Annotated in this window: 57 protein-coding genes (1 of these 57 running past the window's edge); 24 read left to right on the forward strand and 33 right to left on the reverse strand. The window is 58.1% G+C overall.

All coding sequences use genetic code 11. The annotated features are described in order from the left end of the window. The coding region (locus G5195_RS14330; protein WP_421236250.1) for a hypothetical protein at positions 1–255 on the forward strand (255 nt) is incomplete at its 5' end. A gap of 222 nt (positions 256–477) precedes the next feature. Here G5195_RS14330 and G5195_RS14335 read toward each other — a convergent pair. The 3 genes from G5195_RS14335 to G5195_RS14345 all read right to left on the reverse strand — a co-directional run bounded on the left by G5195_RS14335 (position 478) and on the right by G5195_RS14345 (position 2,513). Beyond that, positions 478–1,524 carry an NAD(P)H-dependent flavin oxidoreductase gene (locus G5195_RS14335; RefSeq protein WP_421209687.1) on the reverse strand — a complete coding sequence of 349 codons (1,047 nt, stop codon included), beginning with the start codon at positions 1,522–1,524 and terminating at the stop codon, positions 478–480. Then, a complete protein-coding gene (locus G5195_RS14340) occupies positions 1,521–1,799 on the reverse strand; it encodes a helix-hairpin-helix domain-containing protein (protein ID WP_158112850.1) in 279 nt (92 codons plus the stop codon). The genes G5195_RS14335 and G5195_RS14340 overlap by 4 nt, the downstream gene beginning before the upstream one ends. A gap of 72 nt (positions 1,800–1,871) precedes the next feature. Then, the gene (locus tag G5195_RS14345; RefSeq protein ID WP_158112849.1) at positions 1,872–2,513 is read right to left on the reverse strand and encodes a ribonuclease T2 family protein; all 642 of its coding nucleotides are present in this window, start codon (positions 2,511–2,513) and stop codon (positions 1,872–1,874) included. Positions 2,514–2,710: 197 nt separating this feature from the next. Between G5195_RS14345 and G5195_RS14350 the strand changes: the two genes are divergently transcribed. Continuing rightward, entirely contained in the window at positions 2,711–3,271 is a 561-nt protein-coding gene (locus G5195_RS14350) for a carbonate dehydratase (protein WP_005335471.1), read from the forward strand. A gap of 80 nt (positions 3,272–3,351) precedes the next feature. On the opposite strand, the gene G5195_RS14355 is transcribed toward G5195_RS14350, so the two are convergent. Beyond that, on the reverse strand, positions 3,352–4,260 hold the full coding sequence (locus G5195_RS14355; protein WP_216979422.1) for an SAM hydrolase/SAM-dependent halogenase family protein: 909 nt from the start codon (positions 4,258–4,260) through the stop codon (positions 3,352–3,354). Positions 4,261–4,458: 198 nt separating this feature from the next. On the opposite strand from G5195_RS14355, the gene G5195_RS14360 reads away from it, so the two are divergent. Both G5195_RS14360 and G5195_RS14365 read left to right on the forward strand, forming a co-directional pair. Next, complete coding sequence (locus tag G5195_RS14360) at positions 4,459–4,923, forward strand: hypothetical protein (RefSeq protein ID WP_164536146.1); 465 nt, start codon at positions 4,459–4,461, stop codon at positions 4,921–4,923. A gap of 217 nt (positions 4,924–5,140) precedes the next feature. Next, positions 5,141–6,391: a DEAD/DEAH box helicase gene (locus G5195_RS14365; protein ID WP_421236251.1), complete on the forward strand. Its 1,251-nt coding sequence runs from the start codon at positions 5,141–5,143 to the stop codon at positions 6,389–6,391. Positions 6,392–6,475: 84 nt separating this feature from the next. Here the strand turns inward: G5195_RS14365 and G5195_RS14370 are convergent, their stop codons facing one another. Then, on the reverse strand, positions 6,476–7,747 hold the full coding sequence (locus tag G5195_RS14370; RefSeq protein WP_421236252.1) for a hypothetical protein: 1,272 nt from the start codon (positions 7,745–7,747) through the stop codon (positions 6,476–6,478). 288 nt (positions 7,748–8,035) lie between these two features. On the opposite strand from G5195_RS14370, the gene G5195_RS14375 reads away from it, so the two are divergent. Continuing rightward, positions 8,036–9,460 carry a DASS family sodium-coupled anion symporter gene (locus G5195_RS14375; protein WP_421236253.1) on the forward strand — a complete coding sequence of 475 codons (1,425 nt, stop codon included), beginning with the start codon at positions 8,036–8,038 and terminating at the stop codon, positions 9,458–9,460. 108 nt (positions 9,461–9,568) lie between these two features. Here G5195_RS14375 and G5195_RS14380 read toward each other — a convergent pair whose 3' ends face one another. Further along, positions 9,569–10,330 carry a CphA family subclass B2 metallo-beta-lactamase gene (locus tag G5195_RS14380; protein ID WP_421236254.1) on the reverse strand — a complete coding sequence of 254 codons (762 nt, stop codon included), beginning with the start codon at positions 10,328–10,330 and terminating at the stop codon, positions 9,569–9,571. Between the two features lie 406 nt (positions 10,331–10,736). Between G5195_RS14380 and G5195_RS14385 the strand changes: the two genes are divergently transcribed. Together G5195_RS14385 and G5195_RS14390 are read left to right on the forward strand one after the other, a co-directional pair. Further along, a complete protein-coding gene (locus G5195_RS14385; protein WP_236562987.1) occupies positions 10,737–12,026 on the forward strand; it encodes an AAA family ATPase in 1,290 nt (429 codons plus the stop codon). Then, positions 12,016–12,723 carry an RloB family protein gene (locus G5195_RS14390; RefSeq protein WP_421236255.1) on the forward strand — a complete coding sequence of 236 codons (708 nt, stop codon included), beginning with the start codon at positions 12,016–12,018 and terminating at the stop codon, positions 12,721–12,723. Before G5195_RS14385 ends, G5195_RS14390 begins: the two co-directional genes overlap by 11 nt. 386 nt (positions 12,724–13,109) lie before the next feature. Here G5195_RS14390 and G5195_RS14395 read toward each other — a convergent pair whose 3' ends face one another. Continuing rightward, entirely contained in the window at positions 13,110–14,813 is a 1,704-nt protein-coding gene (locus G5195_RS14395; protein WP_421236256.1) for an amidase, read from the reverse strand. Positions 14,814–14,938: 125 nt separating this feature from the next. Further along, positions 14,939–16,036, reverse strand: a complete 1,098-nt coding sequence (gene aguA / locus G5195_RS14400) for an agmatine deiminase (protein ID WP_421236257.1) — start codon at positions 16,034–16,036, stop codon at positions 14,939–14,941. 155 nt (positions 16,037–16,191) lie between these two features. On the opposite strand from aguA, the gene G5195_RS14405 reads away from it, so the two are divergent. Next, positions 16,192–17,145 (forward strand): LysR family transcriptional regulator, encoded by a 954-nt coding sequence (locus tag G5195_RS14405; RefSeq protein ID WP_058059628.1) that lies wholly within the window; start codon positions 16,192–16,194, stop codon positions 17,143–17,145. A 69-nt stretch (positions 17,146–17,214) separates the two neighbouring features. On the opposite strand, the gene G5195_RS14410 is transcribed toward G5195_RS14405, so the two are convergent. Further along, positions 17,215–17,781: a TetR/AcrR family transcriptional regulator gene (locus G5195_RS14410; protein ID WP_005335495.1), complete on the reverse strand. Its 567-nt coding sequence runs from the start codon at positions 17,779–17,781 to the stop codon at positions 17,215–17,217. Between the two features lie 199 nt (positions 17,782–17,980). Here G5195_RS14410 and G5195_RS14415 point away from each other — a divergent pair, with 199 nt between their 5' ends. Beyond that, positions 17,981–19,018 (forward strand): alkene reductase, encoded by a 1,038-nt coding sequence (locus tag G5195_RS14415; RefSeq protein WP_421236258.1) that lies wholly within the window; start codon positions 17,981–17,983, stop codon positions 19,016–19,018. Positions 19,019–19,132: 114 nt separating this feature from the next. Here the strand turns inward: G5195_RS14415 and rpoS are convergent, their stop codons facing one another. From rpoS to putP, 10 genes are all read right to left on the reverse strand, one after another. Next, positions 19,133–20,116 carry an RNA polymerase sigma factor RpoS gene (gene rpoS, locus G5195_RS14420; RefSeq protein ID WP_005362773.1) on the reverse strand — a complete coding sequence of 328 codons (984 nt, stop codon included), beginning with the start codon at positions 20,114–20,116 and terminating at the stop codon, positions 19,133–19,135. 45 nt (positions 20,117–20,161) lie between these two features. Beyond that, positions 20,162–21,229, reverse strand: a complete 1,068-nt coding sequence (locus G5195_RS14425; protein ID WP_216979431.1) for a LysM peptidoglycan-binding domain-containing protein — start codon at positions 21,227–21,229, stop codon at positions 20,162–20,164. A 9-nt stretch (positions 21,230–21,238) separates the two neighbouring features. Further along, positions 21,239–21,820, reverse strand: a complete 582-nt coding sequence (locus tag G5195_RS14430; protein ID WP_216979432.1) for a YqaA family protein — start codon at positions 21,818–21,820, stop codon at positions 21,239–21,241. Next, positions 21,817–22,434, reverse strand: a complete 618-nt coding sequence (locus tag G5195_RS14435) for a protein-L-isoaspartate(D-aspartate) O-methyltransferase (protein ID WP_005335507.1) — start codon at positions 22,432–22,434, stop codon at positions 21,817–21,819. Before G5195_RS14435 ends, G5195_RS14430 begins: the two co-directional genes overlap by 4 nt. Positions 22,435–22,441: 7 nt before the next feature. Then, positions 22,442–23,188, reverse strand: coding sequence for a 5'/3'-nucleotidase SurE (gene surE / locus G5195_RS14440; RefSeq protein ID WP_216979433.1), 747 nt, complete (start codon positions 23,186–23,188; stop codon positions 22,442–22,444). Next, on the reverse strand, positions 23,169–24,227 hold the full coding sequence (truD, locus tag G5195_RS14445; RefSeq protein WP_421222899.1) for a tRNA pseudouridine(13) synthase TruD: 1,059 nt from the start codon (positions 24,225–24,227) through the stop codon (positions 23,169–23,171). Before truD ends, surE begins: the two co-directional genes overlap by 20 nt. Next, positions 24,227–24,703 (reverse strand): 2-C-methyl-D-erythritol 2,4-cyclodiphosphate synthase, encoded by a 477-nt coding sequence (gene ispF / locus G5195_RS14450; protein ID WP_421222897.1) that lies wholly within the window; start codon positions 24,701–24,703, stop codon positions 24,227–24,229. The genes truD and ispF overlap by 1 nt, the downstream gene beginning before the upstream one ends. A 146-nt stretch (positions 24,704–24,849) precedes the next feature. Continuing rightward, a complete protein-coding gene (ispD, locus tag G5195_RS14455) occupies positions 24,850–25,542 on the reverse strand; it encodes a 2-C-methyl-D-erythritol 4-phosphate cytidylyltransferase (protein WP_421222895.1) in 693 nt (230 codons plus the stop codon). Beyond that, the gene (gene ftsB, locus G5195_RS14460) at positions 25,535–25,852 is read right to left on the reverse strand and encodes a cell division protein FtsB (protein ID WP_005335520.1); all 318 of its coding nucleotides are present in this window, start codon (positions 25,850–25,852) and stop codon (positions 25,535–25,537) included. The genes ispD and ftsB overlap by 8 nt, the downstream gene beginning before the upstream one ends. A gap of 208 nt (positions 25,853–26,060) precedes the next feature. Further along, positions 26,061–27,578 carry a sodium/proline symporter PutP gene (gene putP, locus G5195_RS14465; protein ID WP_421222893.1) on the reverse strand — a complete coding sequence of 506 codons (1,518 nt, stop codon included), beginning with the start codon at positions 27,576–27,578 and terminating at the stop codon, positions 26,061–26,063. Between the two features lie 326 nt (positions 27,579–27,904). Here putP and G5195_RS14470 point away from each other — a divergent pair, with 326 nt between their 5' ends. Then, entirely contained in the window at positions 27,905–28,798 is an 894-nt protein-coding gene (locus G5195_RS14470) for a VirK/YbjX family protein (protein WP_421222891.1), read from the forward strand. A 69-nt stretch (positions 28,799–28,867) separates the two neighbouring features. Here the strand turns inward: G5195_RS14470 and G5195_RS14475 are convergent, their stop codons facing one another. From G5195_RS14475 to G5195_RS14510, 8 genes are all read right to left on the reverse strand, one after another. Continuing rightward, positions 28,868–29,794: a L,D-transpeptidase family protein gene (locus G5195_RS14475; protein WP_005354531.1), complete on the reverse strand. Its 927-nt coding sequence runs from the start codon at positions 29,792–29,794 to the stop codon at positions 28,868–28,870. 187 nt (positions 29,795–29,981) lie between these two features. Beyond that, positions 29,982–31,223, reverse strand: a complete 1,242-nt coding sequence (locus G5195_RS14480; RefSeq protein ID WP_005335524.1) for a mechanosensitive ion channel family protein — start codon at positions 31,221–31,223, stop codon at positions 29,982–29,984. 143 nt (positions 31,224–31,366) lie between these two features. Beyond that, positions 31,367–32,566, reverse strand: coding sequence for an acetate kinase (locus G5195_RS14485; protein ID WP_107682697.1), 1,200 nt, complete (start codon positions 32,564–32,566; stop codon positions 31,367–31,369). A 221-nt stretch (positions 32,567–32,787) separates the two neighbouring features. Beyond that, positions 32,788–33,258: a YhcH/YjgK/YiaL family protein gene (locus G5195_RS14490; RefSeq protein ID WP_421222889.1), complete on the reverse strand. Its 471-nt coding sequence runs from the start codon at positions 33,256–33,258 to the stop codon at positions 32,788–32,790. A gap of 317 nt (positions 33,259–33,575) precedes the next feature. Further along, positions 33,576–34,682, reverse strand: a complete 1,107-nt coding sequence (locus G5195_RS14495; RefSeq protein ID WP_201973504.1) for a 1-acyl-sn-glycerol-3-phosphate acyltransferase — start codon at positions 34,680–34,682, stop codon at positions 33,576–33,578. Positions 34,683–34,812: 130 nt separating this feature from the next. Then, the gene (locus G5195_RS14500) at positions 34,813–35,511 is read right to left on the reverse strand and encodes an aspartate/glutamate racemase family protein (RefSeq protein WP_421236259.1); all 699 of its coding nucleotides are present in this window, start codon (positions 35,509–35,511) and stop codon (positions 34,813–34,815) included. A gap of 126 nt (positions 35,512–35,637) precedes the next feature. Then, positions 35,638–36,228 carry a LysE family translocator gene (locus G5195_RS14505; protein ID WP_005335534.1) on the reverse strand — a complete coding sequence of 197 codons (591 nt, stop codon included), beginning with the start codon at positions 36,226–36,228 and terminating at the stop codon, positions 35,638–35,640. Between the two features lie 125 nt (positions 36,229–36,353). Next, positions 36,354–36,950, reverse strand: a complete 597-nt coding sequence (locus G5195_RS14510) for a LysE family translocator (RefSeq protein WP_040068356.1) — start codon at positions 36,948–36,950, stop codon at positions 36,354–36,356. 116 nt (positions 36,951–37,066) lie between these two features. Here G5195_RS14510 and G5195_RS14515 point away from each other — a divergent pair, with 116 nt between their 5' ends. From G5195_RS14515 to G5195_RS14525, 3 genes are all read left to right on the forward strand, one after another. Next, a complete protein-coding gene (locus G5195_RS14515; RefSeq protein ID WP_421236260.1) occupies positions 37,067–38,443 on the forward strand; it encodes a PLP-dependent aminotransferase family protein in 1,377 nt (458 codons plus the stop codon). A gap of 54 nt (positions 38,444–38,497) precedes the next feature. Continuing rightward, positions 38,498–38,965, forward strand: a complete 468-nt coding sequence (locus G5195_RS14520) for a hypothetical protein (RefSeq protein WP_216979440.1) — start codon at positions 38,498–38,500, stop codon at positions 38,963–38,965. A 124-nt stretch (positions 38,966–39,089) separates the two neighbouring features. Continuing rightward, on the forward strand, positions 39,090–40,751 hold the full coding sequence (locus G5195_RS14525) for a hypothetical protein (protein ID WP_421222883.1): 1,662 nt from the start codon (positions 39,090–39,092) through the stop codon (positions 40,749–40,751). Positions 40,752–40,887: 136 nt separating this feature from the next. Here G5195_RS14525 and G5195_RS14530 read toward each other — a convergent pair whose 3' ends face one another. Next, complete coding sequence (locus G5195_RS14530; protein WP_421222882.1) at positions 40,888–41,301, reverse strand: CBS domain-containing protein; 414 nt, start codon at positions 41,299–41,301, stop codon at positions 40,888–40,890. Positions 41,302–41,455: 154 nt separating this feature from the next. On the opposite strand from G5195_RS14530, the gene G5195_RS14535 reads away from it, so the two are divergent. The 6 genes from G5195_RS14535 (at position 41,456) to G5195_RS14560 (ending at position 47,348) form a co-directional block, all read left to right on the forward strand. Beyond that, entirely contained in the window at positions 41,456–43,366 is a 1,911-nt protein-coding gene (locus tag G5195_RS14535) for an ABC transporter ATP-binding protein (protein ID WP_337073507.1), read from the forward strand. After that, positions 43,359–43,820: a DUF2390 domain-containing protein gene (locus G5195_RS14540; protein WP_337073506.1), complete on the forward strand. Its 462-nt coding sequence runs from the start codon at positions 43,359–43,361 to the stop codon at positions 43,818–43,820. The genes G5195_RS14535 and G5195_RS14540 overlap by 8 nt, the downstream gene beginning before the upstream one ends. Further along, complete coding sequence (locus G5195_RS14545; RefSeq protein WP_043821648.1) at positions 43,814–44,668, forward strand: 23S rRNA (adenine(2030)-N(6))-methyltransferase RlmJ; 855 nt, start codon at positions 43,814–43,816, stop codon at positions 44,666–44,668. The genes G5195_RS14540 and G5195_RS14545 overlap by 7 nt, the downstream gene beginning before the upstream one ends. A gap of 719 nt (positions 44,669–45,387) precedes the next feature. Continuing rightward, positions 45,388–45,870: a HEPN family nuclease gene (locus G5195_RS14550; RefSeq protein ID WP_043821650.1), complete on the forward strand. Its 483-nt coding sequence runs from the start codon at positions 45,388–45,390 to the stop codon at positions 45,868–45,870. 305 nt (positions 45,871–46,175) lie between these two features. Further along, complete coding sequence (locus G5195_RS14555; RefSeq protein WP_421236261.1) at positions 46,176–46,679, forward strand: hypothetical protein; 504 nt, start codon at positions 46,176–46,178, stop codon at positions 46,677–46,679. A 141-nt stretch (positions 46,680–46,820) separates the two neighbouring features. After that, on the forward strand, positions 46,821–47,348 hold the full coding sequence (locus tag G5195_RS14560) for a hypothetical protein (RefSeq protein WP_043821652.1): 528 nt from the start codon (positions 46,821–46,823) through the stop codon (positions 47,346–47,348). Positions 47,349–47,539: 191 nt separating this feature from the next. On the opposite strand, the gene G5195_RS14565 is transcribed toward G5195_RS14560, so the two are convergent. Beyond that, positions 47,540–47,746, reverse strand: a complete 207-nt coding sequence (locus tag G5195_RS14565) for a hypothetical protein (RefSeq protein WP_043821654.1) — start codon at positions 47,744–47,746, stop codon at positions 47,540–47,542. A gap of 191 nt (positions 47,747–47,937) precedes the next feature. Between G5195_RS14565 and G5195_RS14570 the strand changes: the two genes are divergently transcribed. Next, positions 47,938–48,303 carry a DUF2061 domain-containing protein gene (locus tag G5195_RS14570; RefSeq protein WP_042084552.1) on the forward strand — a complete coding sequence of 122 codons (366 nt, stop codon included), beginning with the start codon at positions 47,938–47,940 and terminating at the stop codon, positions 48,301–48,303. Positions 48,304–48,491: 188 nt separating this feature from the next. Beyond that, on the forward strand, positions 48,492–49,088 hold the full coding sequence (locus tag G5195_RS14575) for an MliC family protein (protein WP_227274283.1): 597 nt from the start codon (positions 48,492–48,494) through the stop codon (positions 49,086–49,088). Positions 49,089–49,126: 38 nt separating this feature from the next. On the opposite strand, the gene G5195_RS14580 is transcribed toward G5195_RS14575, so the two are convergent. Then, positions 49,127–50,302, reverse strand: a complete 1,176-nt coding sequence (locus tag G5195_RS14580; RefSeq protein WP_421236262.1) for an aspartyl protease family protein — start codon at positions 50,300–50,302, stop codon at positions 49,127–49,129. A 393-nt stretch (positions 50,303–50,695) separates the two neighbouring features. On the opposite strand from G5195_RS14580, the gene G5195_RS14585 reads away from it, so the two are divergent. The 3 genes from G5195_RS14585 (at position 50,696) to G5195_RS14595 (ending at position 52,440) form a co-directional block, all read left to right on the forward strand. Next, positions 50,696–50,878 (forward strand): hypothetical protein, encoded by a 183-nt coding sequence (locus G5195_RS14585; protein ID WP_421236263.1) that lies wholly within the window; start codon positions 50,696–50,698, stop codon positions 50,876–50,878. Between the two features lie 56 nt (positions 50,879–50,934). Continuing rightward, positions 50,935–51,750, forward strand: coding sequence for a hypothetical protein (locus G5195_RS14590; protein WP_421236264.1), 816 nt, complete (start codon positions 50,935–50,937; stop codon positions 51,748–51,750). 204 nt (positions 51,751–51,954) lie between these two features. After that, complete coding sequence (locus tag G5195_RS14595) at positions 51,955–52,440, forward strand: GNAT family N-acetyltransferase (RefSeq protein WP_421236265.1); 486 nt, start codon at positions 51,955–51,957, stop codon at positions 52,438–52,440. A 124-nt stretch (positions 52,441–52,564) separates the two neighbouring features. Here G5195_RS14595 and eno read toward each other — a convergent pair whose 3' ends face one another. From eno to mazG, 3 genes are all read right to left on the reverse strand, one after another. Beyond that, positions 52,565–53,866 carry a phosphopyruvate hydratase gene (gene eno / locus G5195_RS14600; protein ID WP_005335583.1) on the reverse strand — a complete coding sequence of 434 codons (1,302 nt, stop codon included), beginning with the start codon at positions 53,864–53,866 and terminating at the stop codon, positions 52,565–52,567. An 89-nt stretch (positions 53,867–53,955) separates the two neighbouring features. Next, on the reverse strand, positions 53,956–55,593 hold the full coding sequence (gene pyrG / locus G5195_RS14605; protein ID WP_005335584.1) for a glutamine hydrolyzing CTP synthase: 1,638 nt from the start codon (positions 55,591–55,593) through the stop codon (positions 53,956–53,958). 141 nt (positions 55,594–55,734) lie between these two features. Further along, positions 55,735–56,273, reverse strand: the 3' portion of a protein-coding gene (gene mazG, locus G5195_RS14610) for a nucleoside triphosphate pyrophosphohydrolase (RefSeq protein WP_201995629.1). It continues 259 nt past the right edge of the window; only the last 539 of its 798 coding nucleotides appear in the window; its start codon lies off the right edge, out of view; the stop codon is at positions 55,735–55,737.

Below are 56,273 nucleotides of genomic sequence, written 5' to 3' on the forward strand. Positions count from 1 at the left end.
ATTGAAAATCAAAAATTGTTTTTGATGTTCGATGCTGTGAGTGCCCACACAGATTGCTTGATTCAAATTGTTAAAGAGCGATGCAACAGAGTGTTGCTGCGGGAGTGGAATTCTACTCAACCGCCTTCTCGAGTCAAGCCTTATTTTCAAAGGCTTTTCGAGGTTATCGACTCGGCTGTTTGCGTTGCCGCTTGCCCTGTCGATGTGGCGCATTATAGAGATCCAGCTCACATTGACAAGGCTTTACCGCAATAAAATTGCAAAAAAGTGCAATTTCTTGGTTATTCATATTAACACACAGCCTTTATACAGACTTATCCACAACCAAGGGTGAAGTGAGGACGTTTTACACCGGATAAATGCCTTACAAGGGTACTGGCCTGGCACTCATCCACCATTGCCGCACTGTCGCGTCTAACGCGCAGCGCCCTCGACATCTTCTATATAAGAAGGCCTATGAGGAATATATAGAAGCGCTTATCCCAATCCAGCCTCTTTGACCCAGCACGCCATCAGCTCACCAGCGGGAAGATCCCGGCAGCCCGATACATCCTGCCCAGCCCAGAGCGGAGAGAAGCCACTATCCCCCGCCTTCTCGGCGGCGACGCGCAGCGGGGCCAGTGCGCCACTGGCATAGGGGAAGTGAGGGGCAAGATCCGAGAGCGGGCCCAGCTCTTTCATAAGACGGTTGACGATCCCCCGCGCCGGACGTCCACTGAACAGATTGGTCAGTGCCGTCTGCTGGCCCTCTGGTGAATGGATGGCGGCGCGATGCAACGCCGAGGTGGTCGCTTCATGGCAGCAGAGAAAAGCAGTGCCCATCTGCACGGCGCTCGCCCCCATTGCCAACGCGTTGGCGATCCCCTTGTCATCGACGATACCGCCAGCGGCAATCACCGGCAGATCGGTCACCGCGAGGATCTGCGCCAGCAGGGTCAAGGTGCTCTGCTGCAAGGCGAGATCATCGGAGAGGAAATGACCGCGATGGCCGCCCGCCTCCAATCCCTGAGCGATGATGGCGTCGGCACCGTGCTGGGCAAGCCATACGGCCTCCGCCACCGTGGTGGCGCTGGCCAAGACCTTGGCCCCCGCCGCCTTCACTTGGACAAGCAACTCGGGCGCGGGCAGGCCGAAGTGAAAGCTGACCACCGCCGGTCTGAACTCAGCCACCATGGCGGCATGTTCCCCATTGAAAGGTGCACGGCTTGGCGCCGTCGTAACAGCTGGGGGCTGTACGCCGAACTCGGCATAGTAGGGAGCAAGGCACTGCTGCCAGCGGGCCAGTACAACGGGATCCGGTTCCCGTTGCCGATGGCAGAAGAAGTTGATGTTAAATGGCCCAAGACCACTTTGGGCAAGACGCTCCAGTTCGCTGCGCAGCTCCGCTGGCGTGAGCATGGCGGCAGGCAAGGAGCCCAAGCCGCCCGCACGGGTCACGGCCAGCGCCAGCTCGCAGCCCTGCACACCGGCCATCGGTGCCTGAATGATGGGATAACGCATCCCCAGTTCGCTAAAGAAGCTCATCCATTCATCCCACTTGTCGTATCGGCGACCAGATGTGCACGGGCCAGCGCAATGGCGCCGTCGATGGCACTGCGCGCCTGCGGGCTGTTCTGCCAACAGGTCGAGCCCAGCATGCTGGCTACCCGCTGGACAATATGGGTGGTGTCGGCCTCGGCCAATCCGGCCAGGGTATGGTAGCCAAGCTGTTCGATCCGCTCGATAACCGTCGGCCCCACTCCTTTCACCCCGAGCAGCATTGCCCGCTCTTGCGGGCCAAACCGGTTGTTGCCATCCATCTTTCAGACTCCTTTCCGATAGCTGTGGTTAAACATCAGGCCCGCAAGGGGCCTGATGGAGAGAGTGAAGGCTTAACGCACGCTGCGCAGCAGGAAGTCCGGCTGACCACAGGAGCGACGCTCACGCTTTTGCATTTCGGCGGAGCAGGTGACCGCATCCGTCCCCTCTTTATTGACGCAGATGTAGATCTCCCGCAGGAAGCGGCCACCATCGGCGCAAGCCACCGTGATGTTGTCGGGCGCCAGCCACTGGTTGGCGCTCGCCAGATCGGCCTTGAGCTGGAAGGTGCTCTTGCGCAGCGGCGCTTCCGGGGATTGATAGGCCACCGGGATCTTCACCTTCTGGCGCAGATCGCTAGCCAGCTGATGGAAGGCCTGCTGGCTCAGACCGGAGCAGGTACCGTGCTTCTCCCACTCATGGCGATAGAGGAAACGGCTGGGGTAAAGGTCGGCAAACTCGCTCTCCATATCGGGATCGAGCCGTTCGCGGGTGCAACTGCTGGGATAACCGCGATCGTACTGAGGCCAGAGACCGTGCAGCACGAACCCCAGCTTGCGGGAACACTGGTCCCGATCCGCCGGTTTGACGGCGCAGTGCTCGGGCGACCAGGAGAGCGCCATGGCGTAATAATCAAACTCCCCCGCCTCCCCTTTGGCCTGTGCGGCCGAGGAGAGCAACAAACCACCCGCCAGCAGGGCAATCATCTTCTTCATCTATATATATCCATTTCAACCAACTAGGGAATGGCTGCAATGCTCCCATATTCCAGCGCGCGGAAACAGTGCTCCCGCCAAGGCTTGCGACAAGGGTCAGACCACTTCGGGGTTTCACCGGATAATAACGAGGCGTAAGCTGGCATCCTGGCGCCGGGTGCGCCACCGCATCATTTCAAGCAACCACAGGATGTAACATGATCCGCAAGAATCCCTCCGGCCATCTGCCTGTCATCGACGAATCCGCCTATATCGACAAGACCGCCATCATCTGCGGCAAGGTGATCATCAAAGAGAATGTCTTTGTCGGCCCCTATGCGGTGATCCGTGCCGACGAGGTGGATGAGAGTGGAGATATGGAACCCATCGTCATCGGCGCCAACTCCAATATCCAGGACGGGGTGGTGATCCACTCCAAATCCGGCGCCGCCGTCACCATCGGCGAGTACACCTCCATCGCCCACCGCAGCATAGTCCACGGGCCGTGCGAAGTGGGGAACCGGGTCTTTATCGGCTTCAACAGCGTGCTGTTCAACTGCCATATCGGTGACGGTGCCGTGGTGCGTCACAACTCGGTGATCGATGGCTGCGATCTGCCGCCGGAGTTCTACGTCCCCTCCACCACCCGTATCAACCAGCAGAGCGATCTGACCCATATCCCGCGGGTTTCGGTAGATGCCGCCGAGTTCTCCGAAGACGTGGCACACACCAATATCGATCTGGTCAAAGGGTACAAGGCGCTCTCCAACGAGTTCTGATCCCTTTCTTTATGACCAGAGAACAAAACGGGCGCCGAGGCGCCCGTTGCTGTTTCTATCTCTACTTATATATGTGCGGGTCAGGAGCACTTCTTCAGGCTGATATGCCAGTTGGCACCGGATTGCACCTGATGCTTGGCAGCGAAGCTGTCCATGTTCAGCGCCACCGACACCTGCAGCAGACTGTTGAGGTAGACCAGCGGCTGACCTTCCGGCACATCACCGAAGCTGCTGACGTAAGGGGCCTTGCCGTCATATTTGACCACATCCCCTTCACGGATCTTGATGCAGGCGTTATCCCCCTTGTTGATCCCCGCCTTGGTCAGCAAGGCATCGTCGATATTGGTCCAGACGTTGCCGTACTGCACATCGAGGATCGGGATGGTGCCCTTGAGGGTGCCATCTTTCTCTGCTACCGCAGGCTGATAGGGGATCTTCACTACCTCGGCGGGCAGCAGCGGGCCCACCTGCTCGTAGCTGATGGCGCCGGAGGCTAGCCGTGCGCCGGTATAGGCATACACATCGCGGCCGTGGAAGGTGTAGGACTTCTCGGAACCCTTGAGGCGGTTGAGTTTCTCGTCGATCTGGCGCACCGCCTCGATGCCGAAGTGCTCGGCCACCAGGGTCAGGGTGCCGTTGTCCGGAGTCACGATGTAGTGACCGCTCTTGGTCTTGAGCACCACAGACTTGCGCTCGGTGCCGACACCGGGATCCACCACGCTGACAAACACTGTGCCCTTGGGCCAATACTGCAGGGTCTGGTAGAGGCGGTAGGAGGCTTCCCAGATGTTGTAAGCCGGGATCTCGTGGGTCAGGTCATAGAGCGGCAGGGTGCGATCCACCCCGAAGGCGACCCCCTTCATGGCCGACACGGCGCCATCTTTAAGGCCAAAGTCGGTCTGGATCACCAGCGCTTCGTTGGCGGCGGCGATGCCGCTTGCCAGCATGAGGGCGAGCGCGATGGCGCGGGGTGTGGTGCGAATATCCATATCTAAACTCCTGAATCATCTGAGGATAACGAAACGGCGATAGCCATTTAGACATCCAGACTGCCACCAATGGATTTTTTTGCAAGGGGTTTGCAACAAAGTGAGGGACGACTCGCAGAAATTGTGCTCGCAAAACGTCGGCGGCGGGGGTATCAAAGGCAGAATGGGAAAACGTTTACAATAAAGGAGCTCAGCACCATGACACAACCCGTACCGGAGATGATGACCCTGCTGCTGGAGATTGGTGAACAGAGCAGTCAGCTCTGGCTGAGCCAGCCAGATGCGGCCCCGTCACACTACCCGCTGGCCTTTGGCACCCACGCCATCCAGCCCGGACCGTTTCGCAATGCGCCACCCACCCCGCTCGAACTGGAGCGGGCCATCATGGTGGTGGAAGATGAGCTGATGCGCATCGCCCCACAGATCCCGCCCGGCTTGCAGCTGACCCTGCGCAGCCAGCCATCGCTGGCCGAAGCGCTGGGGGACAATGAACTCAGCCGGGATCTGGTGGAGCAAGCCTTTGGCCAGCTGGCCGCGATGGCGGAAGGGGATCCCCTCGCCGCCAGCTTGCTGCCACGCGACGAGCACTTTGCCGCCGTGCTGCTGATCGTCAGGGAGTGGCTGCACCATCTGGCCAGCGAGAGCGTGCTGATCGTGGAGTAGTGTCATGGCTGATGCCCCTTGCACTGCCGACTCGCGGTAAAACAGAAGCGCGGCGACGAGGTCCTGCGCCACCGCCATGCGCGGCATGCAAAACCGGGAGCTATGCGCCCTTGCTCATCATCGCCTTCTGCCGCGCCCCCAGCTTCTGTTACCATCGCGGCCACGATCACTCATTGCATCGTGGCCGCAGGCCGCGATAACCCCGACTGGTGCCCCTATGTCCACAGCCTCCTTTGCCGAACTGGCCCTCTCCCACCGTCTGCAGCAGACCCTGACCGAACTGGGCTATACCGCCCCCACCCCCATTCAGGCGCACGCCATCCCCGTCATTCTGGCAGGGCGGGATCTGATGGCAGGCGCCCAGACCGGCACCGGCAAGACCGCCGCCTTTGTGCTGCCGCTGCTGGAGCAGTTGCTGGCACAGCCGCAAATGGCGTCCCTGCGCCCGATCCGCGCGCTGGTGCTGGTGCCGACCCGCGAGCTGGCGGTGCAGGTTGCCGAGAGTGTCGCGCGCTACGGCCAGGGTACCGGTCTCACCAGCACACTGGTCTACGGCGGGGTGAGTATTGCGGCGCAGGTAGCGGCGCTTCAAGCCGGAGTGGATATCCTGATCGCCACCCCGGGCCGCCTGCTCGATCATCTGCGGCAGGGGGCCTTGAGTCTGGCGGCGCTGCGTCATCTGGTATTTGACGAGGCGGACCGCATGCTCGACATGGGCTTTATGGACGAGATCAAGGCGCTGCTCAAACAGATCCCGGTGGATCGCCAAACCCTGCTCTTCTCCGCCACCTGCGACGACAACCTGTTTGCCCTCTGCAAGGTGCTGCTGCGCGACCCCGAGTTGATTGAAGTTGCACCGCGCAACACCACGGCGGCCGAGGTGGAGCAGCGGGTCTACACTGTGGACAGCGATCGCAAGCTGGCGCTGGTCGAACACATGCTGAAAGTGAAAAGGTGGGCACCGGCGCTTATCTTCAGCCGCACCCGTCAGGGGGCGGACAAACTGGCCCAGCAGCTTGGCAAGACGGGCATCAATGCGCTGGCCTTCCACGGCGATCTGTCGCAAAGCGCGCGGGAGAAGGTGCTGCTGGAGTTTCGCACCGGCACCTTGCAGGCGCTGGTCGCCACCGACGTGGCGGCCCGCGGCCTCGATATCACGGATCTCAACTATGTGATTAACCTCGAGTTCCCGTTTGTGGCCGAGGATTACGTCCACCGTATCGGTCGCACAGGCCGTGCCGGCAACAAGGGGCTCGCCATCACCCTGTTCAGTCCGGAAGATGCCCCCCTGTTGGAGAAGGTGGAAGCTGTGCTCGACACCCGTTTGCCCCAGCAGTGGTTTCCGGGCTTTGAGCCAGATCTCACCCGCTTCGAGCCCGAGCCGCGTCGCAACAGCAAGGCGGCTCAGAAGCAGCGCGCCAGAAAGCAGGCCCTCGCTGGCAACAAGGGTGGCAAGGGCAAGCGTTAAACCTCCCCTGCGCCGCCAATAAAAAAACGCCCGCACGGGCGTTTTTTGTTATCTGACAGGAGCCAGCTCTTGGCGAGTAGCACCCTAGCGGGTCGCCAGCACCAGTGGCAGGGATCGCAAGATCTGCCGCTCCGCCAGGGTCGAGAGAATAAACATCACCATATAACCGAGGCCCAGCGCCACGATAATCGCCACCACGTTGGCGGTGAATTCGGCCACCAGATAGTAGGCGGCGACCAGCGCCACTATGCCCGCCAGCCGGATCAGCAAACTCCGGGTAAAGTGGCCGTGAGCCTTGATATAGGCGAGCTGATAGCCGTTGAGCATCATAAAGATAAAGAAGATGGAGAAGTGGAACAGCACGGGCACAGCACCCACGTAGTCGGCGGGGAAGAACAGCAACACCAGCGGCTTGCCCGCCAGCAGCATCAAGCCAAAGAACGCCAGACTGACAATGGCGGATAGACGGAATATCCAGCGGCGGATCATCCGGATCTGGCGGTGGTCGCCATTGCGCAGATTGACCGCCAGCTCAGGCAGCACAAAGCGGTAGATGGGGAAGACAAACAGGGTGGTCATATAGGTGAAGATGGGACGCACTACCACCTGAAAATCCCCCAGCTCGTCGATGCTGAAATGGCGGATGGTGAGCAGCACAGTGATATAGATCATCAGGATGCTGGCCCCCGCCTCCAGCGAGGCGGTAAAGCTCTTCTTCACATAGCTCACCATCTCGGGGCCGAGCGCCACCTTGGCCAGCGGCTTGGTGGCGATAGCCCGGCGCCGCGAAACATACATATAACCGGCGATGGCGAGCGACGAGAAGGTCAGCCCATAAAAGAGCGAAGGGAGCGCATCCATCCCCAGCCCGAAATAGCAGGCCATAAACAGCATACCGTTGGCCAGCGGCTCCAGCCAGGTGACCCGGTTGGAGAGCGCATACATCCGGTACATGGCCACCAGATTGGTGAAGTAGACCTTGAGCCCCAGCCCGAAGATGACCCCCACCAGTTGCAGATACTCCACCCGGATATGGAGCCCGTGCTTGATATAGGGGATCACCGTTCCCCAGGTGAGCAGCACGATGCCGATGAGGAAGTAGCGAAAGATATTGATAATGTCCCGATCGTTTTTGGTCTGGGAGTAGCTCACCACCATGGAGGAGCGAAAACCTGTCATCAGGATAAAGGAGAGGGAGATCAGATCCACCACGCTGTTGAACAGCGCCAGCTCTCCCTTGGCGACCCACTGCGCCAGCCACACCTTGAAGGCGAAGCCAATAACGATGCTGACCAGCGAGGCCCACATCCCGGTGATAAAGGCCTGCTTGAGGCGCGCGAGAGAGGCGTATTGCATAACGAAAATGGATAACTTTCAGGGAAAAGAGAGAGGGCCATCTTATGAAAGCCCCGCCCCCTTGAACAGCCTTAATCCCGCCAGCCCCCCAGGTCGCAACGACTCCTTCACTCACCCCCCTTCATCAACCCGAGCTCACAAAGCCAAAGACGCCGTTAAAAACAGCCGCAATTAATCGAATACTCATTTGGTGTAATTGATGGATTTGGCATCCACCATTACCCCTCTTATAGTAGGGCCGAAGCGGCCTCAATCGCTCCCTCCCCACTCATTCCGGACAGGAATCTTATGAAAAAACTCACTCTCGCCCAGCTCGCCGCACTCGTGACCGTGCTGCTGGCTATCGTCTGCTGGCAGCTGCCAGCCCCGGCCGGACTGGCACCGGCGGTCTACCACACCGCCATTCTGTTTATCGCCACCATTCTGGTCATCGTCACCAACATAGCGCCGACCGGCTATATCGCCATCCTCTCCCTCGGGCTCTACGCCGTGCTCCATGCCGGTGGCGAAGCGACCCCCAAGGCGGCCATCGAAGGGGCGCTGGTCGACTTCAACCACCCGCTGATCTGGCTTATCGTCATCGCCTTCATGATTGCCAGCGCCTTTGCCAAGACCGGCCTTGGCAAGCGGATCGCCCTGCTGCTGCTCAGCCGCTTTGGCCAGTCCACCCTGCGCTCCGCCTACTGTCTGGCGGTTGCCGACTTTATTCTGGCCCCCGCTACCCCGAGCAACACGGCTCGCGCCGCCATCGTCGCCCCCATTGCCGACTCGCTGGCCAAGACCATCAACAAGGATGACCGCAAGCTGGGGCAGTTCCTGCTCTCCAGCGTCAGCGCCATGAACGACGCCTCGGCGGTCGCCTTCAGCACCGGCTTTGCCGGCAATCTGGCGCTGGTCGGCATTGCCGCCAGCGTCGCCGGGCTGACGGTCGGCTTTCGCGAATGGGCGCTCTATCTGCTGCCGCCCGCCATCGGTCTGCTGCTGCTCATGCCGCTGGTACTCTATATGGTGATCCGCCCCGAGACCCGCGATACGCCCGATGCCCCCCGCTTCGCCCGCGAGGAGCTGGCCAAGATGGGCCCACTCTCCCGCCATGAGAAGAGCCTGCTCGGGGTCTTTGTCGGTCTGGTGGTGCTCTGGGTTGGCGGCAGCAATCTGGGACTGGATGCCACCACGGTTGCCTTTCTCGGTCTGGCCGCCCTGCTGCTGCTCGGGGTGCTGAACTGGAACGATGTGAAGGGCAACGGCGCCGCCTTCGATACCCTGATCTGGTTCAGCGTGCTGATGGGGATGGCCGACAACCTGAAACGGGTCGGCTTTACCGGCTGGCTGGGGGATGAACTCTCCGGCTTTATGCACAGCACCCTCGGCGGGCTCGGCACCATTCCCATGCTGCTGGTGGTGATGGGGCTCTACCTCTTTACCTCCTACGCCTTCGCCTCGGCCACCGCCAAGGTGGTGGCGCTGGCGCCGGTGATTGCCGGGGCCCTGCTGGCGGTCGGCGTACCTGCCGAGCTCGCCATCTTCAGCATCGCCGCCATCACCAACGTCGGCTGCAACCTCGCCACCTACTCCCACGCCCGCATCCCGCTGCTGATGGGGATGGGCTATCACACCAGCGCGGAGTGGATGCGCATCGGTCTGGTGATCGCCATCGTGGGCTTTGCCGTGGTGATGAGCATCGGTCTCACCTGGTGGCAGTGGCTGATCTGATAATAAAAAAAAGGGCCCGTAACGGGCCCTTTTGCATAGAGGGTGTGCAACGTTTCATACCGGCGCTGCGCTTGCCGCACGCTGCGGCGTTTTTAAAAACAGCGCGGGTCAGCTCTGGGGCGCCGCCTTGATCAGCGCCTCGTAGTGATCAATCAGCTCAGGCCCGTGCAGCGGTGAGTCGTGCCCGCCGATCACCGTCTTGATCGGCAACTTCATCGCCTTGAGCCGCTCGATGGTCTGCGGATACTCCTTCACATTGGCAAAGCTCAGGTTGCCCAGCTTCTCCTTGAGGATGCAGTTACCATAGAGCACCTGCTCGTCGGGGAAGTAGACAAAGATGCCGTCCGGCGTATGGGCCGGGCCCGCATAGAAGGCACGCACCTTGCCATCTTGCAGCTTGAAGTCGCCATCGTGCACCACGTTGGGCAGCACCAGCGGCAGATCCGGGTACTCCGGCAGCCCCTTGCGGGTAAAGGCGACAATCTCGGCCCAGTCGCTCTTCATCAGATCCCGGGTCTGGCGCGTCGCCACCACCTTGGCCCCGATGGACTTCCAGTAGGCGTTACCGCCCGCCCGATCGGTGTGGTAGTTGGTGTTGATCACCTCCAGCACCGGCTTGCTGCTGACCCGTTTAATGAGCTTATGCAGCTCGCGGGCGGTATCCGGCGTCCAGGTCGCCCCCACCACAGTCACCCCCTTGGCCCCGAAATAGACCATGGAGTTCTCTTTGACGTAGTAGTTATCTTCAACAACATAGACAGGGCCGCTCACCTGCTTGAGTTCGATCCCAGCCGCCCGCACGCTGCCGCCCCAGAAACTCGCCATCAGCACCACGGCCCCGGCCAATCCGCACTTTATCCAACCTTTCATCATCTTGCTCCCTCGAACCAATCGCCCCCTCGCCACCCCTGTGGCAAGCCGGGCCTTTTAAGCAGTGGGCAGAAGATACGGGGGATTTGTGAGGGGAAAATGAGGTTGTGTGAAGTCTGAGTGAAGTCAGGGAACATCACAGGAAGGCGCCATTGTTTGGCAGCAAAGAGATCTCGCCCACAACTGCGTTAAATGCGATAGAAAGGCCATCCCGAAGACTGGTGGGGATGGTTAGGATTAGCGTGGGTCTCCTGATTTTCTTCACAACTCAAGCCTAACCATCTGATAACTCGAGATGATTTAATAGGTTAATAAGTATGTTCCATACGTATGACCAATCATGCATAATGTTTTAAAGGCTGTTTTTGGCATTTTTTGTCAAAAATCACACCTAAAAGAGGTACGTATGATTGTTGAACTTGTAGTTAAAAATTTTAGATCTATCAAAAATGAACAAACATTTAGCATGGCTAAATCCAAATCCATCGAGTTAGAGGACAATACATTTGTTCCAAACGCGGCTGGGGCGATCCCACTGCTGCGCTCGTCAGCTCTGTATGGTGCAAACGCAGCAGGAAAATCAAATTTGATTCGCTCTCTTAAAACAATGAGAGAAGTAGTACGAGAGTCTGCAAAAGAAAAACAACGAGGAGATTCATTATCCGTTGTACCATTTAAGTTGTCTGATGAAACTGTGAACGCACCGTCAGAATTTGAAGTAGTATTTTTTGCTGACGGTATTAAATACCAGTACGGTTTTACACTGACACAAGAGCGGATTCATGAAGAATGGTTATATGCATTTCCAAATGAACGACCACAACGATGGTTTATTAGAGCTTATGATGTAGAAACTAATGAATATGCTTGGGACTTCAGTGCCTCATTCACGGGTAAAAAACAGCTTTGGAAAGAAGCGACAAGAGACAACTCACTTTTTTTATCGACAGCAGTAATGTTGAATAGTGATAAATTAAAACCTGTATATGACTGGTTTGATAAAACCCTAAAAGTTACAGGTATTGGTGGATGGAGTCATGGATATACTGCTGACATGTGTTCTGAAGAGCATGGGAAACGTGAGATTCTGAAGTTTCTTAAAGCTGCGGATCTAGATATTAGCGATATTGTCGTTGAATCAAAAAGTATTGATGGTTCATTTTTCCCAGAAAGCATGCCTAACTCAATTCGTGATGAGTTATTAAAAGAGCTAGCAGGAAAAGAATTACTAGAGGTTAAAACAGTACATAAAAGTGATAGCGGGAAAGATGTTTTATTTGATTTGCAAGATGAATCTGATGGTACAAGGAAATTATTCTCTTTTGCCGGACCTTGGGTTGAAAGTTTAAAATCAGGAAACGTTTTATTTATTGACGAGCTTCATGATAGCTTGCACCCTAATATCGTTAAATTCCTTGTTCGGCTATTTAACAACCCGCAAACAAACCCTAATAATGCACAACTTGTTTTTACTACTCATGAAACCTCGATCTTAGACCAAAATATTTTTAGACGAGATCAGGTCTGGTTTTGTAGTAAAAATGATCGTCAGGAAACTGTCCTATATCCACTAACTGATTTTAATCCAAGAAAAGGTGTTGAAAATTTAGAAAAGTCTTATTTATCTGGTCGTTATGGTGCTCTCCCCATGGTTTCAACCCTCGATTACATGGGAGATAACCCACATGGGCTCTGATGATCTGTTTAAAAAAAGGAAAGCACGCCAAAAGGAAGAGCTGGAGCGCAAAAAGGCTACTAGAGGGTCTCACAAAAAGATCCTTATTGTTTGTGAGGGTTCAAAAACAGAACCTCTTTACTTTGAAGAAATAAGGACAGTGTTAGGCCTTAATTCAGCTGTCATCGAGATTGATGGCAGCTGCGACTCCAGCCCGAAATCCGTTGTTGAACACGCATACAATCTATATGTTCATGAGAAAAACTCTGGCGACGCATATGATAAAGTATTTTGTGTCTTTGACAGAGATGAACATACAACGTTCCATAGCTCAATAGAGTTCATTAAACATAAGAATATAGAATTTCTTGGAGCAGGTTTCAATCAAGATGATAAAGTATTCATTTGCATTATATCAGAGCCATCTTTTGAATACTGGTATCTATTACACTATCTTAATACAACAAGACCATTTACTAGGGTAGGAAAGAAAAGTGCTGGCGACCGGGTTATTGACGACTTAAAGGTTTACTATCCTGAATATGAGAAAAAGAGCAAAGGTTTTTATAAGAAGTCGCTTCATGAAGAAACTCTTGATGCAGCTATAGCTGCCTCGACAAGAATATACGACAACGCTAAAACGTCAAAAATATATAATCCAAGTACTAATGTCCATATTTTAGTGAATGAATTGACCTCATTAAAAGAACAGCAATGATAATATGGCTACAAGTATGTAGCCATTTATCTATCATTCTGTCTATACAAACCCTAAAGCCTTTTCTAATAAATATCCCCCACATCCCTTCTATACTACATAAAAGTGTAGAAAATATTGGAGATTGAATTAACTCAGCGCACTTTATACATTAACATTGAAAATAACTTTTCATGCCCCCTTATTTTTTATAATTTCAAAAAAATCTAAACCTTTTAGCTTACAACAACCAAAATCGAGGCGTGTGGGACACTACAGCATATTGACTCAAAACATGACTATTCATAGCGCGACTCCAGCAGCCAGCAAATAGGACAAAAAAGGGAGGCATGATGCCTCCTCTCTCTTTGTGCCTGACCTAACAACAATCAGGCCAGCTGTGGCGATCAAGCCAACGGTGGCGTGCGTGGCGGCACCATCCGCTTGCTGCCGGTGGACTCGAAAGCCGAGGCGAAGCGCAGCAGGTTGTTGTCGTCATAGGCGCGACCGGCGAAGGTCAGACCTACCGGCATACCGATATCGGCCATCACCCCCATGGGGACGGTGACGGTCGGCACGCCGAGGTGGCGAATGGCGAGGTTGCCGTTGGCAACCCAGATGCCGTTGCTCCAGGCGATATCGGCAGAGGCCGGATTCACATCCGCATCAGCCGGGGCGACGTCAGCGACGGTGGGGAACAGCACGGCGTCGAGCTTGAGCCCGTCCATCCAGTCCTCCAGATCCAGCTTGCGAGTCTTCTCCAGACCACGCAGACCGTCCGGCACTGTGGCGATCTCGTCCCAGGATTTCAGGCCGCGCTTGGCCATATTGACGTACTCGTCCATGCCCGCCGCCAGATCGCCCTCGCGGTTCGGCAGGGTGCCCGGATCGTGGGGGAAGATCTTCGGCCCATCGACATCCTCAAGCTTGTTCAACTTGGGATCGCCGTTGGCGCGCAGGAAGTCGTCGAACGCCCAGCCGGAGAGCTCCCACAGTTCGTCGTTGAGAAACTCCGGGCTCACGATGCCGCGATTGAACACGGTCGGCGCGCCGGGTCGGTCACCTTCGCAGTTGGAGACCAGCGGGAAGTCCACTTCAATAACTTCGGCACCAGCGGCTTCCAGCGCCTTGCGCGCCTCTTCCCACAGGGCAATCACGGTCTCGCGGGTATGGATGCGCTGACCGGTCGGGCCGCCGATGCCGGGGTTTTCGCTGGTGCCGGCCAGTTCATCCTTGTTGATAAACATGCGCGGCACGCCGAGGCGCTTGCCCTTGAGGGCATCGGCCTTGGCTGCCAGCTCCAGATAGGAAGCCGGACGCACCTCGGAGGCCTTGGGCAGCTGCACCCAAGGCTGCATGCGCCACAGATCGCCACGGGTGTCGGCATCGTCGGCGACCACTACGTCGAGCACTTCCAGCAGGTCGTTCATGGTGCGGGCATAAGGCACCACCACATCCATGGTCGGGGTCAGCGGCCAGTTGCCGCGCACCGAGATGACGCCACGGGACGGGGTGTAGGCGCACAGGCCGTTGTTGGAAGCCGGGCCACGGCCGCTCGACCAAGTCTCTTCCGCCAGACCGAAGGCGGAGAAGCTGGCGGCGGTGGCAGTACCGGCACCGTTGGAGGAGCCGGAGGCAAACGGCGCGGTCAGGTAGTCGGCGTTGTAGGGGCTCTCGGCACGGCCATAGACGCCGCGCTGCATGCCGCCATTGGCCATTGGCGGCATATTGGTTTTGCCAAGGCAGATGGCTCCGGCGGCGCGCAGGCGCTCAACGGTAAAGGCATCGCGCTGGGCTACCAGATCCTTGAAGGCCGGGCTACCGGAGGCGGCGGTCAGCCCCTTGACCAGATAGCTGTCTTTGGCGGTATAGGGGATGCCGTCGAGCGGGCTCAGGGTCTCGCCACGGGCACGGCGGGCATCGGAAGCTTCGGCCTCTTTCAGCGCATCGGGATTGGCGACCACCACGGCGTTGAGTTTGGTGGCAGTCTCTGGGCCGTTGTAGGCCTCGATACGGGCCAGATAGGCCTTGACCAGTTCGACCGCAGTAGTGCGGCCTGATTCGAGCGCGGCACGCAGCTCGGCAATGGAAACCTCGGTCACTTCGATCATGGGGATCTCCTGTAAAAGGGTGACTGTTTGTCATGATGATCGCCGCATCAGCGACGGCGACCATCACACTATCAAGGGATAAAACCCCACTGAGTGGGGTTTTGAATACTCACCGGAACCGGTTCTTATTTGCCGGAGGGGATCTGCTGGGTAATGCAGTGAATATTGCCACCGCCCAGCAGGATCTCGCGGGCCGGCACGCCGACCACGGTGTGCTCCGGGAAAATCTCTTCCAGAATGCGCTGGGCTTCGCCATCGGTGGCGGCATCCAGCAGCGGATAGACAATGCGATCGTTGGTGATGAGGAAGTTCACGTAGGAACCGGCCAGACGGCCTTCTGCCTCACGCGGCACACCGGTACCGCTCTCGACGCCGGCTGACTCCTCTTCAGTGCAGAACAGCGGGCCCGGCTGGGGCAGCTTCCACACTTTCAGCTTGCGACCCTTGGCATCGACTGCCGCTTCCAGCACCTTGAGGGCGGCCACGGAGCGGGCGTACTGGGGATCGTTCTGATCGTCAGTCCAGTGCAGCGCCACTTCACCCGGACGCACGAAGCAGCACATGTTGTCGATGTGGCCGTCGGTTTCATCCATGTAGACGCCTTCGTCCAGCCAGATAAAGCTGGTGACGCCGAGATAGTCGCGCAGGTGAGCTTCGATCTGCTCTTTGGTCAGGTGCGGGTTGCGGTTTTCGTTGAGCAGGCACTCGGCGGTGGTCAGGCAGGTGCCTTCGCCATCGACATGGATGGAGCCCCCTTCCAGAATCAGCGGCGCGTCGTAGCGAGCCATGCCGTGCTGGGCCAGCATCTGGGCAGCGACCTCTTCATCCTGATTCCACGGGTAGTAGAGACCGCCCTTGTGACCGCCCCAGGCGTTGAAGCCCCAATCCACCCCACGGCACTCGCCGGCAGCGTTGGTCACAATGGTCGGGCCGGTATCGCGGGCCCAGCAGTCATCGCTGTTCATTTCAACCAGAGTGACATGGGCGGGCATGATGGCGCGGGCCTTCTCCATAAACTGGGCCGGAACCCCCATAAAGACAGGGGTGGCACCGCCGATAGCATCGGCCACCTTGGCGAAGGTCTCTTGCGCGAAACGACCGGCTACGCGCCAGTTGTCCGGGCGAAACGGCCAGATCATCCAGACGGCCTGCTGGTGCGCCCACTCGGCGGGCATGGTGAAGCCGTCGGCGGCCGGCGTGGAGTTAATGGTCTTGATGCTCATCGCAAGGCTCCTTGCATGGATTGAGGCCCCCGATTACGCCCGATGCGGCGCGGGAACCCGGAAAAATAAGAGTGGGTCGCAGATTAAGACGTTGCGCCCCCATCCATCAAATGAATAGGATGGATTGTCCCATAAACACGACGAATAATCCCCCCATGAAACTGCACCAACTCGACCTCAATCTGCTGCTCGCGTTTGACGCCCTGATGACGCAGGGCAGCGTCACCCGCGCCGCCGAGGCGCTCTTTATCAGCCAGCCCGCCATGAGCCACTCCCTTAACCGGCTGCGCACCTTTCTCGGCGACCCGCTGCTGGTACGCACCCCGCAGGGGATGCTGCCGACCCCGCGCGCCCAGCGGCTGCACCTCGGGGTACAGCAGGCACTGCGGCTGCTGGAGCAGCAGCTCACCGAGGAAGAAGAGTTCGAGCCGAGCCAGTCGAAGCGGCGCTTCGTGCTCTGCACCACAGATTACGTGGAGTGCGTGCTGATCCCGCCGCTTATTCAGCGGCTCAGACGGCTGGCGCCGGGGGTCACCATCGAGATCCGCATCCTGCGCGACACCCTGCCCGAAGCCGAGCTGGCAAGCGGCGAGATCGATCTGGTGCTGGGCTTTGACGAATACATGCAGGTACCGGGGTATCTGGGCAAGGAGACCTGGCTCACCGAGCCGCTGGCCGGGCTGGTGCGCGCCGATCTGCCCATTGCCAAATCGGCCCCCGCCGGGGCCGAGGATGACCCCTCCCAGTGGATGGAGCGCATCACCTTGCAGCAGCTTATCGCCATGCCCCATGTGTTCCACTCGCCCCTTGGCACCTCGGAGGCGAGCCTCGACCGCTATCTGAAGAGTCAGGGCTTTAGCCGCACCATCTCGGTCAACAGCCAGAGCTATATGTCCGCCGCCGCCATCGTCAGCCAGAGCGATCACCTCTTGGTGCTGCCCAGCATGGTGGCCGAGCTGCTCGCCACCCACTGGCCGCTGAAAAGCCTGCCGCTGCCCGAAGACGTGCCGGATTATCACCTCAACTGCGTCTGGCACCCCGTGCACGCGCAACAACCCGCACTGGTATGGCTGAAAGATTTGATGAAAGAGCTGGTGGGGCCGAGGTAATGCTGAGGTAAGCCTCCCAAAAACAACAGTGGCTCCCGAGGGAGCCACTGTTGTTTCTGCTGTATCGCGTTACGCCCGCAGGGCCCGCATCAGCTGGGCGACTACGTCGTCGAGCAGGGGGCGATCGGGACGGCACTGGGCGAAGGTGACCAACCCTTGCAGGTTGATCAGCAGCAGGGCGGTGAGGGTGTGGATATTGCTATCCGGGGCCAGCTCGCCCTTGGCCTGCGCCTGTGTCAGCAACTCGGCCAGATCCTGCTCCAGCTCGCCATAGATCCCCTTGACCCGCTGGGTCAGCTCCTCATCCTGCTCGCTCAGCTCCATCATGGTGCGGGTCACCAGACAGGAGCCGCAGAGCGCCTCCCCCACAATCCGGTCGAGATAGGCAGCAAGGCCCGCCAGCGGGCTCGGGTTGTCGAGCAATGAGCGGCGCAGGGTGCGTTTACCCTCGACATAGTGATCCACCGCCGCCAGCAGCAGGCCGCGCTTGTTGCCAAAGGCGCCGTAAATGCTGCCCGGGTGCAGGCCGGTGGCGGCCACCAGCTCCTGCATGGTGGTCTTGGCATATCCCTTGGCGCGAAACGCTTCCATGGCATTTCGCAGTACCTCGTCCCGATCAAACTCGGCTATGCGCATGGTTCCTCCCGTGGGAAATGGTTCACCGGCAAGAGGCAACAGGGCCCGCCGATAAAGAGTGGCTGGAAAGGGCGGCAAGTTTACCCCAGCCGCCCGCTCGGGCCAACCTTCTTGAACGCGCATTCAAAAAAAGCTTGCACCCGACGCAAAAAACGTCTTGAATGCACGTTCAAGAATAACCCGTTCAGGACAACCTATCATGAATACTCTGTTTCAGCCGTATCGACTCAATGACACTCTGACCCTGGCCAACCGTTTCATGATGGCCCCGCTCACCCGCTGCATGGCAGGCCCAGGTCTGGTGCCGACCGAGCAGATGGCAGCCTATTACGGCCGCCGCGCCGACATCGGCCTGATTGTTTCCGAGGCCGTCATCATCCGCCCCGACGCGCAGGGCTACCCCAATACCCCGGGTCTCTTCACTCAGGCGCAGATCGATGGCTGGAAGAGAGTGACCAGCGCCGTGCACGCCAAGGGCGGCAAGATCTTCGCCCAGCTGTGGCACGTCGGCCGCCTCTCCCACCCCTTCTTCCATCAGGCGGAAGTGCTGGCCCCCTCTGCCGTGGCGCACGAGGGCACTGTGCCCCGCATGCGCGAGCTGACCTATCAGGTGCCGCGTGCCCTGACCGAGGCCGAAATCACCCAGCTGGTGCAGGATTACGCCCAAGCCGCAGCCAACGCCATCGAGGCGGGCTTTGACGGGGTGGAGATCCACGGTGCCAATGGCTACCTGATCGATCAGTTCCTGCACCACTCCACCAACCTGCGCAGCGACAACTACGGTGGCAGCCCGGAAAAGATGAGCCGCTTCGCGCTGGAAGTGGTCGATGCCATCAGCGCCCGTATCGGTGGTGATCGGGTTGGTATTCGTCTCTCCCCGGGTGCCTATGTCCATCTGGCGGGCAGCCCGGAAGATCGCGCTGTGTTCGACTACCTGCTGGGCAAGCTGAACGATCGCCCGCTGGCCTATGTGCACCTCGGCATCTTTGATGACAACCTCACCTTCGATTATCTGGGTGGCCGCGCCTCCGACTATCTGCGCGCCCACTACAAGGGCAATCTGGTCGGGGTGGGCAACTACGACGCCGAACGCGCCGCTGCGGCCATTGAGGCCAACCGCTTCGATCTGGTGGCTATCGGTCGTCCGCTTATCGCCAACCCGGACTATCTCGCTAAAGTGAAAAATGGCGAAGCACTGGTGCCCTACGCCGACACCATGCTGGCTGAGCTGGTATAACCACGAAGCCATCGCCAGACGACAGGCAATAAAAAACGAGGGGAGCGATTGCTCCCCTCGTGCTATCTGGCTGATGCGCTGATCAGCTGGTGCAGACTTAATTGGTGCGGATGCTTAATTGGTACGAAATAGCGCCTCGATGGAGAGCCCCTGACTCAGCAGGATCTCCCGCAGACGGCGCAGCCCCTCCACCTGGATCTGGCGTACCCGCTCGCGGGTCAGGCCAATCTCGGCCCCCACATCCTCGAGGGTAGCGGGCTCGTAGCCCAGCAGACCGAAACGACGGGCCAGCACTTCCCGCTGCTTGGGATTAAGCTCCTCCAGCCAGTGGACAATGCTGCTGCGCATATCATCTTCCTGAGACTCCAGCTCCGGCCCCATGCCACGCTCGTCGGACAGCACATCCAGCAGCGCCTTGTCGCGATCGCCACCGATGGGGGTATCCACCGAGGTGATCTTCTCGTTGAGTTTGAGCATGCGGTTCACGTCGTCCACCGAACGATCCAGCGCGAAGGCGATATCCTCGGCGGTCGGTTCATGATCGAGACGGTGAGAGAGTTCGCGCGCGGTGCGCAGGTAAACGTTTAACTCTTTGACCACATGAATGGGCAGACGGATGGTGCGGGTCTGGTTCATGATGGCCCGCTCGATGGTCTGGCGGATCCACCAGGTGGCATAGGTAGAGAAACGGAAGCCGCGCTCGGGGTCAAACTTCTCGACCGCACGGATAAGACCGAGGTTGCCCTCTTCGATGAGATCCAGCAGCACCAGGCCGCGGTTGTTGTAACGGCGGGCGATTTTCACCACCAGTCGCAGGTTGGACTCGATCATGCGCTTGCGGGCGGCTTTGTCACCGCGCAAGGCACGACGGGCGTAGTAGACTTCCTCTTCGGCAGTGAGCAGCGGGGAGAAACCTATCTCCCCCAGATAGAGTTGCGTGGCATCCATCACCTTGTTCAGCTCAGGTGCCAGCAACTCATCGGAGATAATATCTTCCGCCTCGGCGGCTACCTCCTGCAACTCTTCTACTTCGTGAGATTCGGGTTCAGCGTCAAACTCTAACTCTGCATCCTGCATTACCAGTTGTTCTTGGCTCATGGTGTGTCTCCCTGACGTTACCAGAGTAAGACGGTCTCTCTGGGGTTAACGCTTTGGCAAATAGCTCATCGGATTGATCGACTTGCCTCTGTACCGGATCTCGAAATGCAATCGCACATCCGGCGCGTCCGTGCTACCCATGTTGGCAATGACCGAGCCCCCCTTGACGCTGTCCCCTTCCTTCACCCGCAACTCGTCGTTGTGTGCGTAGGCGGAGAGATAGTCATCATCATGCTTGAGGATAATCAGCTTGCCATACCCCCTTAAAGCACTGCCAGCGTATACCACTTTACCGCTGCTGGCGGCGTAGACGGGTTGCCCCTTCTGGCCGGCTATGTCGATCCCCTTGTTACCCTGTTCTGCAACAGAGAACCCCTCGACAATCCGACCTTTTGCGGGCCAGTGCCAAGCAAGTCTCGACTGGGAGTTGTTTGTTTTTTGTTCTTTGACCTGAGCGTATTCCTTCGGTGCTGCCGGAGCAACGGATTTCTGAGAGATGAACGGCGTGGTCTGACCAGATCCGCTAGGCTCGGCCAACGGACGCGGACCGCTGCTCGGACGGCTCACGGCCACCGGCGTCACGGTTGTCGGACGAGTCACAGCCACCATCTGGGTTGTGTTGCCACCGGACTGTACATTGAGCACCTGACCCGGTTGCAGCGCATAAGGGGCGCTCAGGTTATTGCTCTGGGCCAGCGCCTGCGCACTCATGCCAAACTGGCGACCGATGCTGCTCAGGGTATCGCCGCGACGTACCTGATAGGTCCCCGTACTGCGGCTGCTGCCAACACTGGCACTGGAGCCATCGAGGCGCAGCCGCTGCCCCGGATAGATGTTGTAGGGCGGGCTGATATTGTTGAGGCTGGCCAGTGAGGGCACATCATTACCGGAGTTAAAAGCGATGGAGTAGAGAGTATCCCCCTTCTTCACCACATAGCTGCCGCCCTGAATAGGGGCGCTGACCTGGGCACCACTATGGCGAGCCGGAATGGTCGAGACGAACTGATCATCACCGACCCCATCCACCGGAGCTGCAGTTTTACTGGAGGAGCAGGCAAGCAGCAGCCAGGACAACACCACGACACTGCTTCCCTGCCAAATACGCGAACGCATAATGGATCCTTAACGACTAAACCAGAAATAGGCCACCACGGCCAGACCAATACAGAGCCAACCGAGCACATCTACATAGTGCATCAGTTTGCGTTCCATCTTCTCGCCCCCCCAACGCATCAGGCCAGCAACCAGGAAAAAGCGCATGCCACGACCGATGAGGGAGGTGATGATGAAAGGCAACAGAGCCATTTGCAACAACCCAGCCGTCACGGTAAACACCTTGTAGGGGATCGGGGTGAAGCTGGCAATGAAAATGACCCAGATCCCCCACTGCTCAAACCAGTGGCGGGCGATCTCGATCTTTCCCTGATAGCCAACAGACTCCACCAGTGGCAGCACCACCGGATCCCACAAGGCGTAGCCAAGGGCATAGCCAAACAGCGCACCCAGCACCGAGAATACGGTAGCCAGCGTAGCGTAGTGCCACGCCTTGTGCGGCTTGGCGAGCGCCATCGGCGCCAGCATCACATCCACCGGGATCGGCCAGAATACCGATTCGATAAAGGCGGTGATGGAGAGATACCAGGGAGCATGCTTGTGGCGGGCCCACTGCATCACCAGTACATACAAACGGGAAAACAACTTCACTCAACATCTCCGTCAATCAGGGGAACAAAACGTACCGGCTCCAGAATTCGGCTGGTCAGCTGGGAGCCGGATCGTTCAATCAGCTGCAGGGTCTGCTGACTGTCACCGACAGGCAACACCAGTCGCCCCCCTTCGGCCAGTTGATCGGTCAGTGCCGTCGGGATCTCGCTCGCCGCGGCCGTCACCAGAATGGCGTCATAAGGCCCCTTGTTGGGCCACCCCAACCAGCCGTTGCCGTGCTTGGCCGAGACATTGTGCAGATCGAGCTGGCGCAGCCGGCGCCGGGCCTGGAACTGCAGCGACTTGATCCGCTCAACGGTATACACATGCTCCACCAGATGGGCGAGGATCGCCGTCTGGTAACCCGAGCCAGTGCCAATCTCCAGCACATGGGCCGGATTGTTTTGCATCAGTAACTCGGTCATTCGCGCCACCATATAGGGCTGCGAAATGGTCTGGCCGTGGCCAATGGGCAGGGCGGTGTTGTCCCACGCCTTGTGTGCCATGGCCTCGTCCACGAATAGCTGACGTGGCACTTTCGCGATGGTCGCCAGCACGCGAAAATCGCGAATATCCTGTGCAATGAGCTGATTTAACAGGCGCTGTACTATCACACCACCCTCATCCCTGCAGATCTAACCAAGCCCCCAGACCGGCGAGACTGTCATAGGCAGTCATGTCGATGGTCAGAGGGGTAATCGAGACATAGCCCTGCTCGATGGCGGCAAAATCGGTACCTTCACCGGCATCCTGCTGGCTGCCGGGAGGGCCAATCCAGTAGATGGGCTGGCCACGGGGATCCTCGGTATGGATCACCGACTCCGCCCGGTGGCGATTGCCAAGGCGGGTGGTCTTGATCCCCTTGATCTGTTCGAGGGGCAAGTCCGGCACGTTGACGTTGAGGATCTGATCGGCAGGCAGGGGGTGTTTCATCAGCCCCTTCACCAGCAGGGCCGCATAGTGGGCCGCCGTGGCGAAGTGGGTCTTGCCCACCAGCGAGATGGCGATGGAGGGGTAACCAAGATGGCGCCCCTCGGTGGCCGCGGCGACCGTCCCCGAATAGATGACATCATCTCCCAGGTTGGCGCCGTGATTGATGCCGGCCACTACCATGTCCGGCTCCGGGCGTACCAGCTCGTTGACTGCCAGATGCACGCAGTCGGTCGGCGTGCCTTTCACCGCATAGTAACCGCTTTGGGCAATGTGTGTGACCCGCAGTGGTACTTCCAGCGTCAGGGAGTGACTCGCACCGCTACGGTTGCGATCCGGCGCCACCACAATGACCTCGCCACAGGCGCGCAGCGCCTCGCTGAGGGCTCTAATGCCCTCGGCATGCACACCATCATCATTACTGACCAGAATTCGCATCGGTCTGATTCCTGAAACCATGATCGGCCTCTTCGGCCTGCATTAACTCGCGCACCACGCTGGTGGCAAACGCGCCCGCCGGCAGGAAGAAGGAGAGGGTCAGCGCCTCGCCGTCCAGCTGCCAGCTCATCTGCTCCGGCTTGAGTAGCAGGGGGCGCCTGTCCTGCTCCAGCCCGGCTTTCTCCAGCCCGTCACACCAATCGCTGTAAGGAGCCAGCACGCCCTGTTCGAACTCGGCAGCGGCACCCTGACTGGCCAGACGGCCACGGCCCCACTGGGGCGCGGTGAGCTGCACATCGCCGGAGGCGAGACGCGCTTCCAGCTCGGGGGTCAGCACCTCTTCGCTAAAGATGGAGTGGCTACCCTTGAGCATCACGCAATCACCGGCCAGCAGCTGATGGGCCAGCCCCTGTTCGATACGGGCGCTGACGATGGCGTTGAACAGCATGCTGCGGGCGGCAGAGAGGTAGAGGGAACGCTTGTTGCGATCCTTGATCCGCTTGCCGGCAAACATCGCCTTGGCCGCTTCCAGGTTGTTGCCATCGCGACCAAAACGCTGCTCACCATAATAATTGGGCACGCCCTGAGTGGCGATGGCCTGCAGGCGCGCCTCCACCCCATCGGCCTGTTCCAGACCGGTGAGACGCAGGGTGAAATGGTTGCCCTTGAGGTAGCCTACCCGCAATTTGCGGTTGTGACGCCTGGCTTGCAGGATCTGGATGCTGTCGCTCTCGATAACCGACAAGTCCGGCTCGGCCTTGCCTGGCAGATGAATGCCGAACCACTGCTCGGTTACCGCGTGGCGATCCTTCAGGCCAGCCCAGGTCACCGCATTGCGGTTGACCCCGGCCGCATCGGCCAGCAGACCCGCCACCCAGGCGGTGTTCTCGCCAGTTTTGCGCACCCGGACGAAGATGTGTTCACCCTCGCCACAAGGCTCGAAGCCGAGATCCTCATTGACCACAAAATCGGCGGCCTCGGCCTTGAGGATACCGCGGGCGGTGGGCGCCCCGTGCAGATAGGCAAGTTGTTCCAGCATTATTGTTTCACCAACAGGACGACGGCTTCGGTGGCGATCCCTTCCTTGCGCCCCGTAAAACCCAATTTTTCGGTGGTGGTCGCCTTGACGTTCACCCGGTTCAAATCACATTGCAGATCGGCGGCCAGCACGGCGCACATGGCGTCGATATGGGGGGCCATTTTGGGCGCTTGGGCGATGATGGTCACATCCAGGTTGCCGATGGCATACCCCGCCTTCTGTACCCGGGCAAACACATCCCGCAGCAGGATGCGGCTGTCGATCCCCTTGAACTCGGCAGCGGTATCGGGGAAGTGGCGACCGATGTCACCGGCACCAATGGCGCCCAGCAGGGCATCGCTCACCGCGTGCAGCACCACATCGCCGTCAGAATGGGCAACCAGCCCCTGCTCGTAGGGAACCGGCACGCCACCCAGCATGCAGGGGCCAACACCACCAAATTTATGAACATCAAAACCATGACCAATGCGCATCATCAGCGGCCACCTCCCAACATGCTGAAACCAACCCCATCAATTTTGTGTACGTCCACACCATGTCCAATCCGGATCATGCTAACTCCTTGTTCGGGCCTGTTTGTTCGAGACACTCTGCTCTGAACGGTCTGTTCTGACTGAGGGGCTTATGCCTGCTGGCTTAAAAACAGCCCCGCCAGCGACAAGTCTTCCGGCCGGGTCACTTTGATATTGTCGGCGCGCCCCTCCACCATCCGCACCGCAAATCCTGCCCGCTCCATGGCGGAGGCCTCGTCGGTGATGGTGGCGCCCAGCAGCAACCCCTCTTCCAGTGCCCGCTTCAGGGCACTAGTCGGGAACATCTGGGGCGTCAGGGCATGCCAGAGCTGCTCGCGCTCGACGGTGGCGATGATATTGCCCTCCCCATCGGAGCGTTTCATGGTATCGCGCACCCGGCTGCCGAGAATGGCACCGCCGCAGTTCATGGCCGCGACAATCAGCGCATCGAGATCGCCGTGAGTCAGACAGGGGCGGGCCGCATCGTGCACCAGCACCCACTCCCCTTGCGTCAAATGGAGACCATTGAGGACGGAAAAGGCGCGCTCGGCGCCTCCCTCGACCCGCACAATGCGCGGGTCGGCCGCCACGGGCAGGGCCTCGAACCAGCGATCATGGGGCGCCAGCGCCACGATCACCTGGGCGATGGCCGGGTGGGAGAGCAGCCGCTCCAGGGTATGTTCGAGAATGGTTTTACCCGCCAGTTGCAGGTACTGCTTGGGGCAATCGGCCCCCATCCGGCTGCCGATACCGGCGGCAGGGACGATCGCCGTCAGGCCGGATACCCGGCTGGCATCAGTCATCGTAGGGCTCATCGTCCGGCGCTGTCTCTTTGTCTTTCTCTTTGGGGATGATCCGGTAGAAGGTCTCCCCCTGCTTGATGTAACCCAGATCGTTGCGCGACAACTCCTCGATGGCCTCGAGGCCAGAGGTGAGATCATCTATCTCGCGGTAAATGAGGTCGTTACGATCCTTGAGAGTCTGGTTGTCCCGCTGTTGCTGCGAGATGGCCTCCGACAGGTTCTGATAATCGGATAGCCCGTTCTTCCCCAGCCAGAGGTCATATTGCAGTCCCCCCAGCAGGAGGATCAGGATCAGGGTGAATAGCCGCATGCACTAGGTCTCCTTCAGGCGGCCTAGTGTCCCATATTCGGTGCCAAGACAAAAGAAAGCGAGCACCCGGGAGCCACCGGCCGAACATAAAAAAGTGCCCAAGAGTGAATCAGATAGCACAAAGCCCCGCCAAACCGGTGCAAGGATGGCCAACCAGGGCGCTCCTTGTCCGGGGGCGGGGCTCTCAATTAGAAAGCGGTAAGGGGGATCAGTTCACCGCGACCGGCTCTCCCGCGCTCTCGGCCGGGGTGTTGTACTCCTCCTCGGCATCGCGGAAACGCTCCAGCATCGCTTTAGAGGGCGCTTCGCCCAGCAGACTGCCCACTACGATGGCCAGCAGCGCGAACAGGAAGCCCGGGATGATCTCATACAGCCCCAGCCAGCCGAACTGCTTCCAGACGATGACGGTGATGGCACCGACCAGCATGCCCGCCAGCGCACCGTTGCGGGTCATTCGCGGCCACAGCACCGATAGCAGCACCACGGGACCAAAGGCGGCACCGAAACCGGCCCAGGCGTAGCTCACCAGCCCCAGCACCCGGTTTTCCGGATTCATGGCGACGGCGATGGCAATCACCGCGATCAGCAGCACCATCAGGCGACCCACCCACACCAGCTCACGCTGGGAGGCGTTCTTGCGCAGGAACGGCTTGTAGAGATCCTCGGTGATGGCGCTGGAGCAGACCAGTAATTGACAACTTAGCGTGCTCATCACCGCCGCCAGAATGGCGGAGAGCAGCACACCGGCGATCCAGGGGTTGAACAGGATTTTGGAGAGCTCGATAAAGACCCGCTCCGGGTTGCCGGTCACCCCAGCTGCCACTTCCGGGAAGCGGGCGAAGTAGGCCAGCCCGAAGAAGCCGATGGCCACCGCACCAGCGAGGCAGAACACCATCCAGGTCATGCTGATGCGACGGGCATTGGCCATGGAGTGGTGGGAATCCGCCGCCATGAAACGGGCCAGAATGTGGGGCTGACCAAAGTAGCCAAGGCCCCAGGCCATCAGCGAGACAATGGCGATCACATCCAGATTCTTGAACATGTCGAGGTTGGTGGCGCTCTTGGCGGCCACCTCGATCATGGCGCTGTCCACCCCGCCGACGGCGATGATGACGAAGACCGGGGTCAGGATCAGGGCGAAGATCATCAGGGTCGCCTGCACCGTATCGGTCCAGCTCACCGCGAGGAAGCCGCCAAAGAAGGTGTAGGTGATGGTGGCGGCGGCACCGACCCAGAGGGCGGTGTTGTAATCCATGCCGAAGGTGCTCTCGAACAGGCGGGCACCGGCTACCACGCCGGAGGCGCAATAGATGGTGAAGAAGAGCAGGATCACCAGCGCCGAGAGGATGCGCAGCACCTTGCTGTGATCTTCAAAGCGGTAGGTAAAGTAGTCTGGCAGGGTCAGGGCATTGCGGTTCTTCTCGGTATGTACCCGCAGGCGACCCGCTACCCAGCGCCAGTTGAGGTAGGCACCGATCACCAGACCGATGGCGATCCAGCTCTCGGAGATGCCGCTGACGAAGACGGCGCCGGGCAGCCCCATCAGCAACCAGCCGCTCATGTCGGAGGCGCCGGCAGAGAGGGCGGTGACCCAGCTCCCCATTCGGCGGCCGCCCAGAATGTAGTCATCAAAGTTGCGGGTGGCACGATAGGCGATAAAGCCGATCAACACCATTCCGAGGATATACACCAGGAAGGTGATTAACATGGGTGTGCTAGCTGTCATGCAAAACTCCGTTTTGTGTCATTTTCTGCCCGCTCTGGTGACGGGCTCATCCCTAAAAAACCGGCCTAGCTTAATCAGCCGTTCGCGCCAGCTCAACCACTTTTAACAAACACAAAACACAATAAAAACCTTTACGCATCAAATCATCTGCCGCATCAAGAGGATGGCGCCAGATTTCCTGCCATGGCCGTGACGGTCATCTCGCAGCGCCAGCCGCTACTGAGCGTTATGTTTTCACATTTTGTTACTATCCATTTTTTTACAAGCCAGCGCCCCGCTCCTACACTCCCCGCCCTGTCTCATTACACCAGTCAGAGGTCGGCACCATGTCATCTCATCTGTCACACCTGCGAACCCTCGCCCGCCGCCTTCATCCGGTGGAGGAGTCAGGTCATCTCATCCGACGGGTCAAGTATGTGGGGCGTCTCTGGCTCAATCCCGGCGCCCGCGCCCTCTATCGCCAGCAGCAGGAGCAACCGCTGCTGGCGCAGGCGATCAGCCGCTTCCCCGATATTCTGGAAAAGCCGATCCACCCCTATCGCCACAAGGGGCTCCGCAAGCGCCTGCGAGCCGGGCTTATCAGCGGCCACTACCAGCAGCTGGCACGTCAGCTGCCCAAGGCGCAACAACTGGCAATCTACAGCGGGCGCGGCCTGCTGCTGGCCCAGTGGCAGAGCGACAAGCTGACGGCACCGCTGACCCTGCAACTGGATTACCAAACCCACATGGGCAAAGAGGGGGAGATGAGCCTGACCCTCAAGCTGGGTGACGCGGCGCTCTATTATATGGCCCTCAATCTGCGCCCCGCGCCGAACCCGACCCTCGAGATCTGCTCGCTGCAGGGCGGCAAGGGGCAGAGCGAGGAGATCAAGCTGGTCACCAAGGCGTGCGGCGGGCTGCGCCCCATGTCCCTGCTGGTCTATATGGCCGCCGAGCTGGCCCGGGGGCTGGCGTGCAAGAGCCTGCTCGGGATCCGCACCCAAAGCCACGTCTATCAGAGCAGCAAGCGCACCGCCGAGCGGGTCAAGTTCGACCTCGACGGCTTGTGGCAGGAGCATCAGGGCAGCGTGCAGGATGAACTCTGGATGAGCCTGCCGCTGGAAGTGCCCCGCAAGACGCTGGAGGAGATCCCCTCACGCAAGCGGGCCAGCTACAAGGCGCGCTATCAGCTGCTCGATCAGCTCGGCAGCGAGCTGCAGGCAAATCTGCTGCGAAGCTGAGTCAACGCAGCAGAAACAAAAAGGGCGAACAGCTTGCTGTTCGCCCTTTGTCGTGACGGGGATTTGCCCTTAGCGGTTGATCGCCATCGGCATGCCGTTGCGCTGCTCCAGCGCCTGCTTCACCAGTTGGGAGTCGCTGTCAGCGTGGGCAATGAAGCGGGTCACCGCCGGGGTCATCGGCAGCGGTGCCGGCAGCTTGGAGTTGAACTCCTCTTCGCTGCGCGACAGCGGCTGATGCACTTCCAGATAGCGGACACCGTTGGGCTCGAGAGAGGCCTTGATCGGCTGGTTGACGAACTGGACGCGAGTACCGACCGGTACCTGCTTGAACAGGTAGGCGATGTCATCGTTGCGCAGGCGCACACAGCCGTGGCTCACCCGCAGGCCGATACCGAAGTTGGCATTGGTACCGTGGATGGCGTACATCTTGCCGATGTAGAGGGCAAACAAACCCATGGGATTGTCCGGGCCGGCCGGCCATACCGCAGGCAGGCTCTCGCCACGGGCGGCATATTCGGCATGCATCTTGGCGGTCGGGGTCCAGGTCGGGCCCGCTTTCTTGCGCTGCACGCTGGTCACCCAGTTTTCCGGGGTATCGGTGCCGAGCTGGCCGATGCCGATGGGCAGCACTTCCACCACTTTTTTACCCTTGGGGTAGTAGTAGAGCCGCATCTCGGCCACGTTCAGCACGATCCCTTCACGGGGTGCATCCGGCAGGATCAGTTGCTGGGGGATCACCAGCTTCTCGCCGGTCTGTACCAGCAGGGGATCCGCATCGGGGTTGGCTTCGGTCATGTTGGTGAGCCCCAGCTGGAATTTGGCCGCAATGGCCTCCAGCGGCTGGCCGTTCTCTTCGGCCGGAACCACGTATTCCAGATTTTCCCCTACCAGACGGCTGTTGGCCGCAGGCAGAGCATATTCAACAGCGAAAACCGGCGCAGCGGTCAGCAGCAGGCTGTAGCAGAGTGTTGCCACACTATTGCGAAGGAGCTTCATAACTTTCCCATGATGATGACTTGAAGTGACGTCTCTGGGCTGGCAGCTGATCAAGAGGGGATCAGGGGCGCGAAGAGAAGGCCGCCATTTTTCTCCTCTGCACGGCAAATTTCAACTGACAAGTGGCGACGGGTCGATGATTAATATGCGTTTTTTTCCGCGTCCCCGACCCGCCCGGTTGCCCTGTTTATCCCCGTTGCCAGGCACGCATGTCGTAACCTGTGGGAGATTGATGCAACCGCAGATGAAATTGCTCAATGATGGCGAAGATATGGTCGAAAATATCGGCCTGGATCCCTTCGTAATCTGCCCATGCTGTGGTCGCGGTAAAGCAGTAAATTTCCAGCGGCAAACCGTCTGACGTGGGTGCCAGCTGGCGCACCATCAGGGTCATGTCCTTGCGAATGCCGGGGTGGGCACGCAGGTAGGCATCCAGATAGGCGCGCAGGGTGCCGAGGTTGGTGAGGTGACGACCGTTGATGGGGCAGCTCAGGGCATCGCTCAGCTGCTGGTTGTAGGCACTCAGCTCCTGCTCCTTGCGGCTCAGATAGGGTGCCAGCAGCTGCGCCTGCTTGAGCTGCAACTGCTCCTCGGCCGTCAGAAAACGCACACTGGTCATGTCGATATTGACGCTGCGCTTGATGCGGCGGCCGCCCGACTCGGTCATCCCCTGCCAGTTCTTGAAAGAGTCGGAGATCAGGGCATAGGTGGGAATAGTGGTGATGGTCTTGTCCCAGTTCGACACCTTGACCGTGGTAAGCCCGATGTCGGTCACCTCACCATCGGCGCCATACTTGTCCATCTGCAGCCAGTCACCGACGCTCAGCATCCGGTTGGCGGAGAGCTGAATCCCCGCCACCAGCCCGAGGATGGGGTCCTTGAATACCAGCATCAGCACTGCGGTCATGGCACCCAGACCGCTGAACAGGAACAGCGGCGACTTGCCGAGCAGCAGGGCGATCATCAGGATGCCCACCAGAATGCTGCCTACCAACTTGGCCCCCTGGAAGATGCCGCGCAGGGGCAAATCCCGGCCAAGGCGGGTGTAACGGCTCACCGACAACAGGCAGTCGAGCAGGGCGAAGAAGGCCAGCAGCAGGAACAGCAAAATCCAGAGCTGGGCCACCATCTCGATAAGCTTGAGGCTATCCGATTGGCGGGGTAGCCAGATCTCCGCCTGACCGAGCAGCACGGCCCCCTGCAACACGAAAGCGAGCCGGTTGAAGAGGCGCTGTTGCAGCTGGGGCGGCAACCATACCTGCTTGGCCTTGCCGAGGATCCCCACCAGCCGGACCAGCAGCACCCGGTGCAGCGCCATGTGCAGCAGCAACGAGGTGATGACGATAAAGCCCAGCGCGATCACCAGCGCCATCAGGCTGGTCACTTCCACCCCAAGGCCCGACAACCAGTTAAAAAACGCCTCTTTCATTGCTCTCTCCCGAACCGATCAGCCCGCTGGCTGCAAAAACAGTGGTGGTCAGGGTACCGCTCCCCTCCCCCATGTCAAATCGGCGTGCGCCAGAAATGACAACGCCCGGCACAGGCCGGGCGTTGTTTCAAAGCGAGGCTGACTTAGCAGACCAGGCTCAGGGCATCGCGAGCGATGACCAGCTCTTCGTTGGTCGGGATCACCATGGCGCAACGGCTGTCGGCGGTGGTGATACGACCTTCGCCACCCAGTACCGCGGCGTTGTTGGCCTCTTTGTCCACCTTGAAGCCGAACAGAGCCAGACGCGCCAGCACCATCTCGCGCACCATGGCGGCGTTCTCACCGATACCGCCGGTGAAAACCACGGCGTCCAGACGACCGTCCATCGCAGCGGCATAGGCACCGACATACTTGGCCACACGGTAGGTGAAGACATCCAGCGCGCGCTTGGCACCGGCGTCGGTGGCGTAGTTGGTGGTGACGTAGCGGCAATCGCTGCTCACTTCGGTCATCCCCAGCAGACCGGACTCACGGGTCAGGGTGTGGTTGATCTGCTCCACGCTGTAACCGAGCTGGTCGTGCATGAAGAAGACCACGGCCGGATCGATATCACCGGAGCGGGTACCCATCGCCAGACCTTCCAGCGGAGTCAGACCCATGGAGGTGTCAACGGATTCGCCGTTCTTGATGGCGCAGACAGAGGCACCGTTACCCAGGTGGCAGTTGATGATGTTCAGCTCATTCAACGGCTTGCCCAGCTCTTTTGCCGCTTCTTCCGCGATGTAGCGGTGAGAAGTACCGTGGGCACCGTAACGACGGATGCCGTGTTCGCGGTAGAGCTTGTGCGGCAGCGCATAGAGGTAGGCCTCTTGCGGCAGGGTCTGGTGGAAGGCGGTGTCGAACACGGCCACGTTCTTCTCGGACAGCTGCGGGAACACTTTCAGCGCGGCGCGAATACCGATGAGGTGCGCCGGGTTGTGCAGCGGAGCGAACGGAATGGCGGCTTCGATACCGGCGATCACGCCGTCATCGATACGCACGGAGCGGGAGAACTGCTCGCCACCGTGTACGATTCGGTGACCGATGGCCACCAGTTGCTCGGCAAGAGTCGGATCCTGCGGCAGGATGTGACCCACGATATGGTCGAGGGCCTCCTGGTGAGCGGCACCCGCTCCCAGCATGGCTTCGCCCTTGACCCCGTGGAGTTTCCATTTGATACGTGCATCATCCAGATTGAAGCATTCGGCCAGGCCGGACAGCATGTCCTCACCTGTTTCGGCGTCCATTACGGCAAATTTCAGGGAAGAGCTACCGCAGTTAAGGATCAATACCAACTTGCTCATTTTCTACATCTTCCTGTGCTTCGGCTTTATGCCGACAGTGTCGTGTCATCCAAAAGAGGATGGGATTCCCCTGCCGGGGGCTTATGGTCGCAGGAGGGTGCGTCCAATTTTTCAATTCTTGCTCTTGAAAGAGTGATCGCAACTTGTGGTGCGTATCACTCGTTTCAATGCTTGCGAGTCTCGACGCATCAGCTGCGCAGGGCTCGCTTCAATGGGGATGCTCAGGCGATGGCCAGCAGATCCCGGTGTACCTTGACCACCAGCTTCTTCACTTTGGCGGGCTGGTTGCGGGTACAGAGCGGGCGATGCAGCTCGCCCGGCCAGAAGATGGCGAAATCGCCAGGTTGCAGCGCCAGATAGCTGGTCTGCTCGTCATCGACAAACCAGAGGTCAGGATGGGGATGGTCAGCACCTTCATTCGCATACTCATGAGGCCCGACACCGATCCACTCTTCGCCTGCCAGCAGCAGCTGGATATCGAGATAGTCGCGGTGGAACTCGCCACGGCGATCCGCAGCCGGCTCGGTCATCTCCTCGCTCACCAGACAGAACAGCTTGAGGCCGTCGATCTCGCTCTTGCCAAGGGGCGCCTCGCGCCAGAGGGCAACGCTTTTGACCACCTCGACCATGATGCGATCCAGCGGGGCAGGCAGCGGCGTACGCTGCAAAGTGTTCAGGCTACCGGTGATCATGGTGCGAGCATCTTCCTGTTAGGTATATCTGCGCGGCATCTTTGCCGCCCAATGAAAAAGGACCTGTTACAGGTCCTTCGATAATGCCCCCGGCGATCCGTGCAGAGGGATTAGAGCTAACGTTCATATTCAGCATATTGGAGCACTGTTACACACTCATCCAGTGATTGCCAAGAGTATGGACTCCATTTTCACGGTGATCGTACCAGCTGAAACCATATTATTCACCACCCTTTTGCCAGCGACTTTGACCAGACGCAAAAACGGGCGCATCAGCGCCCGTTTTTTTCGCAAAACCGTTTAACAACCGGTTTCATTCAAGCCTTTTGGGCATTTTCCACCGGTTTGGCGTACATGGCCCGCCAGATAGCCTTGTGCTCTTCCGGCACCTCTGACTGACGGGTCAGGAAGGCCGCCTGTTCTATGGTATTGGCCTTGCCGGAGACATCGGCCGCCAGATAGTTGCTGGGGAAGAGGTGGTAGCTACTCCAGATCGCCTTATCGATCAGCGCCGCCAGTTCGTCCGGATCGCTGAAGCCCTCGGTAATCGGCGCGCCGAAGGAGACGTGTACCCGCCCCTTCATGCCGACGATACCGGCGACGATACTCTCGATATCCTCGAACTCGCCCTTCTCGTAGCTACCGTTGACCGACTTCTCGTAGAGCTCGCGCGCCTTCGCCTTGTCGGTGGGATCCAGCTCGTAGCTGATGCTGACCGGCACGATATTGAGGCTACGCATGTAGTCGACAAAGTCGATCTTCTGCTTCTTGCCGTCGACATAAAACATCTTGAGGATGGCCGGATCGGTCTTGTCATCCCCATCCTTGGCCCGCCCCTCTTTCTGGGCGATCCAGATGGAGTGCCCCTCGTGGACCGACTGACCTATATAGGCCGACAGCTCGCCGAGCGCTTTCATCATCTCCCGCGGCCCCTTGGCGGAACGCTTGACGATAAAGCTCTTGTTGAGCTTCATCAGCTCGGTGGCGCAGGGCTTGCGCAGCAGGTTGTCGCCGATGGCGATACGTACGGTATCGAAACCGTGGGTGTGCAACCCCCAGTTGACGAACGCCGGGTCCATGGCGATGTCTCTGTGGTTGGAGACAAACAGGTAGCCCTGCTCCTTCTTCAGATGTTCGAGCCCGGAGAAGGTCACCCCCTTGGTGGAGGTGGCGATCATGCGGGACATATAGCGGGTCACCCCCATCTGGACCTGATGCACCGTGGTCACTTTTGACCATTTACGGCGCAGGAACAGGCGGATCATCGGGCGGATGGCCCAACCCAGCCAGCTCATCAGGGAACCGAAACGATACTTGGCGATGGCGCCGATAAATTCATCATCCTGGATCAGCCGTTCGATGGCTGCCGGCACTTCTTCATCGCGGTAGGGGCGAATATCCGCGAATCTATCTACTTCAGTCACAATGTCAGCCTTGCATGCTAGGAAACCGCAGCCAACCCTTGTTGGCCGGGGAAAATTCAGGGCGCAATTTTACACGCTTTTATGGCAAGGGGTATGAGACAAGCATGAATAGTGAGATCTGACCAGTTAATTAATCGGAGCAGAGCGCCAGTGCCACGGCGGCCTCGGCATGGATGGCAGTGGTGTCGTAGAGCGGCACCGCCGCCCGGGCATCGCCCACCAGCAGGGCAATCTCGGTGCAACCGAGGATCACCGCCTCGGCACCAGCATCCGCCAGCGCCTCGATGATGGCCAGATACTCGGCCCGCGACGATTCGCGGATCTCGCCCAGACAAAGCTCGTCATAGATGATCCTGTGTACCCGCTCCCGCCCTGCCTCATCGGGTACCAGCACAGTAAACCCGAAGCGCGCCTGCAAACGCCCCTTGTAGAAATCCTGCTCCATGGTGAAGCGGGTGCCGAGCAGGCCGACTCGGGTGATCCCGTCAGCCCGCAATTTGGCCGCGGTGGCATCGGCGATATGGAGCAGCGGGATATCGATGGCGGCCTCAATCTCGGGGGCGACCTTGTGCATGGTGTTGGTGCCGATCAGCAAGAAATCGGCGCCGCCGGCCTGGATAGCCTGAGCTTCGGCCACCAACAGGCGAGCGGTGGCGGGCCAGTCACCAACATGCTGCAGCCGCTCTATCTCGGCAAAATCCACACTTCTCAATAGCACTCGCGCCGAGTGCAAACCGCCAAGCTGCGCCCGCACCCCGCGGTTGAGCGCCTGATAGTAACTGACGGTGGACTCCCAGCTCATGCCACCCAACAGACCGATACATTTCATAGGAACTCCTTTCATCCCGAGGGAGGGCAGAACCACGCCACCTTGCAGGCAAGATCACGGGAGCGAGATAAAAAAGGCCCCGCAGGGCCAACAAGACAGCCGGTAAAGGCCCGGGGCAACCCCGGGCTAAATCCAGATCATCCCGACACAGGCGGCCGTCGCCAGCCCCATGCCGAGGTTGAAACGCCGCCAGCCTCGGGCGGTGCGAATGATTTGCCGCACCTGGGCACCAAAAAGCACCCAGAATGCCCCGGTGTAGAGGCCGGTAATAAAGAAGATCACCAACACCCAGAGCGCGGAGGGCCAGTAAGCCTCCCCCGCCAGAGTGAAACCGCTGATGGCGGAGAGCGCCATCATCCATGCCTTGGGGTTGAGCAGTTGCAGCATGGCCCCCTGATGGGCGGGAATGAGCGGACGGTTGCCCTCGGCCGGGCCGCTGGCGGTCGCCACCTTCCACGCCAGCCAGAGCAGATACGCCGAGCCGATAAGCTTGAGGCCATCGTGCAGCAGCGGCACCTTCTCAAATACCACACCAAGCCCCAGCGCGGTAGCGAGGATCATCAGATTGATCCCCCCCACCACCCCCACCAGCAGGGGAATCGTGCGGCGAAACCCCTGCGCCGCCCCGGCGCTGGTGAGCAACATGTTATTTGGCCCCGGCGTGCCGCAGGTAACCAGGGCAAACCCCGCCAGGGGCAGTAACCAGTTCAGATCCATCTCAACCTCTTGTCGATTCAACGCCCCCGTTATGGGGAAAGCCTTCTAATATGCAGAGCCAACCCCGTGGCGACAAGTCAGAAATGCCTCTTTCTCGGCCACCTCCCCCTCCAGCGCAACACGGCTCAATACCAGAGCATCACCACACAGAGTGCCGTCAGCAGGCCGAGAGAACCGTTGAGTCGCCGCCAGCCCCGATCCGAGCTGATCCAGTTGCTCAGCTGATGGCCGAACAGTACCCAGACAAAGCAGACCGGCAGGGCCACCAGCGCAAACATGACCATCACCGCCAGCTGACTCGACCAGTAACTGGCGCCGGGCAGGCTGAACAGACTGATGGCGGAGATCCCCATCATCCACGCCTTGGGATTGAGGAACTGAAAGCCCAGCCCCTCCAGCATGGTCAGCGGACGGGCCCTCCGGGCCGGATCCCCCGGCGCCCCGGCCACCGCGATACGCCACGCCAACCACAGCAGATAGAGGCTGCCGAAGATCTGCAAACCGAGCCGTAGCAGGGGCCAGCGCTCGAACAGCGGATAAAGCCCCAGCGCCAGCACCAGTTGCAACACCGGCTGCCCCAGCCCCACCCCGAGCAGATGTGGCAGAGTGCGACGCACCCCGAAGTTGGCGCCGGAGGCCGTCAGCATCAGGTTGTTGGGCCCCGGCGTACCGCAGGTGAGTACGGCAAAACCGAACAGGGTAACATACCACTCCATCGTCATATTGTGACTCCTTACTCGCTGAATTGTATCGATACAATGCAAGCTATTTGATTGTTATCAGGCTGAAATTCACGCTATATTGACAACAAATTTGGATCAATGGATTTATTGTCACCATGACAATCTGGACGCCCGACCTTGCGGCCTTCGATGGCCCCCTCTACCTCAAGCTGGTCAAAGCAATCGAACAGGGGATCGCGAATGGCGAGCTGCCACCGCAGACCCGATTGCCTACCCACCGATCCCTGGCTGATCGTCTGGGTGTCACCGTAGGCACCGTCACCCGCGCCTACCGCGAGGCGGAGCGGCGCGGCCTGCTGGCCGCCCGGGTGGGCCACGGCACCTGGGTCAAGGGAGCGAACACGGATCCCGCCAATGAGTGGGTGATCCGTCAGGAGGAGGGGCACCGCATCGAGCTGTGGCAGAACCTGCCGGTGCAGCTGGATCGGGCGGCCATCATTCGCCCCATGCTGGGGGAAGTGGCGGATGGGGATCTCAACGCCCTGCTCGGCTACGACAAGGAGGCGGGACGACCGGATCAGCGCCAGCAGTTCGTCAACTGGCTGGCGGAGCAAGGGGTGGCCTGTAGTGAGGATCGCCTGCTGTTCAGCCACGGCGCCCAGCACGGCATCATGCTGGCGCTGCTGGCGACCGGCTGCGTGGGGGAGACCATCCTGTGCGAGGGGCTGAGCTACCCCGGTATGCTGGGCAATGCCCGCCAGCTGAAGAATCAGGTGGTGGGACTGGCGATGGACGAGGAGGGGCTGCTGCCCGAGGCGCTGGACGCCGCCTGCCGCACCCGCCGGGCCAAGCTGCTCTACCTCACCCCGACCCTGCAAAACCCCACCACCGCCATCATGAGTCTGGCGCGGCGGGAGGCCATCGTCGCCATCGCCCGTCGCCACGATCTGCTGATCATCGAGGATGACGTCAACGGCCTGCTGCCCCAGCAACCTGTGATCCCTCTGGTCAATCTGGCGCCGGAGCGGGTCATCTATCTGGGCAGTCTGGCCAAGATCGCCTGCGGCGGCCTGCGGGTGGGCTTCGTGCTGACGCCCCCTGCCCTGCGCAGCGCCTTCGCCCAGACCATGCGGCTGTCGAGCTGGATGGTGAGCCCGCTGTTGATCGAGCTCGCCTGCAAAATGGTCAGTCAGCGCCAGATCATGCCGCTGGTCGAGCAGCAGCGGGAGATCCTCAAACGCCGTGGCGAACTGCTGCGCCACCTGCTGCCTGCCGCCCGCTGGCAGCCGGGCAGCATGCACGCCTGGCTACCGCTGCCGGAGCCCTGGCGCAGCCAACAGTTTGCTGCCGCCGCCGATGCTCTTGACGTTGGCGTGGCGAGCGGGGAACACTTCGCCGCCGGTCAGTTTGCCGCTCCGCAAGGGGTGCGCCTGAGCCTGAGCCAACCCGCCACCGATGCCCGGGTCGGCGAAGGGCTGGCCCGTCTGGCGCAGCTGCTGCAGGGGACGCCCCCGAGCAATCCCCTGCTATAGTCAGGGCCAGCCGACCTGACCTTCACGCTTCATCGTCATTGCCAAGGAGATGCCGTGCCCCCCATCAGAGCCGCCCTGCTGCTTGCCACCCTGTTGCTGGGTGGCTGCGCCTCGTCAACGACCCACCAGCAGCTGGGGGCCGCGCTCAATGGACTGGAAGGGGAGTTGCAACGGCTGGAAGAGGAGCTGGCGGCCATGAACGGCCTGCACTATCAAAAGGCGATCGATGCACCGCTCAGTTTGCGCCGTGCGCTCGGGGCGCCGCAGCCCACGCCAGAGGGGCTGGTGCCGGTGGCCAGCAAGCTGGAAGATGGGCCGATCCTGCGCTATCAATACCGCCTGCCAGCGGGTATGACGAGTCTGCCCCAAAACAACCTCTGCCAGCGCTACGAATTTGAACTGCGCCATCTAGGCCGCCTCGGCAAGCTGGAATTAAGCTGGCAGGGGGAACAGGGGAGTGGCTCACACCAGATCCGTCAAACAGAGTGTGTCTTTCTCACCGAAGCACATAAATCCCGGTAACCGCCTATAATGCCCTTCCTCGTCTCGCGCCGACTACTGTCACTTTTCCTCCCCCGCAGAGTTGTCGCCATGTTCCTCTTGGGTCTAATCTGATCTACTCGTGGAGTATTGAAAGGACGCGTGCATGACGATACTGCTGCTCGAAGAGGATCCACTGCTCCGTAGCGCCATCACCCGGGAACTGACCGAACAGGGTATCCCTGCTGAACGGATCCACCACCACAGCCACCCGGGTCAGGAACGCAGCGGTCTGCTCACCCTGCTGCAACAACAGCCATTCGATGCCATTATCTGCCAGCAAAATAGACAACTGGGGCATGACGGCGCCCGCCTGCTGCATGAAGCACACTACCTCGGCCTGCTACAACCCGCCTGCGTACTACTGTTGATGGATGCAGACCAGAACGAGCAGGATTTTCTCCCCTCGGACCTCTACTTCTCCCTCCATCTGCCACTCCCCTTCATGACCGGGGAGCTCACAACTGCGCTCAAGCAGTTGACACAACTGAGCAGGATGACCCACACCCTCGCCCCTCCAACCCTGCTGCGGGAGTGGAAACTGGCGACCGCACTCTGTGAAGACCTGCTCTATCAACGGGACAACCGACCCCTTGCCCCCTGGCTGGATCGGTTCAAGGGTTACCTGCTACTGCAGTCCAGCGAACAGCTCACTGCCGCCCAGCATTATGCCCTGTGTGCCAACGAGTATCGGGCAAGCTGGCCGAGGGCCGGATTGTTCTACGCCATGTTGGGACTGGGCAAACTGCAGAGTGCCGAAACCGACTTGCAGCGTCATCAAACCATATTGCCGACCGCCACCCGACTGGAGCTGCAACTCGCCAGTCAGTTGCACCAACATCAGTGGCAGGCAGCCTGGGAGACCATGGTGCAGTTGCAACAAGTCCGCCCCCATCAACCCCGCTGGCATCAGCTGGCCATGATGCTGGGACTATTACAGCAAGACGAGAGGAAGGTGCTGGAACAAGCCAGCACCCTGAATCTTCACTATTTCAGTGAACAGCGCGTCCGGCTGGCCATCGACCACTTCATGATCAACGCCATGCTGGCGGTACTGTGGCATACACCATCCAGCAACCGGATCCGCTCCCTGCAACAGGAGTGGGCCCATCTGAAGCGAACAGTGAACCTGCCCGCGCAGGAGTTCGAGCTGCTGCAAGCACTGATGCAGGGATTGGATTACCGCTTCGACGAGGCGCTGATCCTGATCGCCCACCATCAACCCAGCCAGGCGAGCGAGAACCATCTCACCCTGTTATTGGGCTTTGCCGTCTGTCAGTTTTGTGGCCTGCCCCACCATGCCCAGCGCTATCTGGCGCAGCTTACACACTACCGTGACCGTGTCGCCCCCCACCCCCTGACCCGTCAGCTGTTTCACCATCTGCTAACGGAACTGGGCCAACAGCTGACGGCGCGGGAGCAGCGCCTGACCAGCTTGCGCCAAACCCGTCATCAAGGGATACAAAAAGGTGACTATCAACTGGCACTGCAGGCCGGCTTGCAACTGCTGGAGGAATTTCCCGCCCTGCCCGGCGATGCCTGGCAACTGCTGGAGCTGCTACAGCACAGCTGGCCGGCGGGCATGGCGGCCCCCAGGGTTGCGCTGCTGGTCGATACCCTGGAGCGGCGCCTCAAGCACAGCCCTGCGTTTCTGGATCAACATGCCCAGCAGTATCAGCGTACTCTGCACGAGATCCGCACTCACTTGCAGCCGCACCTCTCCGGCAGCGCCCCCGCCAGCCTGGGCAAGGGGCCCCCGGAATCATGATGAGGCTGGCCTGTGCCGCCAGCCACATAAGAGAGAGGGGAGCCTTGGCTCCCCTCTATTCATTTCGTGTAACCTTATGGCCCTCAAGAACGGGCACAAGCAGATACGGTGACAGATGACTGTTAAGTCCCCGGGCTCAGCCCAGCGCGTCACTCTCCAGCGCGACCTTGAGAAAATCTTTCCAGCTGATGATGCCGACCAGAGCGCCATTCTCCAGCACCGGCAGGCAGGAGACCCCCTTATCCAGCATCAGCTTGACGCCGTCGCGCACGGTGAGATGGGGAGCGATGGTGACGAGCTGACGACTCATGATCTGGTGGGCCCGCTTGTTGAGGGTTTCGGTATCGCGGCTCATCTCGGCTTCGGAGTCGAGATAGGGGCTGATGGCGCGGAACAGATCCCGATCCGAGATGACCCCCACCAGCTCCTCCTCTTCCAGCACCAGCAGATGGCGAAAGTGTGCCTGCTCGAAGATATCCCTGATGACTCGGAGTCGATCATCCATTGAAACGGTGGCGACCCGGGTCGTCATAATATCCCTGATATGCATGCTAACCTCCCGTAACCAAACTGGTTTCTCTGTTATGGCATGTTTTTACGATGCCAGCCAGTGGCAAGCCCCTCACCAAAGTGCAAATCTGCGTCATTTCACGTAAGATCCGCGCCAGTTTTTCTCCTCCATTTTGAGCAAGCAGATCCCACCCATGATAGTTGCCAGTCAAATCGAACTGATCCGCGGCGGCCGCAAGCTGCTGGACAACGCCTCCGCCACCATTCACCCCGGCCACAAAGTGGGTCTGGTGGGCAAAAACGGCTGTGGCAAGTCCACCTTTTTTGCACTGGTACGGGGCGAGCTGGCTATCGACAGCGGCACCTTCAGCCTGCCCGCCGGTTGGCAGATTGCAGGCGTCGCGCAGGAGACCCCAGCGCTGGACTGCTCCGCCCTCGACTACGTGATCGACGGCGACAAGGAGTTCCGCTCGCTGGAGGCCCAGCTGGTGCAAGCCGAGCAGGATGACAATGGCCTGTTGGTGGCCGAGCTGCACGGTCGCCTCGATACCATAGGCGCCTACAGCATTCGCGCCCGCGCCGCCGAACTGCTGCACGGCCTCGGTTTCAGCGACGAGCAGCTCAGCTCGCCGGTGCGCAGCTTCTCCGGTGGCTGGCGCATGCGTCTGAACCTCGCTCAGGCGCTGCTCTGCCGCTCCGATCTGCTGCTGCTCGATGAACCGACCAACCACCTGGATCTCGATGCGGTGATCTGGCTGGAGAAGTGGCTCAAGGGCTATCAGGGCACGCTGGTGCTCATCTCTCACGACCGCGATTTCCTCGATTCTGTCATCAGCCGCATCATCCATATCGAGAACGGCAAGCTCAACGAATACACCGGCGGCTACTCCGACTTCGAACTGCAGCGCGCCGAACATCTGGCCCAGCAGCAGTCGATGTACGAGAAGCAGCAGCGGGAGATGTCCCACATGCAGGCGTATGTGGACCGCTTCCGCTACAAGGCTTCCAAGGCCCGTCAGGCCCAGAGCCGCCTGAAAGCCATGGAGCGGATGGAGAAGCTCCTGCCCGCACACGCCGATTCCGAATTCAGCTTCGAGTTTCGCGAGCCGTCGGCCCTGCCGACCCCGCTCATCGCCATGGAGAACCTCTCTGCCGGTTACGGTGACAAGGTGATCCTGGAGAAGATCAAACTCAATCTGGTACCGGGTTCACGCATCGGTCTGCTCGGTCGCAACGGCGCCGGTAAATCGACCTTTATCAAGATGCTGTCGGGCTCCAACCCGCCGCTCTCCGGCAAGCTCGAAGTGAGCGCCGGGGTGAGCATCGGTTACTTCGCCCAGCATCAGCTGGAGACCCTGCGTCTCGACGATTCCCCGCTCGATCATCTGGCCCGCCTCGCGCCGGACAAGACCGAGCAGGAGCTGCGCAACTATCTGGGCAGCTTCGGTTTTCACGGTGACAAGGCGCTCGACAAGGTGGCCCCCTTCTCCGGCGGTGAAAAAGCGCGGCTGGTGCTGGCGCTGATCACCTGGCAAAAGCCGAACCTGCTGCTGCTGGATGAACCGACCAACCACCTGGATCTGGAGATGCGCCACGCCCTGACCATGGCGCTGCAAGGCTTCGAAGGGGCCATGGTAGTGGTCTCCCACGACCGCCACCTGCTGCGCACCACCACAGATGACTTCTATCTGGTGCACGGTGGCCGGGTCGAGCCGTTCGACGGCGATCTGGACGATTACCACAAGTGGCTCGGCGAGCAGGAGAAAGAGGCCAACGCCAAACCGGCGGATGGCCCCGTCTCGGCCAACTCGGCGGTGGCCCGCAAGGATCAGAAGCGGCGCGAGGCGGAGTTCCGCCAGCAAACCCGTCCGCTGCGCCAGAAGCTGGAAAAGCTCGAAGCGAGCATGGAGAAGCTGCAGGGCAAGCTGGCCGACATCGAGAGCCAGCTGGCCGATCCGGCCATCTACGAGGAGAGCGCCAAGCAGAAGCTCTCCGAGCTGCTCAAGTCCCAAGGCCCCATCAAGGAGGAGCTGGAGAACGTCGAGATGGAGTGGATGAGCCTCTCCGAAGAGCTGGAAACCATGGAGCAGGAATTCCTTGCGTGACGAACAGCTGATGGCCAGCGAGCGGGTCGCGGTCCACGAATTGCCGACGCCGATCGGCTTCTGGCACTGGAGCGGCAAGGTCTATGGTGAGCGCAGCCAGGATTGGCTCACCGTGCAGGAGCAGGGGGGCAACGTCAATCTGGCGCTGCTGCTGCACCGGCTCGATCAGCTCGGCATCGTGGTCGATCTGACCGACCTGCAACCGGCGCTGGTGCAGACCGAAGCGGTGCTGACCCCGTGGCGCGCCCTGCGCCAGAGCGCCAAGGCGCGACTCGACGAGCAGCATTATCAGTCGATGCTGGCCCACGAGCTGGAGCTGGAGCGGCTGCAACAGGGCGTCCTGTTGCAGACCCTGCGCAGCCTCTCCCTGTTTCGCGGCAACAGCCGCAATTTGTTGAACTATCTATCGTTACTGGGTGCCCAGCAGGGCCCCCTCAGAGATCTAATATGCTGAGCTACCGCCACGCCTTTCACGCCGGCAACCATGCCGACGTGCTGAAACACGCCGTTCAGGCCCTGATCATCGAGTCCCTCAAGAAGAAGGAGAAACCCTTCATCGTGCTGGACACCCATGCCGGTGGCGGTCTCTACGACCTGCGCGGCGACTGGTCCCAGAAGAAGGCCGAGTATGCCGACGGCATCGGCCGCCTGTGGGACGAGCGGGCCCAGTGGTCTGCCATGGCCCCCTATCTCGGTGTTATCGAGGAGATGAACCAGAACGGCGAGCTGCACTACTACCCCGGCTCGCCAGAGCTCTCCCGTCGCCTCACCCGCGAGCAGGACAAGCTGGCGCTGATGGAGCTGCACAACAACGAGGTCGAAGATCTGCGCGCCAACATGGGCTATGACCCCCGCGTCGCCGTGCACCACCGTGACGGCTTCGAGGGGCTGATCGCCCTGCTGCCGCCGACCCCGCGCCGCGGGTTGGTGCTGATCGATCCGCCCTATGAGCTCAAAGAAGATTACTTCGCCGTGGTCGACACCCTGAAAAAGGCGCAGAAACGCTGGGCGACCGGCATCTACGCCCTCTGGTATCCGATCCTCGGGCAGGAGGCGGACAAATCCCGCGACATGCTGCGCGCCATCAAGCGGGAAAACTTCGGTAACGTCTTGGTGGCCGAGCTGGAAGTGGCTGGTCAGACTGCCGACTGGGGTATGAACGGCTCAGGCATGCTGATCATCAGCCCGCCCTGGATGCTGGACGAGCAGATTGAAGCCTTCCTCAAACCGCTGTGCGCCAAGCTGGCGCAAGGCGCCGGCGCCCAGTACAAAGTGGAGTGGCTCAACAAGGTCGAAGAGTAGGCCCGCACCAACTCGCTCCGGCGCCCGGCCAACGCGCCAGCAAGTCGCTCACCCAAGCCGTTCACAGTGGCGGCATGGCCAGCAAAGAGAAGCCCCGTTCAGGGGCTTCTTGTTTTTTACCTGCCAGCGCTTTTACTCACTAACTGTTTTCCTCACCAATGGCAGCACCCGCTCCATCTGCACACCAGATCAGTCGTTATTGACTAATTGGCCGATCCAGATCAGAAATCGGCCATCTGGTCCTTTCCCTCCGCCTACCCGCCGCTAATATACCCGATTGGCAACAAAGCCTCGTAGGAGTCACCCCATGAGCCATGCCAACCCCATTCGTTGGTTAAACGCAGCAGACTGGAGGCTGAAATTCAGGGGCGGTAGCTATGCCGGATGGAATGGATAAGCGAACGTTGCCCACGACTACCAAGTCAACATGGTGACAGCCTTATGCTGATTTCTGACCTGCTCATGCAGGCGTGCTTTGGCGGCGCTTGCCAAGAGTGCCCTGAGCACTGATTTTTTATACAGTGGTATACGGTGGCGCAAAAATAGGAAGTAAAGCGAATACGCTCCGCACGAGAACAAGTTTGTAACATTATGATTTAATGATTTTTTTACTTGGCGGCAGTGAAAATGTTACGGAGTTATATGGAATGCTCTGCTAACGGATTAGTGCCGCCTTCTATCTAATCACTGTTATGCCTATTCATTGAGTAAGGGTATACATGGGAAATTATAGAAACTTCGAGCAAGACTTTGTGGCTCGTACTATTGACTTAATTGAACAATATAATCAGATGATCGTTGATGAACCATTTGAGAGACAGTTCAACTATACGTTGACGCTTAATTGCCTCTTAGGCTTAATCGTGATGCCTAAAGAACGAGCAATTAATACAATTCCAAATGAACGTTTAACAATGCAGTTTAAGCAGCATATGGGCATTATTCATTCTGAGTTGCCAGATGCACAAACTACATTGCGCCAGCTAATTGTTAAAATGAGGCATTCTATTGCCCACTTTGACATTGAAGTTGAATCAATCGACCAACACCACTTGGTAAATTTTGTTAACTTCAAAGATACGGATAATGGTCAAATTTATGCGCGTTTCCATGCCGAAGAAATTTTTCCATTTCTACGATCTTATGCTCAACTATTGGTGGATAGCATGCGGCGTCAACAACGTCATCGTGAACAGGCATAACAAACTGTTCAAGAGGGATTCACAACGCGTGGCATTTTCACTATGCGTTGGTTTTAATGATTAAGGTGGTGTGCGGAGGCTTCGGTAATACGTTGCTCACCCCTTAACAGGGCGTTATATTTTTTACTAAGGCAAATCTGGGGCAAATCTGGGACACCCACCTTTTTGAGCAAGGCGTTGCATAGCCCGAACCCAAAAGATGGGTGTCCAAGGTCTTCGTTTGTGATTACGGTGTTATGCGGAAAGTTGGTCGTAGCGTTGTCTGCCCCTTAAGCGGGCGTTATGTTTCTTAGGTGATATAAATAATGCTGTACGAAATATCGTTGTTAAGTAACAAGCAAAAAATCTCCCTGCTTGGAGCATTTTTTGGGGTAATGGGCAGTTTTATTATGGTGATGGATTACTTTGCCCCGTTTAGTTTGGTAGCAGATAGATTTTCACCATGGAAAGATCTCAGAGATGCTCAGATAGTAATGAGCCAAAATAGCTTTATTCAGGAAGGGCAAGCAGGTTTTTCTGAGCTAAAAGCTCTTATTAAAGACCGTTCTGATCTGCCGACTTATGGTTTGGTTCGAGTGGTCAAAGCTAGTGCTATGTCAGTTACCATAGGTAACAATCAGGCCAGCGTTCCACTTTATACCTATCATGCCCTTTATTCGGATGACCGTTCCGTTGGTTTAGGTGATGAAGGGACGATTAGGAACTGGATTAAGACATATAGGGATAGGAGTTTCATTTTTTGGGGACTTTTATTCTTGGTTATTGGTTTTGTTTTATCCGCATGGTCACATTTTGCTGACGAAACATAACAATAACAAATCTGGGACACCCACCTTTTTGAGCAAGGCGTAGCATAGCCCGAACCCAAAAGATGGGTGTCCAAGGTCTTTTAATAGCCTCATGACCGAAATGCGTTGAAATGTGCATGAAGTACTGAAATCGAGGAAAAAATGAAGAACCTGATACCTGTAGTTGCCAGTGCATTTTTGATAGCTGGTTGCCAATCCAACCCTTCCCAGAACACACCTGCATCGGGAATTGAGTTCGCACATGACAAATTCAGCGTTCTCATGGTTTCGGTTGATGACACATTTGATTTTCCGAGAGGTAAGTTTTTCCGCTCCTCCTATGCTATCCAGGAAAAATTAACGGTCAAATTGCCTGGTGTTGTAGGCATCTATGCTGACTTCTTCGACCACTGCCTGAATACCGGCAATAAACCGCAGATTATCGATGGCGTCGCGCTAGTCTGCCGATCTGCTCAGGTCAACCTTTATGCCGTTATCGCTGCAGAGGCTGGCAGGACAGCGTGGCTGCAAGTCGTTGAACCGAGTGACATGAGTTTACAGATAAGTGCACAAGAGCTTGCTGACTATGCAATGAATAATTTTGCCAATTATGTTGAGGCTGATGTGAGCAGTACCAAGCGGCTGCTTGGCACCAGCTCTCTTTACAAAAACGTTCCCAATTGGCCGTAACAAAGTAACGGGAGTATAAGAAATGCAGCAAATCTGGGACACCCACCTTTTTGAGCAAGGCATAGCATAGCCCGAACCCAAAAGATGGGTGACCAAGGTCTTCTGCTCACCGAGTTCAAAAGCAAAAGCCCCATCACGGGGCTTTTTCTATTGGTGCGGCCGGTGTGTGCGGCAGCCTGAACCTGCGCGCCCTATGAACGGGCGGGCAGATCCTGTTTCAGCGCAACCAGCAACAGGGCCAGCAGGCCAAAGGGCGGAAACAGGCAGAGCAGGGAGCAGATAAGGGTGATCAGCGCCGGATGCTCGCTCTTGCGGCGCGCCAGTCGCCAGGCAATGAGGCCGACGATGACCATCAGCAACGCAATGAACTGGCCAAGCAGGGTGGCATTGATATTCATGAAAGATCCTTTTTCATGGGCAAGTGTGAAGAACCTGTACTTTATCGCCTTGGCTGCGATTGGCAACCGCTAAACCGCACCGGCCACTCGCCCGTTGATAGGTTTTCTCTATTCTGGCAATAGATGAGAATAGTTTTCATTTAATCTCATTTCGGCGGATACTCTCATCATCAACAGAGGGAGCCGCCATCATGAAAAAGACCATCAGCTTTGCCATTCTGCACTTCGGTGTCGCCTTTACCGTGGCCTACCTGCTGACCGGTGAGCTGCTGACCGCCAGCCTGATCGCCCTGATCGAGCCCGCCGTCAACACGGTCGCCTTCTACTTTCATGACCTTGGCTGGCACAAGCTCAAGCCAAATCACAGCCTGCAGGCCAAGACCAGCAGCTTCGCGGTGGTCCACTTCTCGGTGGCCTTCGGAGTGGCCTTCCTGCTGAGCGGCGAGCTGCTCACCGGCGGCGTGATGGCGATGATCGAACCGGCCATCAATACCGTGGTGTTCTTCTTCCACGAGCGGCTGTGGCGCGCCCGCAGTCAGCAACTGGCGCTGGCTTGATCAACCGGGCAACCCGCCTCCCCCCTTTATCGCGGCCACAAAAAACCCGACATTCCGGCGAGGAGTGTCGGGTTTTTCCGTTTGGCAGCCATTCAGCAGAGCAAAATGCGCTCGGCTCCCCTGCTGCATTGCCCTTTAGAGTGTGCTGTAGTAGGCAGATATGCCCTCCTCATTGCTGGAATCTATCGATGAACAAGACCTTGTTTGCGACCCTGCTGTTTGCCCCTCTGCTGGCCAGTGCCGCAACCCCCTCCTTTGACTGCACCAAAGCCTCCGGGTCGGTCGAAACCCTGATCTGCAAGGATGCCGGACTGGCCGCCCTTGATAACGAACTGGCGGCACTCTACCCCAAGGCGATTGCTGCGCTCTCTCCCGAGCAGCTCAAGACAGAGCGCGCCATGCAACGCGGCTGGATCAAGGGTCGTAACGACTGCTGGAAGGGGCAGGATCTGCGCCAGTGTGTGGAGGATAACTACCTGCTGCGGATCACCGAACTGCAGATCAGCGGCGGCCAGCTGATGGTGCCGGCACCGGTCAACTACAAGTGCGGCAAGAGCGTCACTCTCTCTACCTACTTCTATAACGATGCCAAGCTGCCCGCCGCGGTGATCAACCTGAGCGAGGGCAACAAGCAGCAACAAGTGCTCGCCTATGAAGCCCCCAGCGCCAGCGGTGCCCGTTATGAAGGGCAAAATCTCACCTTCTTCACCAAGGGGGACGACGCCACGCTGGAGCGTTACGGCCAGCCAACCCTCACCTGCATGGAAAATCCGACCAAGGGCTGAGGCTCATAGGGGCGGCTCATCTTGCCGCCCCACCTTGACTAGATGGCGATATCCAGCGGTTTTCCTTCCCGCACAATTCGCAACTTGAGCGACCCCGGCTTGCCGGTGCTGAGTAGCTCACGCACCTTGTCGATATCGAGGGGACGATAAGCCACCCCGTTGATCTGCTCCAGAATGTCGCCGTTGGCCAGACCATAGGGGGCAAGATCCCGTTCATCGCTGTAGTAGACCTGCAGATGCTCGCCATCAAAACGCACCCCGATATTGCGCAGGATTGGCGGCACTTTGCGCGCCAGGCTGTCGGCGTCGTAGCAGAGCATCATCCGCCCGGGCATGATCGCAAAGCGATTGAAGCGGTTAACAAAATCCAGCCCCAGACCATACTGCTCATTGCTGTTTTCCGACACGCGCAGCTCACCGAGCTGGCGCTCATCAAAGTGCAGGCCGGTGAGGATGTGTTCACGCCCCTCCACCATACCGCTGGCGTCCACCCCTTTGCGTGGCATCGCATCTTCGCCAGAGATCGCCTTCTGGCTGGCCATAAAGTCGATAAAGGCATGATCGGCATAGCTCTGATCGGCCCCGGTATCGAGATACATGCGCACGCTGCTCTCGCCGTAGGTCAGATACACTGCCGGGGAGCGGTTGTAGCTGTCTTCATAGCCGATGCAACGCTCGAAGGTGGCTGCCGACGGAGCCGTCAGCGAAGCCGTGAGCTGATGCCTGTCGCGATCAAACACCCAGCTGAAACGGCGGATAGTGTCGATCCCGAGAATGCCATCGATACGGCTGCCAAGAGACTGGGAGAAGAGATCGAAATCAACGGTTGCCCACAGATCGCTGTCATCAATGGTGACCGATCCCAGCGAGAAGGGCTGCGGCTCAACAAAGCCAAGCTGCTCGCTGCCCAGTTGGCTCGAAACGCTGTTCACACTGGCAAAATCAGCCTGATAGGCCCTGGGCAATTCGCTTAAGGTCAGCGCCTTGAAACGGCTGGCCAGACGACGATCGATAAAGGTGATACTGGCCCCGCTATCCAGCAAAAACTGGTACTGCTCACCGGCGATGGTGACGGGGATCAGGGGCGCACTTTCGTAATGCACTGTCAGCACCGGGCCGGGTGCATTGCGCTTGGCGGATGAATCCGGGGCTGTGCAGCCTTGGACGACGAACAGGGCCAACATGGCCAGCGCCACTTTTAACTGCGACTTCATAACTCTCCTTCCCGATAGCTGATGCCCCCGCGACGCCACCACATAATGCTATCTTGTTGATTTATAGATAAATAAGCTATTTCAGCGGGGGATGCGGACAATAACAAAGAGTTTTATGCTGGTTCAAGCCGGATATGACCATGAATATTCTATGGTGATAGTTCAAGAATGGTTGTTCACGCTATCTCGGCGCGTAATCAATCTTTGGCGAGATTTGATTAATTTATTGATCTTGCACAGAAATTCTCAATATTGAGTTTTCTCCCCACAGCGCCATGGTTAATATTGCCATTTGGCAACACTTGCCTCGTCGGAGTCTCCCATGAGCCATGCCAACCCCATCCCGTTGGTGAACCGCAGCAGACTGGAGGCTGAAATTCAGGGGCGGTAGCCATGTCAGCGCTTGCCATGGCTAACGTCACACGGCGTTTCTATACAATCGTAATTGTTGTGAAAAAGAAGAGATCAAGCGAATACGTGCAGTTTCATGTGGGTAAAGATAAGAATATGATTTTAAAAATTAATTATCGCAGCCTGTATCCGGTTTTAGCGGAGTTAGATGGAAGGCTGTATTAATGTTTTAGTACCATATTCCATCTGATTACTGTTATAAGAATTGGAGAGGTTAGTCTGTGTCAATTTATCATTACACTGATTTAAACGCAGTTAAATCAATCATAGAAACTAGAAAACTGAGGTTAACAGACAGCCGATATTTGAATGACTCAAAAGAACTATCTGATGGTCTTACCTTTATTTATGACGCAATAGAAAATGGTAGTTGGTCGGAAAGTTCTAGAGCACAACGTAAAAGAGCCATTGAATATATCAAGTCTGAAATCAATGAGTACTTGCTGTATGGAACAGAAGAAGAACCCATTTTTATCTGTTCTTTTAGTTCAAAATCGGATCTCTTGAGTCAGTGGCGTTCATATGGAATGTTTGCCATTGAGTTTGAAGAACTTGACCTTGAGAATGAAGGATTCACCCTCAGGAAATGCTTATATGACAGTGATGAAAAGCGGGAAAATGCCAGACAAGCAACAAAGGAGGCTGTTTTAGGTTTAGAGTCTTTTTTTCAGAGAAATGATGGCCAGTTTTTCGGTGATGCATTTGATTTCGTTCCCAAGTTGATTGAACTAGCATCAGTTTTCAAAGACTCTGGTTTTACAGAGGAAAGTGAAATTAGACATGCTGAGGCTGTTGGAGAAAAATATCCAAAGACCATGTTCCGTGTTAAAGGTAATATTTTAGTCCCTTACATTGAAAAAGAAATTTCTCTATCTTCAATCAAGGCTATTCACGTGGGCCCAGTTCCTGATAGGAAAATGGTTGTTAACTCGTTAGAACAATACATTCGTTTTATGTGGAACAAATATGAAGGAGAATTTGGCTGGTCAGAACATCATATAGAAATAATCGAATCAAAAATACCATACCGTGGGTAAATAATTATAAAAAATGCTTGAATAGGGGCTGCCAACAAGTAGCGTTTTTATCATGCGTTGAGTTTTGTGGCTACGCTGTTATACGGAATCTTGGTAGCGATACGAGTATGTCGTGATAGTACCAATTGCCTTTATAGACCGACTTTTATACGGTCTCTTTATTCACCTATATATTTACTGGCGTAATACTACACAAGGAGATTAATGAAACCTGACTTAACCGGCACTCGGATTGTGCTGCGCACCATTGGCCCGCAGGATACTGCCGATCTGTTCGAGATTTATGGCAATCCGCTGACCATGGAGTTTGCCTCTGATCCCTGCTTTACCTCTCCCGCCATGGTGGCGCAGATGATGGCGAGCGTGGTGCGGCTGGAGCAAACGGGGGAGTCGCTGGAGTGGGCGATTGTCGAGCGGGAGGACAACAAGGTGATCGGCACCTGCGGCCTGCACAATTTCAGCGAGGCGGGCCACAGCTGCGAGGTAGGTTGCCTGCTCAATGCGGCCTATTGGCGCAGAGGGTTTATGTCGGAAGCGCTGGGATTGCTGTTCGCCCACGCCACCACACTGGGGGTCACCTGCCTCACCGCAGATATCGATGCAGATAACGTCCGTTCTATCGCTCTGTTTGAAAAGCTGGGCTTCAAGGCGCATGCAGGGCGCTATCAACGCATGCTCCCCTTTGTCTGACCCGATTACCAGAGCCACAACGCCCTCGCCTCTCAGGCCATTGTGGCAAGGCTCAGGCATAAAAAAACCGGAACCCAAGGGTTCCGGTTTTTTTCATTCCAGCCGAGGCTGGCAAACCAGCAAATTAAGCCTGGTTTTTAACTTCTTTCAGACCGCGGAAAGGAGCTTTGGCACCCAGAGCTTCTTCGATACGGATCAGCTGGTTGTACTTGGCAACACGGTCAGAACGGCTCATGGAACCGGTCTTGATCTGGCCAGCAGCGGTACCAACAGCCAGGTCGGCGATGGTAGCGTCTTCGGTCTCACCGGAGCGGTGGGAGATGACGGCAGTGTAGCCAGCGTCTTTGGCCATCTTGATGGCAGCCAGAGTTTCGGTCAGGGAACCGATCTGGTTGAACTTGATCAGGATGGAGTTGGCGATGCCGTTGTCGATACCGCGCTTCAGGATCTTGGTGTTGGTTACGAACAGGTCGTCACCAACGATCTGAATTTTCTTGCCCAGTTCAGCAGTCTGGTAGGCGAAACCTTCCCAGTCAGATTCGTCCAGGCCATCTTCGATGGAGACGATCGGGAACTTGGTGGTCAGGTCAGCCAGGAAGTCGGAGAAACCGTTGGAGGTGAAGACACGACCTTCGCCTTTCAGGTTGTACTCTTTCTTCTCTGCGTCGTAGAACTCGGAAGCAGCGCAGTCCATAGCCAGGGTGATGTCGGTGCCCAGTTTGTAACCGGCAGCGGCAACGGCTTCAGCGATAACTTCCAGCGCTTCGGCGTTGGATTTCAGGTTCGGAGCGAAACCACCTTCGTCACCAACTGCAGTGTTGTAGCCCTTGGACTTCAGCACTTTGGCCAGGTTGTGGAACACTTCTGCGCCCATGCGAACGGCTTCTTTCAGGGTCTTGGCGCCAACCGGCTGGATCATGAACTCCTGGATGTCGACGTTGTTGTCGGCGTGCTCACCACCGTTGATGATGTTCATCATCGGCAGCGGCATGGAGTAAACACCCGGGGTGCCGTTCAGCTCGGCGATGTGGGCGTACAGCGGCATGCCTTTGGCAGCTGCGGCAGCTTTGGCGTTAGCCAGGGAAACAGCCAGGATGGCGTTGGCGCCGAACTTGGATTTGTTCTCGGTACCGTCGAGGTCGATCATGATCTGGTCGACAGTGGCCTGGTCCTTGGCATCTTTACCCAGCAGAGCTTGAGCGATCGGGCCGTTTACGGCTTCGATGGCTTTCAGCACGCCTTTACCCAGGAAACGGCTCTTGTCGCCGTCACGCAGTTCCAGCGCTTCGCGGGAACCGGTAGACGCGCCAGACGGAGCGGCTGCCATACCAACAAAACCACCTTCCAGGTGAACTTCGGCCTCAACGGTCGGGTTACCACGGGAGTCGATGATTTCACGACCGATCACTTTAACGATCTTGGACATGTGTATTTCCTCAGGTTTCGTAAAAAAACAACAAAAATATGCCAAAAAAAGCGGCTGTGGCACAGTGCCCCAACCGCATTTATTTTCAATTACTTCAAATTACGCTTCTGATACTCGCCTGCCGCCTTCACAAAACCGGCGAACAGAGCGTGGCCATCACGAGGAGTAGAGGTGAACTCCGGGTGGAACTGCGCAGCCACGAACCAGGGGTGATCCGGGATCTCGATGATTTCCACCAACTTCTTGTCGGCGGAGAGACCGGTCACTTTCAGACCTGCCGCTTCAATCTGCGGCAGCAGCTTGTTGTTTACTTCGTAACGGTGGCGGTGACGCTCGTAAATGGTCGGGCTACCGTACATCTGACGCACTTTGGAATCTTCGACCAGGTGGCAGAGCTGGGAACCCAGACGCATGGTACCGCCCAGATCGGACTTCTCGGTACGGGTCTCGACGTTGCCCTCTTCATCCACCCACTCGGTGATGAGGCCGACGACCGGATAGGCGCAATCTTTCTTGAATTCTGAGGAGTGAGCCCCTTCCATGCCCGCTACGTTGCGAGCGAATTCGATCATGGCAACCTGCATGCCGAGGCAGATACCCAAGTAGGGGATCTTGTTCTCGCGGGCATACTGGGCAGCCAGAATTTTGCCTTCCACACCGCGCTCACCGAAGCCACCCGGCACCAGGATCGCGTCCAGACCTTCCAGCAGCTCGGCGCCACGGGTCTCGATGTCCTGAGAGTCGATGTACTTGATGTTGACGGAGTGACGGGTCTTGAGACCACCGTGCTTGAGCGCCTCGTTGACGGACTTGTAGGCGTCCGGCAGGGAGACGTACTTGCCGACCATACCGATGGTTACTTCACCAGTCGGGTTGGCCTCTTCGTAGATAACCTGTTCCCACTCGGACAAGTCAGCTTCTTTGCACTCCAGACCGAAACGCTCGGTGAAGTAGGAGTCCAGATTCTGGGATTTCAGCAGCGCCGGGATCTTATAGATGGAGTCGACGTCTTTCATGGAGATGACGGCGCGCTCGGGCACGTTGCAGAACAGGGCGATCTTGGCGCGCTCGTTGGCCGGAATGGCACGGTCGGAGCGGCAGATCAGCACATCCGGCTGGATACCGATGGAGAGCAGCTCTTTGACGGAGTGCTGGGTCGGCTTGGTCTTCACTTCACCGGCAGCAGCCAGGTAAGGAACCAGCGTCAGGTGCATGAACATGGCATTGTTGCGGCCCACTTCGGCAGCCAGCTGACGAATGGCTTCGAGGAATGGCAGGGACTCGATGTCACCTACGGTACCGCCCACTTCGACGATGGCAACCTGATGGCCTTCGGCACCGGCAATCACCCGCTCTTTGATGGCGTTGGTGATGTGCGGGATAACCTGAATGGTGGCGCCCAGATAGTCACCACGACGCTCTTTACGCAATACGTCGGCGTAGATACGGCCGGTGGTAAAGTTGTTGCGACGGGTCATCTTGGTTCGGATGAAACGCTCGTAGTGGCCCAAATCCAGATCGGTTTCGGCCCCGTCCTCGGTTACGAACACTTCACCATGCTGGGTCGGGCTCATGGTGCCCGGATCCACGTTGATGTACGGGTCCAGTTTCATGATGGTCACATCCAGACCACGGGCTTCCAGAATGGCTGCCAGAGAAGCTGCGGCAATGCCTTTGCCGAGGGATGAAACAACGCCACCAGTAACAAAAATATATTTGGTCGTCATGCTGAACCTGAAAGAAGTTTAGGGAATTTTAAGGGGTGCTTCGGGGATGAAGCAGGACGGGGAAACAGTATACCAAAAACCCCTCTCCCAAACAATGAGCAAAAATCTATCAGGCTCACCGCCCCCCCATCTTGCGCCAAATCAACTTTGCTCGGTTTCCTTCGCCTTATCCCAGGCGGCATCGAGCTTTTCGAGGGTGCAATCGGTCATTTTCAAGCCTTCTGCGGCGATTATCTGCTCAACCTGACGAAAACGACGTTCGAACTTGGCGTTGGCACCGCGCAGCACCTGCTCCGGATCCTTGCCCAGATGACGCACCAGATTGACGGTGGCAAACAGCAGGTCGCCGAGCTCGTCGCTCACCCGCGCCTCGTCCACATCGGCCATCAATGCCTCTTCCATTACCTCGTCGATCTCCTCGTGGATCTTGTCCACCACAGGCCCCAACGTCTTCCAGTCAAAACCGACGGTGGCGCAACGTTTCTGAATTTTGGCGGCGCGGGTCAGGGCAGGCAGCGAGAGCGGGATATCATCCAGCACGCTCTCTTTGTCGAGGGCCGCTCGCTCTTTGGCTTTTTCTGCCTCCCAGTTCGCTTTTACCGCCTGCTCGTTGGAGAGATCTGCATCGGAAAAAACGTGGGGGTGACGGCGAATGAGCTTTTCGCTCACCGTATCGACGA

The sequence above is a fragment of the Aeromonas sp. 601039 genome, assembly GCF_049174415.1.
In the GTDB taxonomy this organism is placed as follows: Bacteria; Pseudomonadota; Gammaproteobacteria; order Enterobacterales; family Aeromonadaceae; genus Aeromonas; species Aeromonas veronii_A.

Coding starts and splice junctions, on each gene's coding strand:
- G5195_RS14335 (WP_421209687.1), bottom strand. CDS start 1,524: ATGAGCTTCTTTAGCGAACTGGGGATGCGTTATCCCATCATTCAGGCA.
- G5195_RS14340 (WP_158112850.1), bottom strand. CDS start 1,799: ATGGATGGCAACAACCGGTTTGGCCCGCAAGAGCGGGCAATGCTGCTC.
- G5195_RS14345 (WP_158112849.1), bottom strand. CDS start 2,513: ATGAAGAAGATGATTGCCCTGCTGGCGGGTGGTTTGTTGCTCTCCTCG.
- G5195_RS14350 (WP_005335471.1), top strand. CDS start 2,711: ATGATCCGCAAGAATCCCTCCGGCCATCTGCCTGTCATCGACGAATCC.
- G5195_RS14355 (WP_216979422.1), bottom strand. CDS start 4,260: ATGGATATTCGCACCACACCCCGCGCCATCGCGCTCGCCCTCATGCTG.
- G5195_RS14360 (WP_164536146.1), top strand. CDS start 4,459: ATGACACAACCCGTACCGGAGATGATGACCCTGCTGCTGGAGATTGGT.
- G5195_RS14365 (WP_421236251.1), top strand. CDS start 5,141: ATGTCCACAGCCTCCTTTGCCGAACTGGCCCTCTCCCACCGTCTGCAG.
- G5195_RS14370 (WP_421236252.1), bottom strand. CDS start 7,747: ATGCAATACGCCTCTCTCGCGCGCCTCAAGCAGGCCTTTATCACCGGG.
- G5195_RS14375 (WP_421236253.1), top strand. CDS start 8,036: ATGAAAAAACTCACTCTCGCCCAGCTCGCCGCACTCGTGACCGTGCTG.
- G5195_RS14380 (WP_421236254.1), bottom strand. CDS start 10,330: ATGAAAGGTTGGATAAAGTGCGGATTGGCCGGGGCCGTGGTGCTGATG.
- G5195_RS14385 (WP_236562987.1), top strand. CDS start 10,737: ATGATTGTTGAACTTGTAGTTAAAAATTTTAGATCTATCAAAAATGAA.
- G5195_RS14390 (WP_421236255.1), top strand. CDS start 12,016: ATGGGCTCTGATGATCTGTTTAAAAAAAGGAAAGCACGCCAAAAGGAA.
- G5195_RS14395 (WP_421236256.1), bottom strand. CDS start 14,813: ATGATCGAAGTGACCGAGGTTTCCATTGCCGAGCTGCGTGCCGCGCTC.
- aguA (WP_421236257.1), bottom strand. CDS start 16,036: ATGAGCATCAAGACCATTAACTCCACGCCGGCCGCCGACGGCTTCACC.
- G5195_RS14405 (WP_058059628.1), top strand. CDS start 16,192: ATGAAACTGCACCAACTCGACCTCAATCTGCTGCTCGCGTTTGACGCC.
- G5195_RS14410 (WP_005335495.1), bottom strand. CDS start 17,781: ATGCGCATAGCCGAGTTTGATCGGGACGAGGTACTGCGAAATGCCATG.
- G5195_RS14415 (WP_421236258.1), top strand. CDS start 17,981: ATGAATACTCTGTTTCAGCCGTATCGACTCAATGACACTCTGACCCTG.
- rpoS (WP_005362773.1), bottom strand. CDS start 20,116: ATGAGCCAAGAACAACTGGTAATGCAGGATGCAGAGTTAGAGTTTGAC.
- G5195_RS14425 (WP_216979431.1), bottom strand. CDS start 21,229: ATGCGTTCGCGTATTTGGCAGGGAAGCAGTGTCGTGGTGTTGTCCTGG.
- surE (WP_216979433.1), bottom strand. CDS start 23,188: ATGCGAATTCTGGTCAGTAATGATGATGGTGTGCATGCCGAGGGCATT.
- truD (WP_421222899.1), bottom strand. CDS start 24,227: ATGCTGGAACAACTTGCCTATCTGCACGGGGCGCCCACCGCCCGCGGT.
- ispF (WP_421222897.1), bottom strand. CDS start 24,703: ATGATGCGCATTGGTCATGGTTTTGATGTTCATAAATTTGGTGGTGTT.
- ispD (WP_421222895.1), bottom strand. CDS start 25,542: ATGACTGATGCCAGCCGGGTATCCGGCCTGACGGCGATCGTCCCTGCC.
- ftsB (WP_005335520.1), bottom strand. CDS start 25,852: ATGCGGCTATTCACCCTGATCCTGATCCTCCTGCTGGGGGGACTGCAA.
- putP (WP_421222893.1), bottom strand. CDS start 27,578: ATGACAGCTAGCACACCCATGTTAATCACCTTCCTGGTGTATATCCTC.
- G5195_RS14470 (WP_421222891.1), top strand. CDS start 27,905: ATGTCATCTCATCTGTCACACCTGCGAACCCTCGCCCGCCGCCTTCAT.
- G5195_RS14475 (WP_005354531.1), bottom strand. CDS start 29,794: ATGAAGCTCCTTCGCAATAGTGTGGCAACACTCTGCTACAGCCTGCTG.
- G5195_RS14480 (WP_005335524.1), bottom strand. CDS start 31,223: ATGAAAGAGGCGTTTTTTAACTGGTTGTCGGGCCTTGGGGTGGAAGTG.
- G5195_RS14485 (WP_107682697.1), bottom strand. CDS start 32,566: ATGAGCAAGTTGGTATTGATCCTTAACTGCGGTAGCTCTTCCCTGAAA.
- G5195_RS14490 (WP_421222889.1), bottom strand. CDS start 33,258: ATGATCACCGGTAGCCTGAACACTTTGCAGCGTACGCCGCTGCCTGCC.
- G5195_RS14500 (WP_421236259.1), bottom strand. CDS start 35,511: ATGAAATGTATCGGTCTGTTGGGTGGCATGAGCTGGGAGTCCACCGTC.
- G5195_RS14505 (WP_005335534.1), bottom strand. CDS start 36,228: ATGGATCTGAACTGGTTACTGCCCCTGGCGGGGTTTGCCCTGGTTACC.
- G5195_RS14510 (WP_040068356.1), bottom strand. CDS start 36,950: ATGACGATGGAGTGGTATGTTACCCTGTTCGGTTTTGCCGTACTCACC.
- G5195_RS14515 (WP_421236260.1), top strand. CDS start 37,067: ATGACAATCTGGACGCCCGACCTTGCGGCCTTCGATGGCCCCCTCTAC.
- G5195_RS14525 (WP_421222883.1), top strand. CDS start 39,090: ATGACGATACTGCTGCTCGAAGAGGATCCACTGCTCCGTAGCGCCATC.
- G5195_RS14530 (WP_421222882.1), bottom strand. CDS start 41,301: ATGCATATCAGGGATATTATGACGACCCGGGTCGCCACCGTTTCAATG.
- G5195_RS14535 (WP_337073507.1), top strand. CDS start 41,456: ATGATAGTTGCCAGTCAAATCGAACTGATCCGCGGCGGCCGCAAGCTG.
- G5195_RS14545 (WP_043821648.1), top strand. CDS start 43,814: ATGCTGAGCTACCGCCACGCCTTTCACGCCGGCAACCATGCCGACGTG.
- G5195_RS14550 (WP_043821650.1), top strand. CDS start 45,388: ATGGGAAATTATAGAAACTTCGAGCAAGACTTTGTGGCTCGTACTATT.
- G5195_RS14555 (WP_421236261.1), top strand. CDS start 46,176: ATGCTGTACGAAATATCGTTGTTAAGTAACAAGCAAAAAATCTCCCTG.
- G5195_RS14560 (WP_043821652.1), top strand. CDS start 46,821: ATGAAGAACCTGATACCTGTAGTTGCCAGTGCATTTTTGATAGCTGGT.
- G5195_RS14565 (WP_043821654.1), bottom strand. CDS start 47,746: ATGAATATCAATGCCACCCTGCTTGGCCAGTTCATTGCGTTGCTGATG.
- G5195_RS14570 (WP_042084552.1), top strand. CDS start 47,938: ATGAAAAAGACCATCAGCTTTGCCATTCTGCACTTCGGTGTCGCCTTT.
- G5195_RS14575 (WP_227274283.1), top strand. CDS start 48,492: ATGAACAAGACCTTGTTTGCGACCCTGCTGTTTGCCCCTCTGCTGGCC.
- G5195_RS14580 (WP_421236262.1), bottom strand. CDS start 50,302: ATGAAGTCGCAGTTAAAAGTGGCGCTGGCCATGTTGGCCCTGTTCGTC.
- G5195_RS14585 (WP_421236263.1), top strand. CDS start 50,696: ATGTCAGCGCTTGCCATGGCTAACGTCACACGGCGTTTCTATACAATC.
- G5195_RS14595 (WP_421236265.1), top strand. CDS start 51,955: ATGAAACCTGACTTAACCGGCACTCGGATTGTGCTGCGCACCATTGGC.
- eno (WP_005335583.1), bottom strand. CDS start 53,866: ATGTCCAAGATCGTTAAAGTGATCGGTCGTGAAATCATCGACTCCCGT.
- pyrG (WP_005335584.1), bottom strand. CDS start 55,593: ATGACGACCAAATATATTTTTGTTACTGGTGGCGTTGTTTCATCCCTC.